Annotated in this window: 42 protein-coding genes, 3 pseudogenes and 1 riboswitch (2 of these 46 running past the window's edge); of the genes and pseudogenes, 33 read left to right on the forward strand and 12 right to left on the reverse strand. The window is 40.5% G+C overall.

Annotated features, from left to right (window positions below):
* Both HDC33_RS05690 and HDC33_RS05695 read right to left on the reverse strand, forming a co-directional pair.
* Positions 1 to 548, reverse strand: the 5' portion of a protein-coding gene (locus HDC33_RS05690; protein ID WP_179391525.1) for a protein-L-isoaspartate(D-aspartate) O-methyltransferase. The gene continues 82 nt to the left of window position 1, outside the view; only the first 548 of its 630 coding nucleotides appear in the window; its start codon is at positions 546 to 548; its stop codon lies beyond the left edge, outside the window.
* Between the two features lie 100 nt (positions 549 to 648).
* Positions 649 to 828, reverse strand: a complete 180-nt coding sequence (locus HDC33_RS05695; RefSeq protein WP_179391526.1) for a hypothetical protein — start codon at positions 826 to 828, stop codon at positions 649 to 651.
* A 706-nt stretch (positions 829 to 1,534) separates the two neighbouring features.
* Here HDC33_RS05695 and HDC33_RS05700 point away from each other — a divergent pair.
* Complete coding sequence (locus tag HDC33_RS05700) at positions 1,535 to 4,141, forward strand: cation-translocating P-type ATPase (RefSeq protein WP_179391527.1); 2,607 nt, start codon at positions 1,535 to 1,537, stop codon at positions 4,139 to 4,141.
* A gap of 529 nt (positions 4,142 to 4,670) precedes the next feature.
* Here HDC33_RS05700 and HDC33_RS05705 read toward each other — a convergent pair.
* On the reverse strand, positions 4,671 to 5,240 hold the full coding sequence (locus HDC33_RS05705; protein WP_179391528.1) for a helix-turn-helix domain-containing protein: 570 nt from the start codon (positions 5,238 to 5,240) through the stop codon (positions 4,671 to 4,673).
* 389 nt (positions 5,241 to 5,629) lie between these two features.
* Here HDC33_RS05705 and HDC33_RS05710 point away from each other — a divergent pair, with 389 nt between their 5' ends.
* The 4 genes from HDC33_RS05710 (at position 5,630) to HDC33_RS05725 (ending at position 10,120) form a co-directional block, all read left to right on the forward strand.
* Positions 5,630 to 5,785 (forward strand): hypothetical protein, encoded by a 156-nt coding sequence (locus HDC33_RS05710; protein WP_179391529.1) that lies wholly within the window; start codon positions 5,630 to 5,632, stop codon positions 5,783 to 5,785.
* Between the two features lie 3 nt (positions 5,786 to 5,788).
* Entirely contained in the window at positions 5,789 to 7,390 is a 1,602-nt protein-coding gene (locus HDC33_RS05715; protein ID WP_179391530.1) for a sodium:solute symporter family protein, read from the forward strand.
* An 83-nt stretch (positions 7,391 to 7,473) separates the two neighbouring features.
* Positions 7,474 to 9,486: an oxidoreductase gene (locus tag HDC33_RS05720; RefSeq protein WP_179391531.1), complete on the forward strand. Its 2,013-nt coding sequence runs from the start codon at positions 7,474 to 7,476 to the stop codon at positions 9,484 to 9,486.
* A gap of 469 nt (positions 9,487 to 9,955) precedes the next feature.
* The gene (locus tag HDC33_RS05725) at positions 9,956 to 10,120 is read left to right on the forward strand and encodes a hypothetical protein (RefSeq protein WP_179391532.1); all 165 of its coding nucleotides are present in this window, start codon (positions 9,956 to 9,958) and stop codon (positions 10,118 to 10,120) included.
* 107 nt (positions 10,121 to 10,227) lie between these two features.
* On the opposite strand, the gene HDC33_RS05730 is transcribed toward HDC33_RS05725, so the two are convergent.
* Together HDC33_RS05730 and HDC33_RS05735 are read right to left on the reverse strand one after the other, a co-directional pair.
* Entirely contained in the window at positions 10,228 to 10,449 is a 222-nt protein-coding gene (locus HDC33_RS05730) for a hypothetical protein (protein WP_179391533.1), read from the reverse strand.
* A gap of 356 nt (positions 10,450 to 10,805) precedes the next feature.
* The gene (locus HDC33_RS05735; protein WP_179391534.1) at positions 10,806 to 12,014 is read right to left on the reverse strand and encodes a sugar diacid recognition domain-containing protein; all 1,209 of its coding nucleotides are present in this window, start codon (positions 12,012 to 12,014) and stop codon (positions 10,806 to 10,808) included.
* A 156-nt stretch (positions 12,015 to 12,170) separates the two neighbouring features.
* Between HDC33_RS05735 and HDC33_RS05740 the strand changes: the two genes are divergently transcribed.
* From HDC33_RS05740 to HDC33_RS05770, 7 genes are all read left to right on the forward strand, one after another.
* On the forward strand, positions 12,171 to 13,148 hold the full coding sequence (locus HDC33_RS05740) for an ornithine cyclodeaminase family protein (RefSeq protein WP_179391535.1): 978 nt from the start codon (positions 12,171 to 12,173) through the stop codon (positions 13,146 to 13,148).
* Positions 13,149 to 13,381: 233 nt separating this feature from the next.
* Complete coding sequence (locus HDC33_RS05745) at positions 13,382 to 14,545, forward strand: NAD(P)/FAD-dependent oxidoreductase (protein ID WP_179392642.1); 1,164 nt, start codon at positions 13,382 to 13,384, stop codon at positions 14,543 to 14,545.
* An 82-nt stretch (positions 14,546 to 14,627) separates the two neighbouring features.
* The gene (locus HDC33_RS05750; RefSeq protein WP_179391536.1) at positions 14,628 to 16,127 is read left to right on the forward strand and encodes a sodium/proline symporter; all 1,500 of its coding nucleotides are present in this window, start codon (positions 14,628 to 14,630) and stop codon (positions 16,125 to 16,127) included.
* A gap of 583 nt (positions 16,128 to 16,710) precedes the next feature.
* Positions 16,711 to 17,247: a TetR/AcrR family transcriptional regulator gene (locus HDC33_RS05755; protein ID WP_179391537.1), complete on the forward strand. Its 537-nt coding sequence runs from the start codon at positions 16,711 to 16,713 to the stop codon at positions 17,245 to 17,247.
* A 124-nt stretch (positions 17,248 to 17,371) separates the two neighbouring features.
* Positions 17,372 to 18,268, forward strand: coding sequence for a beta-keto acid cleavage family enzyme (locus HDC33_RS05760; protein WP_179391538.1), 897 nt, complete (start codon positions 17,372 to 17,374; stop codon positions 18,266 to 18,268).
* Positions 18,265 to 19,221: an L-carnitine dehydrogenase gene (locus HDC33_RS05765; protein ID WP_179391539.1), complete on the forward strand. Its 957-nt coding sequence runs from the start codon at positions 18,265 to 18,267 to the stop codon at positions 19,219 to 19,221. The genes HDC33_RS05760 and HDC33_RS05765 overlap by 4 nt, the downstream gene beginning before the upstream one ends.
* 23 nt (positions 19,222 to 19,244) lie before the next feature.
* Complete coding sequence (locus HDC33_RS05770; protein WP_179391540.1) at positions 19,245 to 19,715, forward strand: thioesterase family protein; 471 nt, start codon at positions 19,245 to 19,247, stop codon at positions 19,713 to 19,715.
* A gap of 227 nt (positions 19,716 to 19,942) precedes the next feature.
* Here the strand turns inward: HDC33_RS05770 and HDC33_RS05775 are convergent, their stop codons facing one another.
* Complete coding sequence (locus HDC33_RS05775; protein ID WP_179391541.1) at positions 19,943 to 20,314, reverse strand: VOC family protein; 372 nt, start codon at positions 20,312 to 20,314, stop codon at positions 19,943 to 19,945.
* 243 nt (positions 20,315 to 20,557) lie between these two features.
* On the opposite strand from HDC33_RS05775, the gene HDC33_RS05780 reads away from it, so the two are divergent.
* The 8 genes and pseudogenes from HDC33_RS05780 (at position 20,558) to HDC33_RS05810 (ending at position 31,125) form a co-directional block, all read left to right on the forward strand.
* On the forward strand, positions 20,558 to 21,340 hold the full coding sequence (locus HDC33_RS05780; RefSeq protein WP_179391542.1) for a SurA N-terminal domain-containing protein: 783 nt from the start codon (positions 20,558 to 20,560) through the stop codon (positions 21,338 to 21,340).
* A 164-nt stretch (positions 21,341 to 21,504) separates the two neighbouring features.
* The gene (locus HDC33_RS05785; protein ID WP_370457410.1) at positions 21,505 to 23,043 is read left to right on the forward strand and encodes a DEAD/DEAH box helicase; all 1,539 of its coding nucleotides are present in this window, start codon (positions 21,505 to 21,507) and stop codon (positions 23,041 to 23,043) included.
* Positions 23,044 to 23,173: 130 nt separating this feature from the next.
* A complete protein-coding gene (locus HDC33_RS05790) occupies positions 23,174 to 23,956 on the forward strand; it encodes a YqhG family protein (protein ID WP_179391544.1) in 783 nt (260 codons plus the stop codon).
* Between the two features lie 651 nt (positions 23,957 to 24,607).
* Positions 24,608 to 24,904, forward strand: a complete 297-nt coding sequence (locus HDC33_RS05795; protein WP_179391545.1) for an RNA polymerase alpha subunit C-terminal domain-containing protein — start codon at positions 24,608 to 24,610, stop codon at positions 24,902 to 24,904.
* 160 nt (positions 24,905 to 25,064) lie between these two features.
* Positions 25,065 to 26,453, forward strand: coding sequence for a plasmid pRiA4b ORF-3 family protein (locus tag HDC33_RS05800; protein ID WP_179391546.1), 1,389 nt, complete (start codon positions 25,065 to 25,067; stop codon positions 26,451 to 26,453).
* Positions 26,454 to 26,739: 286 nt separating this feature from the next.
* Positions 26,740 to 27,240, forward strand: a pseudogene (locus tag HDC33_RS05805) (O-methyltransferase).
* A gap of 137 nt (positions 27,241 to 27,377) precedes the next feature.
* Positions 27,378 to 27,724: pseudogene (locus tag HDC33_RS16380) on the forward strand (RNA polymerase alpha subunit C-terminal domain-containing protein).
* An 884-nt stretch (positions 27,725 to 28,608) separates the two neighbouring features.
* Entirely contained in the window at positions 28,609 to 31,125 is a 2,517-nt protein-coding gene (locus tag HDC33_RS05810) for a beta strand repeat-containing protein (protein ID WP_218843169.1), read from the forward strand.
* 1,482 nt (positions 31,126 to 32,607) lie between these two features.
* Here the strand turns inward: HDC33_RS05810 and HDC33_RS05815 are convergent.
* The 3 genes and pseudogenes from HDC33_RS05815 to HDC33_RS05825 form a co-directional block, all read right to left on the reverse strand.
* Positions 32,608 to 32,790 (reverse strand): glycosyltransferase, encoded by a 183-nt coding sequence (locus HDC33_RS05815; protein WP_179391547.1) that lies wholly within the window; start codon positions 32,788 to 32,790, stop codon positions 32,608 to 32,610.
* Between the two features lie 557 nt (positions 32,791 to 33,347).
* Positions 33,348 to 33,578 (reverse strand): annotated as a pseudogene (locus tag HDC33_RS16785) (M24 family metallopeptidase); the annotation flags it as partial.
* 240 nt (positions 33,579 to 33,818) lie between these two features.
* On the reverse strand, positions 33,819 to 34,049 hold the full coding sequence (locus HDC33_RS05825) for an aminopeptidase P family N-terminal domain-containing protein (RefSeq protein ID WP_179391548.1): 231 nt from the start codon (positions 34,047 to 34,049) through the stop codon (positions 33,819 to 33,821).
* 356 nt (positions 34,050 to 34,405) lie between these two features.
* Between HDC33_RS05825 and HDC33_RS05830 the strand changes: the two genes are divergently transcribed.
* The 5 genes from HDC33_RS05830 (at position 34,406) to HDC33_RS05850 (ending at position 40,809) form a co-directional block, all read left to right on the forward strand.
* The gene (locus tag HDC33_RS05830; RefSeq protein ID WP_179391549.1) at positions 34,406 to 35,872 is read left to right on the forward strand and encodes a protein adenylyltransferase SelO; all 1,467 of its coding nucleotides are present in this window, start codon (positions 34,406 to 34,408) and stop codon (positions 35,870 to 35,872) included.
* A 174-nt stretch (positions 35,873 to 36,046) separates the two neighbouring features.
* The gene (locus HDC33_RS05835; RefSeq protein ID WP_179391550.1) at positions 36,047 to 37,495 is read left to right on the forward strand and encodes a DEAD/DEAH box helicase; all 1,449 of its coding nucleotides are present in this window, start codon (positions 36,047 to 36,049) and stop codon (positions 37,493 to 37,495) included.
* A 188-nt stretch (positions 37,496 to 37,683) separates the two neighbouring features.
* Complete coding sequence (locus HDC33_RS05840; protein WP_179391551.1) at positions 37,684 to 38,118, forward strand: YugN family protein; 435 nt, start codon at positions 37,684 to 37,686, stop codon at positions 38,116 to 38,118.
* Between the two features lie 472 nt (positions 38,119 to 38,590).
* Entirely contained in the window at positions 38,591 to 39,013 is a 423-nt protein-coding gene (locus HDC33_RS05845) for a DUF1801 domain-containing protein (protein ID WP_179391552.1), read from the forward strand.
* Between the two features lie 239 nt (positions 39,014 to 39,252).
* A complete protein-coding gene (locus tag HDC33_RS05850; protein WP_179391553.1) occupies positions 39,253 to 40,809 on the forward strand; it encodes an ABC-F family ATP-binding cassette domain-containing protein in 1,557 nt (518 codons plus the stop codon).
* A gap of 88 nt (positions 40,810 to 40,897) precedes the next feature.
* Here HDC33_RS05850 and HDC33_RS05855 read toward each other — a convergent pair whose 3' ends face one another.
* Positions 40,898 to 41,548 (reverse strand): hypothetical protein, encoded by a 651-nt coding sequence (locus HDC33_RS05855; protein ID WP_179391554.1) that lies wholly within the window; start codon positions 41,546 to 41,548, stop codon positions 40,898 to 40,900.
* Positions 41,549 to 41,937: 389 nt separating this feature from the next.
* Positions 41,938 to 42,042, forward strand: a riboswitch (SAM riboswitch).
* Positions 42,043 to 42,112: 70 nt separating this feature from the next.
* Between HDC33_RS05855 and HDC33_RS05860 the strand changes: the two genes are divergently transcribed.
* From HDC33_RS05860 to HDC33_RS05895, 8 genes are all read left to right on the forward strand, one after another.
* A complete protein-coding gene (locus tag HDC33_RS05860) occupies positions 42,113 to 43,960 on the forward strand; it encodes a bifunctional homocysteine S-methyltransferase/methylenetetrahydrofolate reductase (RefSeq protein ID WP_179391555.1) in 1,848 nt (615 codons plus the stop codon).
* Positions 43,953 to 47,390: a methionine synthase gene (metH, locus tag HDC33_RS05865; RefSeq protein WP_179391556.1), complete on the forward strand. Its 3,438-nt coding sequence runs from the start codon at positions 43,953 to 43,955 to the stop codon at positions 47,388 to 47,390. Before HDC33_RS05860 ends, metH begins: the two co-directional genes overlap by 8 nt.
* Positions 47,391 to 47,839: 449 nt before the next feature.
* Positions 47,840 to 49,567, forward strand: a complete 1,728-nt coding sequence (locus HDC33_RS05870; RefSeq protein WP_370457452.1) for a sulfatase-like hydrolase/transferase — start codon at positions 47,840 to 47,842, stop codon at positions 49,565 to 49,567.
* Between the two features lie 455 nt (positions 49,568 to 50,022).
* Positions 50,023 to 51,630 (forward strand): spore germination protein, encoded by a 1,608-nt coding sequence (locus HDC33_RS05875; RefSeq protein WP_179391558.1) that lies wholly within the window; start codon positions 50,023 to 50,025, stop codon positions 51,628 to 51,630.
* 15 nt (positions 51,631 to 51,645) lie between these two features.
* Entirely contained in the window at positions 51,646 to 52,833 is a 1,188-nt protein-coding gene (locus HDC33_RS05880; RefSeq protein WP_179391559.1) for a Ger(x)C family spore germination protein, read from the forward strand.
* A gap of 6 nt (positions 52,834 to 52,839) precedes the next feature.
* The gene (locus HDC33_RS05885; protein ID WP_179391560.1) at positions 52,840 to 53,064 is read left to right on the forward strand and encodes a hypothetical protein; all 225 of its coding nucleotides are present in this window, start codon (positions 52,840 to 52,842) and stop codon (positions 53,062 to 53,064) included.
* Between the two features lie 35 nt (positions 53,065 to 53,099).
* Positions 53,100 to 54,218 carry a GerAB/ArcD/ProY family transporter gene (locus tag HDC33_RS05890; protein WP_179391561.1) on the forward strand — a complete coding sequence of 373 codons (1,119 nt, stop codon included), beginning with the start codon at positions 53,100 to 53,102 and terminating at the stop codon, positions 54,216 to 54,218.
* A gap of 314 nt (positions 54,219 to 54,532) precedes the next feature.
* Positions 54,533 to 55,885, forward strand: a complete 1,353-nt coding sequence (locus HDC33_RS05895) for an amino acid permease (protein WP_179391562.1) — start codon at positions 54,533 to 54,535, stop codon at positions 55,883 to 55,885.
* Here the strand turns inward: HDC33_RS05895 and HDC33_RS05900 are convergent.
* Positions 55,870 to 56,496, reverse strand: a complete 627-nt coding sequence (locus HDC33_RS05900) for a LysE family transporter (RefSeq protein WP_179391563.1) — start codon at positions 56,494 to 56,496, stop codon at positions 55,870 to 55,872. The genes HDC33_RS05895 and HDC33_RS05900 overlap by 16 nt on opposite strands.
* A 210-nt stretch (positions 56,497 to 56,706) precedes the next feature.
* A protein-coding gene (locus HDC33_RS05905; protein ID WP_179391564.1) for an MFS transporter crosses the window boundary here: on the reverse strand, positions 56,707 to 57,671 show its 3' portion. Its footprint extends 268 nt past the window's final position; only the last 965 of its 1,233 coding nucleotides appear in the window; the start codon falls outside the window, past its right edge; its stop codon occupies positions 56,707 to 56,709.

The raw sequence follows: 57,671 nt of genomic DNA on the forward strand, positions 1-57,671 counted from the left end.
AAGAGTAAAAGTTCCTGTAGGAAGGGTGTTCCAACGGGAATGATCATTTTTCCTTCGATAGCGAGTTGGTCCATGAGCTCGCGTGGCACCTGGGCAGCGGCGGCGGTCACCATAATTCGGTCATAGGGAGCGTGCTCTTCCCATCCATTGCTACCGTCATCCAGCTTGAAATGGATGTTGGTGAAACCAACTTTCTCCAATCTTTCTTTAGCTTGTTCATGCAAGGCGGAAATCCGTTCAATTGTATAAACTGTGTTCGAGAAGGCGGCGAGCAGGGCGGTCTGGTAGCCTGATCCCGTTCCGATTTCCAACACTTTTGAAGTAGGCTGCAAGTCGATGGACAATGTCATTTCGAGTACGAGAGAAGGCTGGGAAATCGTTTGTTCATGCCCGATCGGAATGGCCTCGTCTTTGTAGGCGAATTCCTTGAGTTCATCCATGAAAAAGCCACGGTCCAGTTTTTGGAAGTAGATGATGATGTCTTGGTTTTGATTGGCCATTGTCCATGCTCCTTCGTTTAATAGTAACGAACACTGCACATTAATCATTACCGATATCGAGAGTATGTAAACAACATTAAGCGAACGGTACCAGGCAAAGTAAGAGCCACACCATATTGATGTGGCCAACAACTTATTACTATTCTATTTAATCTTTTTGACTAGTACCATTTTGAGTACTTTCAGCAATTGGGGAAGTAGCTTTCTTAAACTCATTATTAATAGTAGGTGAAGAGGCTTTTACAGGATCTCCATAGGCTGTATAGGTAGATGGATCTTTCTTTTTCTTGCTAGCACTCGCATTCGTGTTCATGTTTTGATGAGTCATTTGTATAGAACCTCCAGTCTGATTTTCCAAAGATGACATGCAAATGGCTGTGAAAGCACCTGATCATCCCTTTACCTTTATCATCTCCAATAACGCGCATATTATGTATCTCAAATGTGATTTCTTAAATGCGGCTATACAATATTATCGGAACAATTAGAAAGTAAAGTTGTTATACGCATACGACTCAGAAAACTAGAAATTACCGCGGTTTAATTGTGCTGTATGTATTTCATTTTTTAGAAATCATTACATATTCTGTTTCTCTATAGTTTATTAAAACACGCATTAGGAATTGATTCACCGATAAAACAAACAATTTAATTTCTAAATCGATTATTATCATACAGGCATAGTACAAGGAATAATCTCGTGATAGTCAACGTATTATGGAGGTAGAGTAGATAGAAAACAAAATTGAAAAGCATATTATCGAGTGCGATTTTGGGGATAAATTCAAGTGAATTGATTTCTTGTATAAGAAAGGACAAGCCGACAGGGGGTCTACTCGTTGGTGAAACTAAATTTGCCTACTAGCTACTGGCACTTGGATGCACCGTTTATAAACTATCTTCCTTCCAGTCTTATTGTTAATACGAATTAATTTACTTGAGTTTTACGGGATTCTGTAGCAAGTATAACGTTTGCTGAGGGTTTCTTTCATTAGCATGATTGTCTACTAATTTCAAACTGGAAGGGGAATCGAATGACAGAATATCATCAACAATCATCAGTTGAAGTCATGGATATGTTGGATGTGACAAATCAAGGATTAAGTGATTATGACGTCCAAAAGAGACAAGAAGTATATGGGTATAATGAATTGATGGAAGGAAAAAAGACAAGTACATTTGCCGTTTTCTTTGGACAGTTTAAAGATTTATTAGTCATTATTTTAATGATTGCCGCTTTCATTTCATTTCTATTAGGTGAAGTGGAAAGTACGATTGTTATTATGATAGTCGTAATTTTAAACGCAGTCCTGGGCACTGTACAGCATGTGAAGGCAGAAGAGTCTTTGGATAATCTCAAGGCATTGACCTCTCCAGTTGCAAAAGTGATACGGGATAATCGGATAATAGAGATTTCTTCAGATGAAATAGTGGTTGGAGATCTTCTCTATTTGGAAGCCGGTGACTATATTAGTGCAGATGGCAGATTAATAGAAAGCCATAATCTGCATATAAATGAAAGTTCACTGACAGGTGAATCATTGGCTGTAGCGAAAAGTACCGCGCCCATCAAAGAAGATCGTGTAACCATTGCTGATAAAAAAAATATGGTTTTCACTGGGAGCTTTGTCACCAATGGACGCGGTACTGTAATTGTTACAGCGATTGGAATGGAAACGGAAATCGGGAAAATCGCGAATTTACTGGATACTGCGAAAGAGAAGAAAACACCTCTTCAAGTGAGTCTTGATCATTTTGGGGAAAAATTAGCATTAGGGATTACGATGATTTGTTTAGCCATTTTCACTATTGATCTTTTTAGAGGCCGCGAGTTAGTAGATTCGTTTATGTTTGCTGTTTCGCTTGCAGTTGCAGCAATTCCGGAAGCACTAAGTTCGATTATTACCATAGTGCTGGCTTTTGGGACACAAAAAATGGCCAAGGAAAATGCCATTATACGTAAGCTCTATGCTGTCGAAAGTCTGGGAAGTGTATCTGTTATTTGTTCAGATAAGACGGGAACATTAACAGAGAATAAAATGAGTGTACAACAAGTATATGTTGATCAAAAAGTCATTCCGCATGATCAACTACATACAGAAAATCCAATCGAGAAAAGTTTTATCTTAAAGGCGCTATTATGTAATGACGCCGTGGAAAGAGATCATAAAGAAATCGGTGACCCTACTGAAATTGCACTCGTGAAATTAGGGAAGCAGTACAATTTTGACGAATTAATCGTAAGAGATCACTTTCCAAGAGTGGCGGAGATACCTTTTGACTCAAATAGAAAGCTAATGAGTACAGTGAATCAAATCCACCACCAAACTATCATGATTACAAAGGGAGCATTAGATGTTCTTCTATATAAGATTGTAAAAATCGATACTTCTGAAGGTATCCTTGATATTACGGAAGCTCATCGTAAAAAAATTGAAGAAGTGAATCGTGATTTTTCTAAAAATGGATTAAGAGTACTCGCAATTGCTTACAAAGAGATAAGGAGAAATCAACCAATCGCTGCAGAAGATGAAAGAGATTTAATCTTTGTCGGATTAATGGCGATGATGGATCCTCCGAGAAAAGAGACAAAAGCAGCGGTTGAAAGCTGTATACAAGCTGGTATTAAACCGGTGATGATTACAGGTGACCATAAAATAACAGCAACTGCTATTGCCAAGCAAATTGGTATTTTAAAAGATCCATCAGAAGCAATCGAAGGATATGAAATTGAAGGATTAACTGATCGACAACTACAAGAAAAGGTGAAAGATGTCTCTGTCTATGCCCGCGTAACACCAGAGCATAAAATTCGTATCGTTAAAGCTTGGCAGGAAAAAGGAAATGTCGTAGCGATGACCGGAGATGGAGTCAATGATGGCCCCGCCTTAAAACAAGCCGATATCGGTGTGGCAATGGGGATAACCGGTACCGAGGTAGCGAAAGATGCATCCTCTATGATCTTAACGGATGATAATTTTTCAACGATTGTCAAAGCTATTTCAAATGGAAGAAGCCTCTATACGAACATCAAAAACGCCATTCTATTCTTATTATCAGGGAATGCAGGTGCTATTTTCGTTGTTTTATATGCAACAGTATTAGGTTTACCGGTTCCCTTTGCACCCGTGCATCTATTATTTATTAACTTACTTACCGATAGTTTGCCGGCAATTGCAATAGGTTTAGAGCCGCATAATAAAAATACAATGAAGGACAAGCCGAGAGATATTCATACGCCATTATTAAATAAAGCATTTACGACTCAAGTGGTGTTAGAAGGTTTACTAATTGCTATCTCTACAATCATTGCTTTTCGAATGGGATTGTCAACGGGTGATACGCTGACAGCAAGCACAATGGCGTTTGCAACATTATGTTTGTCGAGATTAGTGCATGGCTTCAACTCCAGATCTAAAGAATCAATCTTCACAATTGGTGTATTTTCGAATAAATATACCTGGCTAGCATTTACAATAGGTGTTTTAAGTTTACATTCAGTTTTATTTATTCCATCGCTTACGGGTATGTTTGAAGTCGCAACATTAAGTGGAGTACAATTAGGCTACATTTATATCTTGTCCTTTATGCCGTTTTTAGTTAATCAGTGGTATAAATTTTTGTTCGTGAGAAGAAAATAAACCATCTCAAAGTTCTTTAAGACATTGGGAAATTGGAGATGTCATAAACGGATATAATTCTCGAATTAAATTAAAAAAGCTGAAGGTCAATTTATGTTGATTTTCAGCTTCTTTTTTATAAGTGAGTCAATTTCATATTAGAAGGTTTTGTATTAAAATCCGAACAAGATTGATTTACACTACAGGCGAACGCTTTCTGCGGGCACGGCTTCAATCTCCTCGTCAATGCGTTCCTTCGGGGCTTTCAGCCAAGGAAGAGTGAACTTTCTCTTCCTATTTTTGCCTGCTGTTCCCGCTGGAGTCGCCGCCTTCGGTTACAATCAACGGACCTCATCCAAACAAACGAATAATCGATTACAAAAAACATTAATGTTCGTGCTTACAACTAAAATAAGCAATTATGAAATAGACTCAAGTATGTAGTAATTGATACAAGATTTTTGTGTTAGAAATAATCGTGTATCTTTCTGGAAATAATAGTAAAAAGGATCCGGAGTGTGAATGATTAATTAGAAATGGTGAGTTTCTGCTAATAGTTTGGATGTGTAATTATCCAGATAACCTCTAGGGTGTCTTCGCCTGCATTTTTCCAGGCGTGTGGTGATTGACTACAAAAATTAATTGTATCTCCAGCATTGAGAACGTATTTAGATTCATCAACGGATATTTCCATTTGACCTTTAAGAACTATAATACATTCCTTTTCGCTGTCATGAGAATAATATTCGCCACTTTCTCCTCCCTGTTTAATCTCTGTATAAAAAACTTCTAAATTACCTTTCCTTTCGCTTAACAAATAATCAATTGTTTTTTCATCAGGATAATTTATTGTTCGTCGATTGTCCTTTCGAGTAATTGATATTGAGGGGGCTTTATGATCTTCCTCTTCAATATTATAAAAAAGCGAAGAGATTTTTATATCCAACTCGTTTGCTATTTTTTGAATCGAGGAAATTGACCCTTTTGTGAGACCGCGTTCCAGTTGGCTTATAAAGCTAGAAGTAAATCCAGTTTTCTTAGAAATATAGTTTATGGTAATGCCTTTCGCTTGTCGTATAGACCGAATCTGTTCCCCTATTGAAATATTTATCTCATCCATTTTTCATTATTCCCCCTTGTTTAAATTTTCAGTCTAGAATATAATTAACCCACACTTAATTAAGTGTGGGTTAATTATATATGGTTGAGTAAGAGTATACCAAACTATCGGTTTTTTAAAAGGGTGTATTCGTTTACAAGACAACTAAATAGTGGAGGAGTGATAGGAGAATTATTATTTACTCGAATATAGCAATTGTTGGTTTTTATTCATATGTTTTTTCGGAAAAGACGCGCCATGCGAGAAATCAATTTAACGACAGTTATGTGGAAACTAAGAAAGTATAAATTACCGACATGGGAAATAAATACTCGAGTTTGCTTTAAAGTCAGCATTATAAAATGCATATCTTTAATGATTAAATAATCAATTTTAAAAGGAGGATTTATATGGGGGAATTTATTTTTAGTTTTTCTTATGGTGGCGCTTTAATAGTAATGGGGTTTGTTACACGTTTTTTTATAAAAAGAATGGATGCAGAACGTAAGGGTGTTGAAAGTGTTGAAATGACTGTCAGCAATGAGAACTTAACAAAGGTGGTGTAAGTAATGGTTTTCATTATAGGAATTATCGCGTCTTTCATTATTTACGTATTAATTGGTGTGGTCCTGTCTAAAAGTGTAAAAACCTCAGAAGATTTTTACGTTTCGGGAAGAAGTGGGACAACCCTTATGATTACCGGTACGCTGGTCGCTTCTTTTTTAAGCACTGTTTCCTTTATGGGGGAAGTAGGGTTCTCGTATGAAGGTTACGCTATTCCGTTACTTATTCTAGTTATTTTTAATGCAAGCGGTTATGTTTTCGGCGTATTTTTATTTGGTCGCTATCTGCGAAGAAGTAAATCATTAACTGTTCCAGAGTATTTCGGTAACCGCTTTCAATCCAAAAAAGTAAGAATGGTTGCCGCAATTACGACAGTCCTTGGGATTGCTGCTTACTTGGTTGCTGTAACCCAAGGAGCCTCACTTCTACTTTCCGAAATTTTTAAGATTCCGTATGCGATGGCACTCATTGTTATGTGGGTTGTTTATGCCTCGTTTACCATTCTTTCAGGTGCAAAAGGGGTAATGGTAAATGACACAATTATGTTCTTCATTTTCTCAATTGCTACTTATGTTTCATTCCCGTTTATTTTGAAATCTACGGGTGGGTTTCCAAATGCAATTATTAACGCAGCAAACAATATTGAAAAACCGGATATGTTCAGCTGGCACGGGATAACTGGTCCTAACGCATATATGGGAACTCCGACGGAAACAATAGTTTGGGCTATTATATTAGGATTAGTTTGGGGTTCTGTAGTTGCAATAAGCCCTTGGCAAAGCAGCCGTTATTTAATGGCGAAAAATGAGCACGTAGCTATTCGATCTGGTGTATGGGCAATGATTTCAATTTTTACGATTTATTTATTCTTGCACATTAGTATTACGACTATTAATAACGTTAAAACTGATATTGTACCAACGGAAAAAGTCTTTATATGGGCTGCGATGAATTTAGTTCCCACATGGCTTGGTGTTATTATCGTCAGTGGTATTATGGCGGCGGCGTTATCTTCTTGCGCAACATTTTTACAATTGATCGGGAACAGTGTTGCTAGAGATATTATGGAACAATCGCGGAGTAAGAACTATACAGATAAAGGTTTATTGAAAGTTAGCAGGATTTCCATGATTGCGATCAGCCTCGTCATTCTATTAATTGGTTTGTGGCAACCGCCGTCCGTCATGTGGATAGGTTATTTCGCAGCAACATTATTCGCTGCCTCATGGGGGCCTGTTGCATTCTCGAGTGTATTTTCAAAAACAGTAACAAAAGAAGGGGCATTTTGGAGTATCGTAGTAGGTTTCTTTGGAGTTATCTTTGGAGAAGTATTAAAACTCAGTATTACTTTGCCTGTCTATTTACACCCAGTTATTATCGGAGTAATTCTAAGTAGTATCGCTTTAGTAATTGGCTCTCGATTCGGGGTAATCACTGATGAAGAACGGGCTTATCAGGCAATGTTACTTCAACATCCAATTGAAGAAAATGAAGAAAAAGAAATGTCAATTACACGTAGGTATCCAGGATATTTAATGATCAGTGGTGGACTTGTTATCGCTATTACATTCATGTTTTACTACTGGCCGCTTTTACAAAGCAGGTAAACCACAAGTTAGCTGCCAGTTAATCTATGTAAGAAAAATATGCATTGACTCAAACTACTGATAGATTTAGGAGTGTTGATTTTATGACCCAACTTAAAAATTTATTTACAAAAGTGATGATTGGGAATACAGAGCTTAAAAACCGAATCTTAAGTACAGCACATCAAACAAATCATGTCACTGATGGTATCCCTACTAAAGATATGATTGCTTACCATGAGGCCCGTGCTAAAGGCGGAATCGGATTAATCGTTCTTGAAGCGGCGGCAGTCCATCCTTCGGGAATGCTGACGACGAATACTGTTGCTGGATTTGATCGGAGAATTGTCGAAGCTTACTCGAAACTATCTGAAACAATGCATCAATATGGAACGAAAGTTTTTTCGCAGTTATTCCATGGTGGAAGAGAAGTCGTATCAAGCGATTACCGCAACGCGGCATTGGCGCCGTCTTCTGTCCCGAGCCTGCGTTTTAGTACAATGCCAAGACCGATGAGTTTGGAAGAAATAGAAGAAGTAATTGAAGGTTTTGCCGTTTCAGCGAAGTTGGCAAAAGAGGGAGGTCTTGATGGAGTAGAAATTTGTTGTTCACATGGATATCTTCCATCACAATTTTGGGCAAGCCATACGAATCTGAGAACAGATGAGTACGGTGGTTCTTTTGAAAATCGAATGCGTTTTATCGTTGAAGTAATTGAACGTGTATGGAATGCGGTAGGCGATGATTTTACGGTAGGTATTCGAATGAGCGCAGATGAAATGACAATGGACGGAACGACGATGAAAGATGCTGTACAAATCGTGGAATACCTTGCAGATAAATCGCGTCTCGACTTTGTTAATGTTACTGCTGGAGATTCAAGTACGTATGCAGGCTCAACTCATATCGTACCACCTTCGCCAATGAAACATGCGTACCTTTCTGCACATGGCTTCAAAATTCGGATGGCCGGGGCTATTCCAGTGTTTGTAGGTTCAAGAATTGTCGATCCCGTGGAAGCGGAACAAATCATTGCTACTGGAAAAGCTGACATGGTCGGTATGACACGGGCGACAATTGTTGATCCTGATATGCCGAATAAAGCGCTAAAAGGCGAATTTCATTTAATTGATGCCTGTATCGGATGCTTGCAAGCGTGCATCGGGCATTACCATAAAGGCTTGCCGATAAGTTGTATACAAAACCCGCAGGCAGGAAAAGAAGCCCAGATTTTGCCTCTTTTACAAAAGAAAAACGATAAAAAGTCCGTCCTAGTAATTGGAGCAGGTCCAGGCGGCATGGAAGCTGCTGTAGCAGCTGATACTCAAGGGTATGATGTAACGCTTATCGATCAAAGCGATAGGATTGGAGGCTTACTTCAAACGATGCGCAAAGCTCCTATGCGTCACGAAATGGCTGAATCAATGCTAGATAACTATTCGAAGCAATTAGCCGTTAGCAATGTAAATGTTAAACTAGGTCAGAAAGTAACAAGAGAAGAAGTAATTGCATTAGCCCCTGACGCTATTATTTGTGCTGTAGGTTCAAGGTCATATATTCCGCAAGTTGAGGGAATAAATGACCCACGTGTCATAATGGTTGATAAAATTTTCAATAAAACAGATATCATGGCAGGTCAAAATGCTATCGTATTTGACTTTGGCGGCGACTGGCCAGGAATTGAAGCAGCTATTCACTTAGCCGAAAAGGGCTGTAAAGTAACACTCGTTACAACAAGGCTTCACGTAGGAGAAGAAATTCATCAATATCTTCGCAATGAATATATGAAGAAGCTTTATCAACTAAATATTACGATGAAGGCCCATCATGATTTTGGTGGTATTATAAATGGTAATGTCGTTGTCAGAAATTTATTTACACATAAAAGAGAAGAAATGGAGAATCATAAGATTATAGTATTATCGGTAGGCCGTGTTCCCAACACTGAATTGTACGAGGAGATAAAAAATCTTGCACCAACTGTCAGCCAAATTGGAGATTGCCTTGCTCCGCGAACAATTGAAGAAGCGACATTAGAAGGACTCCTTGCGGCAGTAAATATAGAAGATAATAGTAGCCGATATAGTGACTCCAGTTCAGATTACGTACAGGTGTAAGTAGTCTAGGTGTTTGGGCAAGAAGCTATTTACAAAGTAATTTTCAATTGCATAGAGAAAAGTCGTATGTCAGTATCTGAAGCGCTAATGCTTATGTTCACATTTGAAGCATTAATTTAAAGGAAGGCAGTCTAAGAGCGCGACGTCCTGTCGCAACGACTGCATGACCCGCATCCTACGGGCCTCAATACTGTTGTTCCACAATAAAAATAATCCATCCTTGAGTGGGAGCTCATAATGGATGGACTATATTATCACTAGAGCTGACCCCCCTTGTAGGGAACCTGCTATTACAGACCGCCTAATGTTATCCGCACTAGGAGGTCCTTTTTAGTTTATTCTGCTTTACTAAATGAATTCCTGTTATCTGCATTATATTGCAAATTCTTATTCAATACAATCGCATCATAATCCATATTTCCCGGGGAATGCGGATTCGCTTAAGTAGACGATGAAAGAGAATGATGGCATGAGCCCGAACAAGACGCTTGAAGAAAGAAAAAACGTGATGGTTTATTCCGACATCAAACAGAAGGTGGAGGACTTAGAGACGGCGGTCGTCCTTATTGTCCGCTTTCATGATACGGTATTCATATATATTAATTTCCTACCATCTCTCCATTCCACTTTCTAGGTACCTATGCACGAAACTATACAGATAATGAACTAACAATTGCATAAATAAAAACAAAAAGCTAACGATAGTGTTTTATTGTTCGCTCCCCGGTATTATGGTATTTATCATTTTTTCCTTTTTTTCAAATCGATTGTAGCCATTTTGCTTTTATCCACTATTTTTTCAAACTCGACAAAAACGAAATATCTGTTTTCCCCCATCTCCTGAACAGTGATCACTATTCCGTTGCGTCCTTTAATTCTCACATTCTCATTGACGGAAGGAATGATTCTTGACGCCTTGTTTAGTACATAGGTGTTGCCTTCGTAAAAATGAATGGAATACATATACTTATCCCCTTTTATTCGTATTTTGAACGTCGAATCCATTCATTTTATGGTTTTGGCGGGGATTTAGAACTTTCAGTACTTAATTTTAGGTACCTGTGCGCGGCACTATTCAGTAAATACAACTCAATTCCATAATAGTATAAAGTAAACCAATAGCTATACGATTTATCTTGACTTTTTGTAAAATCACTTAAATGTTTGAATTGATTGTCTTTGTGTCTCGCACAGGTACCTCTTTTTATTTATACGCTGGTACCTATTACTGATACTATTTAATATGATTGTAACGATGACTGTCACCAAAATAAAACCATTCTTGCATGTACTCATTAAGTAAATGCAAGAATGGTTATTTAGGTTAACTTTTTATTATGTTCATGCTGTTTTAAAGCTAAATATAGAAGCGTGCATTGTTTAAACGAATGGAGATCAATCGTTAATAATTGCTGAAGTTGTTGAATTCGATAGATAAGCGTGTTGCGGTGAAGGTAAAGCTTTCTTGCGGCTTGGCTCATGTTTAGTTGTTCCTCGCAATAGACTAGAAAACTTTCGATGAGTGCAGCCCCATTCGCATGGTTGCTTAACTTTTCAATGTACTTATCAAGTGTTTGTCTGGATGGTAGTTTCATTTCCTCTACTAAAGCCAGTGATAGTAGATTCCAGTCAGAAATGGAGACGATTGATTGTTGAAAGTTATTTCGTTTAGCAATAGCCATAGCTTTTCTCGATTGTTCATAGGAATGTAAGATTCCCTCGATTGTTGAGAAACATTCGCCGTAGGACAACATGAATTTGCTGTCCATATCTCTGTTTTGTAAAAATACCTGCAAAGAATCGGATACATAATCCAGTTTCTTTTCTATTGCACTTGTGTCTTCTGCGTTAAGATGTTTTACGACAAGCCATTGACCGGCTTTTAACGGAATAACGAGATCTTGCTCATTATCAACAAACAGTTTCGTCAAGTATAAAAAAAGATCTTGTTCCGTTTGGTTGAATAGTTGTACCTCTTTTATAGAAGGGAGTTGATCAACTGTGGAAGGGATATCCAATAAAATACATCGTCTTGATAAACCAAGTGAAAATCCATGTATTTCACAGTAGTTTTGAATCTTTCTTAAATCTTCACCTTCTTTATAACTAAGAAGACATTGAATGAAGTGCTGCATCGTTTCCATCTTAGAGACGATTGTTTTAGCACGAAAATTTTCCATTATTAGCATCTCAATATGGGATTGTACGAATGGTACGTAGCGTTCAACTGTTGCAGGGTCACCTATAAGGCCGAGTACGCCAATCGTTTGTTGTTGAAAACTTAATGGTGCGGCAATTCCCGGTAGGACGTTTACAAGGCCAGCAATTTGTTCTTTCGAAAAAAACATGATTTTACCTGATTTAGTTACTTCTGCAGTGACGATATGATGTGAGCCGAGTCGTTTGTTATCTGTACTGCCAATAATCATACCGGTATTATCTGTGATGCTAATCGGGATATCCAATAGTGATGAAAACTGTTCAACAACGGATTGTGCAAAGTGCCCAAGGACTTGCAAGTCATTCACCCCTTACTCCTGTTATGTTTTTATAGATGACTGTATTTTCTGAACTCATACTACTGATAATTATAACAGAATTTTGTGCATAACGGATATTTTCAATTAACTATTTGCCAGTATACTAGAAGTAAGAAGATTATAACTAACTGGGAGTTGAATCGTATGTTGGTTTTGAGTGCTAAAGATCAAATGGATATGGTGGATATGAATGAAATTTTACAATGTGTCGAGGTTTCTTTGAAAGCGTTTTCATCATCAAAGACGGATACGCCAATCCGAACGATTCTACCATTTGGCAATGGAAGTTCCGGGGTAGTGATGCCGTCGGTTGCGGAAGGTTTGGGTGCGATGGGACTAAAATATGTAACGGTCGTACCGACAAATAAAGACCGTGGGAAAAAGGCTATCCAAGGGGTTGTTTTGCTGTCGGATGTGACGACGGGAGAGCCGCTTGCATTACTGGAAGGATCTTATTTAACGCTTATTCGAACAGGGGCTTTGTCAGGTGTTGCGACAAAATATTTAGCTCGTCAAGACGCCAAAAATTTAGGGATTATCGGTACAGGAGAGCAGGCGGCGGGACTTTGTGAAGCGATTCTGGCGGTGAGGGATATCGATATGATCTATCTATGCAATCGGAGTGAGGAAAAGGCAAAAGAATTTGCGAAGTTTGTTGTGAAAAAGTTCCAAAAGAAAGTTATTATTTTACAGGATCCAAATGAACTTGTTCGGAATTCGGATATTGTTGTGACGGCAACTACGTCTATGTCACCGGTCTTTACAGATAATCTGCAGCCGGGAGTCCATGTGAATGCAGTTGGTTCTTTCCGCCCTACAATGCAGGAGTTGCCGACTTCGGCTATTTGCGATGCGGCCAAGGTAGTTGTTGAAGCAAAGGAAGCGGCGCTGGAAGAAGCGGGTGACTTACATATTCCAATCCAAGAAGGTGTGTTTTCAGCAAGTGAAATACACGGGGAACTTGGACGGATTGTAAGTGGAGAACTAGCAGGAAGAGAAGACGAGCAGGAAATAACAATATTTAAATCGGTCGGACTTGCCATCGTTGATATTGTCGTTGCAAAATATTTCTACGACAAAGCGTGCAAAAATAAAGTTGGAGTAGCTGTTGATTTAACTTAATTCAGCAGAAGTCCCCAACTTCCATAAGTGGCAGGATGAATCCTGGATATACATTCAATTCAGTGGGGGTTCAAACCCCGGCTGAATCAAGTTAAAGCCTCCGGCGGATGTCACAGATTTTGAAGGGAATAAAATTGAGCAAGCTCAATTCAAAATCTGGACGCAATCACGCCGAGGCGCGATTGATCATGAAATAGCTCGGACGGATTATTATTCTTTGGGGGGAGAAATGGATTATGAAAAAAGCGGATATCGTCATTGTTGGTGGGGGAGTAATGGGTTCAAGTACTGCTTATTCATTACGTAAGAATGGCTTTGAGGGGAGTATTGTCGTTGTTGAAAAAGATCCAACTTATGAATACTCATCGACAGCCCGAAGCGCGGGCGGTTTTCGGCAACTATATTCAACGTCTATTAATATTCAATTAAGTCGGTTCAGTTTGGAAGTCTATAAAAACTTTGCGGATGAGATGGCAGTTGACGGAGAAAAAGCTGAAATTGATTTCAAACAGCGAGGCTACTTGTTTTTAGCAACCGAGCGGATGTTACCCGCTTTTGCAAAACAACTTATGTTGCAAAATTCGCTTGGTGTACCTTCTGAAATACTTTCGACAAGTGATTTGTTGAACATTATTCCTGAATTGGAAACGAGTGACCTTGGAGGAGGATTATTCTGCAAAGAGGATGGTTACCTTGACCCGTACTCTGTCATGCAAGCTTATCGTAAAAATGCCCAGGGATTGGGGGTTGAGTATATTACCGCAGAGGTGTCTTCATTAACGACGGAAGGTGGGCGAATGACGGGTGTTCAATTAGTTGATGGGACGCGCTATTCTGCACCGATTGTTATTAACTGTGCAGGTGCATGGGGGGCCCAGTTAAGTGAAGCGGCGGGATTGCCACTACCGGTTGTGCCGCTGAAGCGTCAAATGTATGTCTTTGATTCTACAAAAAAACTAGAGAAAATGTTACCGCTTACAATTGATCCTACAGGGGTCTATTTCCGTCACGAGGGCGATAAGGTAGTAGCTGGATTTTCGGAAGATGTTAAACCGGGTATCGATTTTAATTGGAAGCGTTCCTCATTCGATCATTTGTGGCCAATCTTGGCACACCGCGTCCCCAATTTTGAAAGTCTTAAATTGGAATCGGGTTGGGCAGGAATGTATGACCACAATACAGCGGATCAAAATGCCATTATCGGCGAACATCCATCTATGAAAGGTTACTTTGTCGCACTTGGATTCAGCGGACATGGAATGCAACAAGCGCCTGGGGTGGGGCTTGGGTTAGCAGAATTAATCTGCAAAGGGAAATATGAAACATTGAATCTTACGCCACTTCGTGTTGAGCGTTTTGTAGAGAAGGATCTTGTTTTGGAAGATGCAATTGTATAACTTGATTCAAATCAAGCCTCTGGTGTAATTGATTGATCGAACGTATGAATTGTTCTAACGAAACCAAAGGGGGATGGGTTAATTGCATACGATTATTATGGTTGAATTCATATTATATCTCGTAATCATGCTTGTGGTTGGATATCTTGTAAGTCGGCGTTCGAAAAGTCATGCTGATTTTCTCTTGGGTGGTAAGCAATTGCCGGGTTGGGCGTTGGCATTTTCGGAGCGGGCCACTGGGGAGTCCGCTTGGCTACTGCTCGGCTACACTGGTTTTGTCTTCGCTACGGGGTTATCAGGAATTTGGGTAGCTTTCGGAATTGCTTCGGGTATTGTATTTGCTTGGCTATTCTTAGCGAAACGATTTATGAAGGAGGCCGAGAAAACGGGCGCGTTGACGTTACCTGGTTATTTGGCGTACCGTTTCGGGAAACACGGTAAAATCATTCTTTGGCTCTCTACTATTCTTATATTTAGCTTTATGATGTTTTATTTTGGCGCACAAATTGCCGGAGCCGGAAAAACCTTATTGGCCGTTTTTAATATCCCTACAAAGGTCGGGGCCGTTTTAAGTGTGATTGTCGTCATAATCCTTGCTTATGTCGGCGGTTTCGTAACAGTCGTTTGGACGGATATGATACAAGCCATCATGATGCTTGTAACGTTAGTCGTATTACCGATTGTTGCGCTCGTTAAAATTTCAGCAGCTGATTTGTCAATTAGTCAGGCTTTAGTAGCGGCTGGGCCCTCTATGGATTCATGGACTGGGGGAGCCATTGGTTTCTCAGTAGGACTATTGCTCTTTAATAACTTTGCTTGGTTTTTTGGTTTCCTTGGAGGCCAACCGCAATTGAGTGCTAGGTTTATGGCCCTTAGAAGTAAGAAAGAAGCAAATCAAGGGAGTTTTGTTGCGATTACTTGGACGATCTTGGCATATGGTGGTGCATTTATGATTGGAATCACGGCGCTCACATTGTACCAAGGTCAAGCATTCGGAGATGTCGAAATGGTTTTACCTTATATGATTCTTGACTTAATGCCTCCTTGGATTGCTGGTATTTTACTTGCTGGCATACTTGCCGCTATCATTTCTACCGCGGATTCACAGTTGCTTGTCATTACAAGTTCGGTTAGTGAAGATATCATCCGACATGCAATGAACATGAATCTATCTGAGAAGAAGCTGGTGGCCATTTCGAGACTTACGATTGTTGCGGCGGGAATTGTGGGTTTAGTCATCGCCTTGACCTCCAAGTCACTTGTATTTCTTGTGGTCAGTTGGGCGTGGGCTGGCGTGGGATGCACGTTATCACCCGCAGTTATCTTAACGTTCTTCTGGAAACGATACTCGGGTATTGGTGTCATCGCAACAATTATCTCAGGATTCGTTAGTACAGTTATCTGGATCTCAACGCCACTTGATGCGATTGCGACTTCACGTTTCACTACATTCTTTATCGCAGCCGCTTGTGGTATTGTTTTCAGCTTACTGTTCCCAGATAAAAAATATGAAGACTCAAAAGCGGGACAGGAGTCAACTATTTTAGAAACACGGGCATCATCCTCACTCGAAGTTAACTGATTATCCCTTTTAGCTGAGAAGTTGTGAAAGACACGAACTATATTGTTCGTCTTTGTGTCTGACACAGGTACCTCTTTAAAATTTGAAAACTAATTCTACGGTGACTTACATGCGAATGGGGCAGACGGGGGAGAGTTTTATACGAGAAGAAAAATGTTAACTGCTCGCTGGTCATAAGCCCACAAAAAAAGTACAGTGTTATGGTTACTATCAAATATTAAAACACCAAAGCCTCCCGACCCCTTTTTGGGACGGGAGGCTTTGGTGTATTTAGCTGATTACTTTTTTTATTCGGCTTCCTGGAGATAACTCACTTTGGCTACTCCTATTGAATAATTAATTTTATGTACCTATGCGAGGAACTATTCAGTAAATACAACTCAATTCTATAATAATATCAAGTAAATCATTGCTTGTGTGATTTTTCTTTATTTTTTGTATAATAACCTGAATGTGTGAATCGTTTCCTCTTTTGTCTGACACAGGTACCTCTTTTAATGTCGATACGAAGAACTATCGCTTGAAATGATCCGGCTGGATGGTACATTTAGATAAATACGATTATTTTTGAGGGAGATATTTTATGGACAGTAAAAATAGGAAATTCGATATACTTGACGCCGCATCTAGGATTGTAGCGGAGAAGGGGATTTTTTCGTTAACATTAGAAGCTGTAGCTAAGGAAGCAGGTATAAGTAAAGGCGGTCTGCTATATCATTATCAATCCAAAGAAGAATTAGTTGAGAAAATGGTGGAGCACCTAGCTGTAACTTATCAAAGTAAAATTGCTGCTAAAGCCGAAGCGGATTTTGAGGAAAAAGGGAAATGGTCACGTGCATACTTAGATGTAACGTTTAAACAACCGTATCGGAAAACGGATATGCACGCTGGTTTACTAGCTGCAAAGGCGATAAATCCACTCTTATTGAATCCGATCCATGAAGTGTATGCCGAGTGGCAACATGAAATTGAAAACGATGGTCTTGACCCAATCCAGGCAACCATTATTCGCCTAGCGACGGATGGTATTTGGTTAGCCGATCTATTCGGGATAAATCCGATCGATCAAGGTTCAAAAGATTTAATTTATGAAACATTACGAAGATGGACGAAAGAATAGTGAAGAAGTAGTAAAATTGTTTCATTATTCAATAAAGGTTGAAAGTGAATCTTGCCCCGTGTATAGTGTTAACTACAAACCGTCCAGACGGTACAGTAAAACAAAATGCATTGGGGGAGATAATATGAAGAACAAAGTTATGCTGACAGCAGCAGTTACAGGTGCGGGAGATACAACGGGAATAAATGAATATGTACCCGTAACACCGAAAGAAATCGCGGATTCTGCCATTGAATCGGCAAAAGCTGGAGCAACAGTCGCTCATATCCATGCTCGCGATCCGAAAACAGGTGGCATTAGTCACGATATTGAACATTACCGTGAAATTGTAGACCGTATCCGTGATTCGGAAACGGATGTCGTCATAAATATTACAGCGGGCGGCGGCGGTGACTTTATACCAAATTTGGATACACCGGCTGCCGGAGGTAATGGAACATTTATTCAAACGCCAACGGAACGTCATAATCCGGTTGGTACATTGCTCCCAGAAATGTGTACGCTTGATTGTGGGAGTGTCAACTTTGGGGATATGATTTATGTCAGTCCTACTGATTGGCTGAGAGAGCATGCAAAGCTCATTCAACAAAGTGGCGTAAAACCGGAGTTGGAATGCTTTGACACTGGACATCTTCGTTTTGCAAAACAGTTGATTGACGAAGGATTGATTGATGGAAACCCAATGTTCCAATTCTGTCTAGGTATTCCTTGGGGAGCTGAAGCAGACATTGAAACACTTCTGTATTTTAAAAATCGTTTGCCCGCTAATGCAAGTTGGTCGGCGTTTGGTATTGGTCGAATGCAATTGCCAATTGCAATGCAAACTGCGCTATTAGGTGGAAATATCCGTGTTGGTTTAGAAGACAATTTATATCTGACAAGAGGTGTACCTGCACGCAACGAACAGCTCGTTGATAAAGCAGTCGGGATGCTTCATAGCAACGGTATAGAAGTTATGACACCACAAGAAGCAAGGGATTATTACGGTCTGCTAAATACTCGAGCAGGGGCCACTTTATGAATGACATTAACAAACTAGCTGTTATCGGTACGGGTGTTATTGGCAATGGATGGATTGCGCGATTTCTGGCAAGGGGCTATTCAGTCGTTGCGTTTGACCCTGCGGAAGGAGCGGAGAAGCGGACAAGGATGGCAGTGGAGCGTGCATGGCCTGCTTTAAAGAAAATGGGACTTGCTCCAGGTGCATCAATTAATCGTATAGCATTTGTTACTTCAATAGAAGAAGCTGTAATGGATGCCGATTTAATTCAAGAGAATGTTCCTGAAAGGGAAGGGCTAAAAAAAGGTGTGTTGATGGGTATTGACCAGCACGCAAAACCTGATGCGATTATCGCGTCTAGTACGTCTGGGATCATGCCAAGCATTTTACAGGAGGGGTTGCGATATCCTGAGCGGATGATTGTCGCACATCCCTTCAATCCAGTTTATATTCTACCGCTTGTCGAACTAGTTGGTGGGAAAGCTACATCACCGGCCGTTATTGAAAGGGCAGAAGAATTTTACAAATCAGTCCGTATGAAACCGCTTATTATTAAAAAAGAAATAGAAGGTCATGTGGCGGACCGATTAATGGAAGCACTTTGGCGCGAGTCATTACATTTGGTAAATGACGGCATCGCAACGACGGAAGAAATTGATGCTGCGATTATTTATGGTGCTGGTCTTCGTTGGGCACAAATGGGACCGTTTTTAACATTTCATTTGGCAGGCGGCGAACAAGGAATGCGACACATGCTTGAACAGTTCGGCCCTGCGCTTAAGCTGCCATGGACGAAATTAGAAGCACCCGAATTGACAGATGAATTAAAAGAAAAAGTGATTGAAGGCTGTGAAACGCAAGCCGGTGATGACTCCGTAGCGGACTTAGAAGTGAAACGCAATGAATTCCTAGTGAAATTGCTCGATTTGGTGGGAGAATACTGGCCCGAAACAAGTAAGGAGAAAGTTCATTGAGAAAGAAGGAAGGAGGACTTCATATGGAGAGCACATCATTTTCCTATCAGAAAGTTGTAGCAGCGGACTGGGTAGACTATAACGGTCATATGAACGATGCAGCATATGCACTCGTTTTTAGCCTCGCCGTGGATGAGTTTATGAATCATATCGGATTGCACGAAGGCGCGCGTGAAATGTATGCATACACTATTTTCACATTAGAAACACATTTGTGCTATTTATTGGAAGCTAACGAAGGCGAGCAACTCCATCTAACCGTTCAGCTGTTAGATACCGACGACAAACGATTGCATGTGTTTTTCACAATGGAAAATAGCCGTGGTGATAAGGTTGCGACGAGTGAACAAATGTTAATGGGGATAGATACGGATTTAGGAAAAGCGGCACCATTCCCTACACCTGTCGCCGAAACAATTGCAAAAATAGCGCAGGAAGATAAACAGTTAGAATCTCCGAAACAAGTGGGGCGTACAATAGGCATTAGGCGATAAGGTAGTCGTGTGAGGTACCTGTGTGGGGAAATATACAGTTAACTCCAAGAGGTTATTCCATTTCTAGTTGACTGGTACACACACAAATACCCATCTCTACTTAAACAAGTATACCTTTTAAACAAAAACCATTATGGCTATCCACAATGGTTTTTGTTTTGCGGTATTGTATTCACTTTATCGTATAAAAAATGAAAATCCGGCACCTTACACTGATTATCTCTTCATTATACGTGTTGGTCTACAAGAATGGAATTCCCATCTGGATCTTCAATTGTAAAACTCGCAGGGCCTACGCTTGACTCATCTGCTTCAGTCAGTATTTCAATTCCTTTTGCTTTAAGATCTTTTTGAAGGTCCCGAATGTCTGTAAACGAATCGAGATTGTCGGCATTTTGATTCCAGCCTGGATTAAAGGTCAGAATATTCTTCTCGAACATTCCTTGGAATAGCCCAATTACGCAACTATCATTCTTCATAATTAGCCAATTTTGGGTAATATCCCCGCCAAAGACTTGAAATCCTAGGTTTTCGTAAAATGATTGTGATTTATGAATATCTTTTACACATAGACTTACTGAGAATGCACCTAGTTTCATATTTCCTCCTCTTACCTAGTTTTTCTGGATAATTAATAATTCGCACAAAATAAGTATAAATGATTACTTTGAAATAAACAACATTCACCATACGTAGTATTCCGCCAGGTAATTAAGTTACATCCAGGTGACAATTTCGTGTCATGGAGGGATATCGGTTTATCTTTCGACCACTATTCGTGTAAGATGCTATTTAAGCTTAAAGATTTAATAAGTGGCAGATTTGAAAGGAGTTTACACGATATGAATTTTAAAAAGATCCTACTTCCATTTATAGCAGGTGCACTAGCAGTTAGTTTAGCTGCCTGTAGTGAAGAAGATAAAGCAGCAAAAGACAAAACACCTCAAGAGGAAACAAAGCAGGAAGCATCAAAGCAAGAAGCACCTAAGGAAGAAAAAGAATCTGCAGAAGAGATGCAAGCTAAACTAGCTGAACAGCAAGTGGACAAAAACAAAGTAGTGGCTGTGGTAAATGATGAAGAACTTACAGGTGAGGACTATAACACTGCATTGACATCAATCCAAGGGCAAATGCAACAAATGGGACAAGACCCATCAAGCAAAGAAGCGGCTGAACAAGTAAAAACGCAAGTACTTGATACGCTTGTGAACCAGACATTGATACTTCAAAAAGCAAAAGAAGCGAAAATAAATGCATCTGAAACTGAAATTGACGAAGAGTATTCGTCATTTGAAAAGCAATTTGGCGGGGAAAAAGAAATGAAAAAAGCACTCAAAAGCCAAAGCATGGATGTAAAAACATTGAAAAATCAAATCGCTGAATCCATCATATTTGACAAGTACCTAGAAAAAGTCGCTCCAGCCGGAAAAGTATCAGATAAAGAAATTAAAGCATACTATGACAAAGCTGCAGCTACTTCAAAAGAAGCTGGGCAAGAGCTGCCACCGCTTGAAGAAGTTAGTCAGGAAATCGAAGGAATCATTAATCAAGAGCAACAGCAAAAACTGCTTGTTGCACATGTTGAAGAACTAAAAGCAGCTTCTAAAATTGAATTGAAATTGTAAAACAACTACATGTGAGACATGGAGTACTTAACCGTAACGGTTGAGTGTTCCATGTCTTTTTAATTTCTCCATTAAATGGTAGCACCCCTTTTACTTGCAATTCCTTTAACATAGGAACTTCATTTCTGGACAACCTACGTACAAAGAAAAAGTGGAATGAGGTGATGGACATGATTTTGGAAAGGTCGACTGCGTGGAAAGAAGGCTTTATCGAACGATTGGAGAACCGTGAAACCTGGGACAACTGGAAATTGTATAAAATGAGTTATGAGATTACGAAAACGAACTTGATAACAGATTTCCACGGCCTTCAATCCCCCAAATTTTTACCCAATTTTACGCCCCTTGCCCATCAATTGGAAGTGGCGGAAAGGGTCATTGAAAGGATGAATGGAAAAGCGATTCTTGCGGACGAAGTGGGGCTCGGTAAAACCATTGAAGCTGGTTTGATCCTGAAGGAATATTTAATAAGAGGTCTTGTAAAAAAAGCGCTAATTTTGGTTCCGGCTTCTCTGGTCAGTCAATGGATTGAAGAACTGAATCAAAAATTTCACATTCCGGCCGTTCAGTATAAAAAAAATTATGATTTGAACCATCTGACGATTGTCGTTATGAGTATGGATATGGCAAAAAGAAGCCCGCATAAAGAAAATATCTATGATCAAGACTTTGACTTAATCATCATTGATGAGGCGCACAAATTAAAGAACCATAAAACGAAAAACTATGAGTTCGCACAAAATTTAAAGAAAAAGTTTTGTTTGTTGCTAACTGCCACGCCGATTCAAAACGATGTATTTGAACTGTTTTACCTTATTTCTTTACTGAAACCAGGACACCTAGGTAATTACGAAACGTTTCAATCCTCGTTTGCCGCCAGCAAACACAATGTGGAAGGAGATGAATATTTAAAGGAATTGGTCAATCAAGTGATGGTGAGAAATAGAAGACAGGATACTGGAATTGAATGGACAAATCGTCGTGTTCAAATCATACCCCTCGATTTTACGAAAGAAGAAAAAGAGGTTTACGATTTAATTTCAGAACTTAAAAATGTTTCTCCTGTTTTTTCGGATGCATTTTCTATGCTTACTTTACAAAGGGAAATGTGCAGCAGTAAGGAAGCTACAGCCTTAACCTTAACTAAAATGCTTGAAAAATGCACTCTACCGGAAGACATCTCTTATTTGGAAAGCATCATTCAAAAAATAATGGCACTGGAAATTAATTCAAAAGCGGAAAAGGCTTATGAAATTATATCTCAGGCAAATGGTAAGGTCATACTCTTTACTGAATACCGCGGGAGTCAAACCTATTTGCAATGGTATTTACAATCAAAAGGGATCACAAGCGTCCTTTTTAACGGGCAATTCAGTAAAAGTAAACGAGAGTGGATGAAGCAGCTATTTAAAGAAAAAGCGCAGGTGCTCATTGCGACTGAATCTGGTAGTGAAGGGATAAATTTACAGTTTTGTCATCATGTCATTAATTATGATTTGCCTTGGAACCCGATGAAGTTGGAGCAACGAATTGGACGTGTCCACCGGTTAGGGCAGGAACATGACGTTCATATTTACAATTTAGCCATTCAGAATACAATCGAAGATCATATATTGGACTTGCTCTATGTTAAAATCGGTGTTTTTGAAAAAGTGGTGGGTGAGCTCGATGATATTTTATCCGCTTTCAAAAAGACCATTTGAGATGAAAGTATATAGGTGGAAATAAAAAAATCCATTGAATCCGCTTCGGCGCTCGGGGATGCCTTCGCTTAATTTATATAGATATTCATTTGTTCAACATATATAGCAAGGGTCACAAAGGAGGATTCACATGTACCCACAACAAATACACAGTTATTTACTACAATTTTTTAAAGAAAACAATTGCCAAATAGTAAGTGATAATGATCACTTCATCAACGTTCAATTGACGATTGAAATGGATAAGAAAATTATGAACCGTCCATTTTATTGGAAATACCTAGAGAGTACGAACGGAGTGCCGGATCCAGCACAACTCACTTTTATCACTGATAAAAATAAACTGGATGAAAATATTAAAGGGGAAGTTGTTCACATAGGTTCCCCCCGGCTCAGTCAATTGTTCCAAGTAACAAAAGAGCTGGGCTCATTTGTTCAGATGTATGAGAAGGTAAACGATGGACTTGAAACGAAAACCATATTAACACCATGGTTAGGCGTTAATTATAAAGTATCATATTACAGCGATCAAACGAAAGAAACACTATATTCCTTAGGCATTAACTTAATGACGGGGGAACTTAAAGAGGCGTTTCAGGAATCGTTATATGAAATGGATTTGGATGTGAATATGCCGGACAATACGTTTAACCTGCCGTATATTATAAAGCCCCTTCGTGCCCTGGAGAGGCTGGATGCGGTAATTGAAAATACTATCCAACAAGACGATCACACATGGGCTGAAGAAGCAAAAATGAGGTGGAAAAAGGATAGGGAAGTGTTGGAACATTTCTATGAAGGTGTAGAAGACAAACCAGATTGTTACGAGACAGAGAAAGAAGCAATGGAACAACAATACGAAGCGAGAATAAAAATTGAAATTATTAATGGTGGATTATTTTATTTGAAATGAGTTTGTAGTATAGGTGAGTCAATTTCATAATAGAGGATTTTGTACTAAAGTTCGAACAAAGTTAATTGTAACGAGAGGCGGACGCATTCTACCCTTCAGTCAAGTAATTTCTGAAAAATTGGTGGGGAAAATAAAGAATATCCCAAGGCAATTGCTTTTCGTTCAAGCGCTCGCTTTCTATACAAAATAATAATCGGTTACAAAAATTCATTACTGTTCGTGCTTTCAATTAAAATAAGCAATTATGAAATTGCCTCATGTATAAGAAATTGTCGTGTATTTCCCGTAGGAAAAGAGAGAAAGCCCAAATTAATAACACAACTTAACGACTGTGGCGCCCTTTGAAACGAACGATTACCATTTTTCATTAGAAACAGTGGGGACGAATGCTCCCCACTGTGTATCTAAAGAACCGGTAATCGATCATCCACAATTTGAATCGCTTCCAATTCCAACCGGGGATGGGCTGACGATTTTAAATGTAAAGAAATAAGGATGGAGTACCAGTTTTCATCGCATATATACTACCTGTTCGGTGTTGCATTTATTGATAGGTTTACTTGCAAGCAGAGGTATTGGTCATTTAGAATGTGGGGACACGTCTATACTAATAAGAGGAGCACGATCCGTAAAGAAAGGGGACATTTTACAATGACAACGTCAAAAGAAAGTTTACGGATATGTAGCAATGGGCACGAATACTACAAGAGTAGTGATTGTCCCAGCTGCCCGATATGCGAGCAAGAACGTAAGCCTACCAGTGGGTTTCTTTCAAAACTTTCGGCACCTGCCAGAAGAGCTTTGGAACATAATGGAATAACGACGGTGAAACAATTAGCAACGTTTAGCGAAAAAGAGATTTTACAATTTCATGGTATAGGTCCAGCTTCTCTCCCTATATTAAGAGCTTCTCTGGAAGATAGTGGATTATCATTTAAGATTAATTAGCTGTACTTGTACTAAAGGGAGACTGTAGCTCAATTAGGTCTTACTTGTAGTACGCTGCACAATGGAATCCTGAAGGTTTAAACGACTTTAACTATTTGATATATAGATAACCTTAACTTGAATAAGTAACGTACGATAAAAGAAAAGACGAAGGTGCCATATGAAAGCATATATCTTGAAATTATCCTTTGAGGACATTACGCCGCTTATTTGGCGGCGTGTTATTTTACCGGCGGGTGCGACTTTTAACCGTCTGCATGAAACGATTCAGAACGTAACAAACTTTCAAAGTGGTATAGCTCCGTATCATTCGTTCGGTGTGGAGATCGATGATTATTTTATTACAAATAACGAACCTATTTTAGATGAATACAAGGGAAAGAAGTATGCTGGCAGAAAAGTCAAGCAGCCAACGCGCATTAAAATCGATGCGTACCTTAAAAAACATGGTCAATTCATCTATAAATATGACTTTGGGGATGACTGGCGGATTCGGGTAGAGCTTGAAGACACCGTGGAAGATTATTATTTTGGGTATCCAACTTTGCTTGACGGAGAGGGGACGGCGCCGCCGGAAGATGTTGGTGGTCCGTCTGGATACGAAACGTTTAAAAGTATATATCATGATCCGACACATCCCGACTATATGTCCACACGTACATGGGCGCGGGAGCAGCATTATTTGTCACTGGACAAGGTTTGGGTGAATGATAGGTTGAAATTTGTAAAATACAAAAAGACGGAATGGCAATTCATCGATCATGATAATTATTATGTGCTATCAGATAAATACCGCGGAGAAGAATCTGTGGATATAGACAAATTGCCTAATACTGATCTGTTGATCCAATATGCGCAGGCATGTGCTAATTTGTATGGAATGATTACCTATTCAAAGTTTCTGGAGATTTACAACACCCAGAATGAGCCATCACTATCCAGAAGTGAACTGCGAGCATTTATGGCAGATTCTCATTTTTCCAAACTGCTGGAGAAAAAGAGTGTGCTTACCAATGGTCTAGGAATATTGCATGAAGAGGTTGAATATAGCAAGGATTTTTCCTCGTTTTTAAAAGAAGTATATGAAAAGCCATACTACGTACCGGAGAAAGAGGAGCTATTACGCTATGCGGATGATTTGTATTATGAAAAGACAAATTATCAAGAAAAGCTTGCAAACATGCTTGCGAAAGACTTTTTCGGCGGTAGTACACTCATGGTGAAGGATGAAATCGATGAATTGGTCGGTCAATTGCAAGAAGTGCATGTTGATTTGCAGGGAGTTGTGCGGGATTTTTTAGAACGTTTTAATTTTAAAGATATGAAGCAAGTGAATGAATATGTGCAGGCAGTTTCCGTGATTGCGAACTCCACTCGCATTTGGGAGAATAGAGGCCATACACCAGGCGAACTATTTGAAATGGAAAAACCCCATCTACATCCTTTATCGAGCGCACCATTTAGCGTAATCGATGGCGGCAAGACAGGTCGAAACGAGCCTTGCCCATGTGGAAGCGGCAAGAAATATAAAAAATGTTGTGGCAAATAAAATAGGATCAGATGCCCCATGACCCTCGTGAGAACTTTGATTGGAGGAATCAATTTGTATGATCCAACAATTTTTGAAAATCTAAAGATAGCATTTGAAAATCATGTATATGATTTAGATAATGTAAATCAACTCTAGTTCCAATCGATTCAACCCATTCTAGTCAGCGAATTAAAAGCGATGGATAGGGTCATTAGTGAATTTATTCAATTATTTGAAGTCGATGTAGATGAGATGGACAATCGCAAGCCGTGGGTAGATGCTAATGAGAGAGGGATTGAAGTGGATGAAAAAATTTAACGGCTATATCGATACAGTGTTTACGAAGCAAGATGCTCTGTTGGAGGAAGTGATTGCAACGATTGAAGAAAATGGCATGCCTGCTATCTCCTTCTTCTGGCAAGCTGCTCACGATGCTGATTGCCATATCAGGGGCTAAAAATCTTCTTGAAATCGGTGCGCTTGGAGGATACAGCGGAATTTGCCTTGCTAGAGGATTTGGGAGAAAAGGGAATTTGACGTCCCTTGAACTGGAGGAGAAATATGTAAAGTTAGCATCTAGCAATCAAATTACTTGGAATATTGTATTCGGCTTGGGGATTCGGGTGCTGTAATTGTGACGGATAACGTACTTGCTGGCGGTAGTGTAGTGGACAAGGGAGCTAAACCTAAACGCTATACAGAATTAATGAAGGCATTCAATGAAACGGTGGCCAATCATCCCCAATTGGAATCGTTTCTTATTCCAATCGGTGATGGGCTGACGATCTCAAAAATGAAGAAATAAGGATGGAATGCCAAGTGTTCGTCGAATGTTGAATAGCTTCGGAACCAGATACCTTGTATTAAAAAAATCAAACCGAAGTATTATATACTAATGGGGTAGCATGGATCGTAAGGAATGGGACAATATATAATGACAATCTGAGAAAAGTTTTGAAGATATGTAGCAACGGACACGACTATTATAAGAGCAGTGACTGTCCGGTCTGCCTGATATGCGAGCAGAACGTAATCTAGACAATGGATTTCTTTCGAAACTTTCGGCACTCGCAAGAAGAGCGTTAGAGCATCATGGCATCTCAATGTTACAACAACTTTCCACGTTTAGTGAAAAAGAAATTTTACAATTTCATGGCATTGGCCCAGCATCTCTACCGATACTTAGAGCTTCTTTGAAGGAAAGTGGATTGTTATTTACACAAGAAGAGGGTAGTTTTCATTTATTGAAGAGGAGAATCCAATTTGGGTGGAGCCATTTCAGTCATTAATATCCCTTTTTGAAGAGGCAATGGCGTATCCATTCTAAAACCTATTGTAGATGAAAAAAGAAGCCAGTGAAATGGCTTCTTTTCTTATGTGAAATAGAGTAGAACCAGAAATTAAAACAAATGCGAGCCGTTTAGATAGTGAAGTTGCTTCTTTCAATTAAATTTACCACCGCTAGAATATGAATTAATCAATTTTGAAGGGGAGAAGTTCGATGTTTTCCTAGGCTCAAATGAAAAAGAATTAGGGCAACCTGTGACAGTAACGATGGGTTTAATACGATTTTACTCTTATCGCCATAATCTTTGTAATCTAACAAATTGGCTAAAGAATATCCTTTATAGGTATACGGAGGAAACACAAAACGACAATGATCTTGAAATGATGTTTGATCATTGTATGAACCGGCGGGATAGCATTGACTCAACTGTTAGCATTGAGGGAAATGTATTTAAAAGTAAAATTAAATAGCTTTAGTGTTGGATGTTAGTCACTCAATCAATCGTGAAAGTTTGAGTGATTGGCACTTCATGATATTTAATAGAAAACACCGGCAATCCATCGACTAAACCTCGGCAGGCTTTCGGTGTTATTTTTTTGTGCGAATCAAGATATTTGATTCGTTTCTAACGCAACATTTCATTTCAGGTACTTGTTTTTAAATTGTTTGGCTACCCAGTTACAGAATAATTAACTCCTTTTGAGATTTTGTAATAATCTCGATTCCACTTTGTTCACAATACTATCATCTTCAATACGCACCCCACCAAGATTAGATACGTAGAATTGACTCAGTTAATTGAATTTTATGTAGAATATTAGTCAGACAACAGCCCGTCCATTCAACTATTACTTGAATAGGATAATACGGAAGGAGGTAAAAAAAGTGAATTATTATGATTACAACATTAATAAATGTAAGAGGTGTAATAAAAGAAATAACTGCTGTAACTGCATGTGTGGATGTACTGGAGCAACCGGAGTAACTGGAGCAACCGGAGTAACTGGAGCAACCGGAGTAACTGGAGCAACCGGAGTAACTGGAGCAACCGGAGTAACTGGATCAACCGGAGTAACCGGTGCAACCGGTGAAACTGGAGCACCTGGAGCAACTGGATCAACCGGTGCAACCGGAGTAACTGGATCAACCGGTGCAACTGGAGCAGCCGGAGCAACCGGTGAAGCTGGAGCAACCGGAGCAACCGGTGCAACAGGAGCAACTGGATCAACCGGTGCAACTGGAGCAGCCGGAGCAACTGGATCAACCGGAGCAACCGGTGCAACTGGAGCAGCCGGAGCAACCGGTGAAGCTGGAGCAACCGGTGCAACAGGCGAAACTGGATCAACCGGAGTAACCGGTGCAACCGGTGAAACTGGAGCACCTGGGGCAACTGGAGCAACTGGAGCAATCGGTGCAACAGGAGCAACTGGAGCAGCCGGAGCAACTGGTGCAACAGGCGATATCGGAGCAACCGGTGAAGCTGGAGCAACCGGTGCAACAGGAGCAGCCGGAGCAACCGGTGAAGCTGGAGCAACCGGAGCAACCGGTGCAACAGGAGCAACTGGATCAACCGGTGCAACTGGAGCAGCCGGAGCAACTGGATCAACCGGAGCAACCGGTGCAACAGGCGAAACTGGATCAACCGGAGTAACCGGTGCAACAGGTGAAACTGGAGCACCTGGGGCAACTGGAGCAATCGGTGCAACAGGAGCAACTGGATCAACCGGTGCAACCGGTGCAGCCGGAGCAACTGGATCAACCGGTGCAACTGGAGCAGCCGGAGCAACTGGTGCAACAGGCGATATCGGAGCAACCGGTGAAGCTGGAGCAACCGGTGCAACAGGAGCAGCCGGAGCAGCCGGAGCAACCGGAGCAACCGGTGCAACCGGTGCAACCGGCGAAACTGGATCAACCGGAGTAACCGGTGCAACTGGAGCAGCCGGAGCAACTGGATCAACCGGAGCAACCGGTGCAACTGGAGCAGCCGGAGCAACCGGTGAAGCTGGAGCAACCGGAGCAACCGGTGCAACAGGCGAAACTGGATCAACCGGAGTAACCGGTGCAACAGGTGAAACTGGAGCACCTGGGGCAACTGGAGCAATCGGTGCAACAGGAGCAACTGGATCAACCGGTGCAACCGGTGCAGCCGGAGCAACTGGATCAACCGGTGCAACTGGAGCAGCCGGAGCAACTGGTGCAACAGGCGATATCGGAGCAACCGGTGAAGCTGGAGCAACCGGAGCAACCGGTGCAACAGGAGCAACTGGATCAACCGGTGCAACTGGAGCAGCCGGAGCAACTGGTGCAACAGGAGCAACTGGATCAACCGGTGCAACTGGAGCAGCCGGAGCAACTGGTGCAACAGGCGATATCGGAGCAACCGGTGCAACAGGATCAACCGGTGCAACTGGAGCTACGGGAATAACTGGAGCAACCGGTGAAGCCGGAGCAACCGGAGCAACCGGTGAAACTGGAGCAATCGGAACAACTGGTGCAACAGGCGATATCGGAGCAACCGGTGAAGCTGGAGCAACCGGAGCAACCGGTGCAACAGGAGCAACTGGATCAACCGGTGCAACTGGAGCAGCCGGAGCAACTGGTGCAACAGGAGCAACAGGATCAACCGGTGCAACTGGAGCAGCCGGAGCAACTGGTGCAACAGGCGATATCGGAGCAACCGGTGCAACAGGATCAACCGGTGCAACAGGAGCTACGGGAATAACTGGATCAACCGGTGCAACTGGAGCTACGGGAATAACTGGAGCAATCGGAACAACCGGTGCAACTGGAGCAATCGGAACAACCGGTGCAACTGGATCAGCCGGAGCAACTGGTGCAACTGGTGCAACTGGTGCCACAGGTGCAACTGGATCAACCGGAACAACTGGGGCTACTGGTACAGCTGGAACGGGATCAGCAGTTGTCGAAACCCTAAAAATCGGTGACTTAAATATACAAATCCCCTATAACGTAAATGGAGGAAACAACCAAGCCGTTGGGGCTCTCGCTTTTTCAGGATCAACAGCAACAATCAATAGGCTTTCGACCTATGTTACACAAGTTGGATCGAGTGGCACCTTTCAAATGGGGGTATTAATACCGTTATCTTCAACGCAATCCCAAGTTATTGCTGTTACTACTGTAGCAACTTCATTGACTGCTGGCTTGTTTAGTTTGCCATTAACTACTCCCGTAGTACTATCAGGTAATCTTGTTTACCAATTTGCAGTATATAACCAGATTAACGGATCAAACTTAGGTGGTAGAAGTACGGGCGTATCCGGAATTGCACCTGCACCGATCAACTTTAGAGTTCAAAACCTATCTGGATTCACAGTTGGTCAGATTATCAACACGAGTGATGTAATACTAATTTCACCATGGATTGCAGGTTTATCTTAACATCTTAAATAAACCACAGAGCTTTCAGTGTGCTATAGACTTCGAAATTATACAAGAATTGTGAAGGTATTTGGAACAAGCATGTCACACTTAAACACAAACTAACACTAGAGTAAGTCAACCTTAGTAACTCGGTTGACTTACTCTCATTATTAATGTGCACCATGTTGAAGAATCTCTACTATATTTTATTTACACTATTCTATCCAACGTACATGATGTTGAGAAGGATAAAATCCAGCTTGAAATTAAGCCTTATCCTCTTAAATCCAATCTGGGTCTAATTGTTGAAAGCGATTGAATTTGTTTACGTGAACCTTTATTTTGCCTATCCATAATGTTTAAAACGCACATTAGAAAGTTTGTGTTTTAGTTTAAAACTATTGGTGGAGAATCGTCCTCAATGTTGAGGTGTTTCTATCTATTTATATTCAATGTCATTCCGATATCGAATAAAAAATGGACGAAAAACCATATAAGTTGACTATAATGGACCACAACCCAAAATTGAATAAACGAAAACAATTCACATTGAAGTCCTTACAAGCAAGTAAGTGTGAAATGTTTTTGTTAAGTCTATTTTCAAATATTTCTGCAGCATCTAAAATTGGTATCCATTTCGGATTCGTTTTCAGCGTCTCTGACAATTACTGAATTCGAAGTTCAATTTTATTGGAAAACTTCGATGCTTCGTTTCGAACGAGATGGACAGGGGCTTCACCTAGAAGCTCTATACAAAGTTCTAGGGTGTTGTCCGTACTTCCATCGTCGATGATAACCGCAAAATGGATATGCTTTCAAACCTGTTTAGTACCTGTCTTAAATAGCGGTCACTTTCGTTATTTACAATCATCGATAGTAGTTAACTTAGGTGGAGTTAAATCATCGTTTGAATCTATTCGAGTAGCCGCTTTTTTGATTAAAAGTTTCCAAAACCATTCATGGTCTATTGTACAATAAATATGATAAGCGGGAAAATGAGTATCTACATATACCAAAAATCGAAGTGTGTAATTCTTTATTTTACGTTAAATGGAAACGTAACCTGCAACAAATTTTGGGATGAGGCTGATCATATTGAAAAGATCGTAAATTGGACTCTAATTCTCTCTTACATTCTCCTAACTCAAAAAAAAAACCAGCTGCTATTCTACTACAAGCCGAAATATTATCTTCAATCCAACCTTTCTCAGTTAATAGAAACTTTTCATAATTAGCAAAGTGCTATTCATAAATAAGCAAATTCCGATTCGTATCATGACGTTCATTATTTGGGGGAACGGCAACTTCTCTATGGAAAATAGCCCCAGACAATTCTTGATATTCATGAACAACTCCAATTCATTGAAACTGATTTGTTCGATTCACTAAACGGTTCTGTTTAAGCCGTGTTACTACATTTCCATACTGATTGGTAGAAAGGTTATAGACCAAAGTCACTGAGTCTATTGATAAATCGAGATTCTCTTTTAATTTTTTAAATTATTCTTGATTATTCGGAGAAAATACATCGTCTGTACCCAACCATAAAATGAAATCTTTTGTTGCTTGTTGAAAAGCATAATTTCTTGCCATTTCAAAATTATAGACCCATTCAGAGTCATAAATACGGTTGGTGTACCTTTTTAGCACCTCTTTCGTTTGATTGGTTGAACCTGTATCCACGATAAATATCCTTGACAGATTCTAAAAAACAGGTAATCGTATCTACTTCATTTTTAACAATCATACAAAAGATAACTAAAACTATACTTTACCTCCTCATTGTCATTCTATTTGTATGTTTCAATTACTTGTCCTTTGATTAAATAATTATTTCTGTTCTATGAGAAATCCAATAAACCTATAAATGATAGGGAGTAATCATTTCTTCAGAAGGTACATGGTGCGTTTCATGCATTTTATTGATCGTAAGACTTACTCACTTCATTTCTTTTGTGAATGAATCGACTTTGTAGACATAATAATCGGCCCCTGATTTTCACCTGCCTAAAAAAAGATATTTCTATTGTGCAATTATCAGACTCATTTAAATTGTTGATTTTATATAATAAGATGGTAAGAATATTGGGGGATACAGAAGTTCATAACCACCATTTAGGATACGTCATCCAAGGACGAATGATTAAATAATTCTTATTTTTTTAATAATATCAATTCCGTCTTTTGTCAAGAAAATATCATCCTCGATACGCCCCCCCGCCAAGATCAGGTATGTAGATTCACGGCCCTACCGTTAACACAATTCCTTCTTCTAAGGGCTGTCCGCAAGTTGATTTCAGGAAAATAACTTCATGGATATACAGAATAATGCCATGTCCATAATAGTCGCCATACCGATTTTTACTTATCACATTATGGGTTAATAAATCCGCTTCTTTTCCGGTCATTCCCACCATTATGCCCGACAGCGCATTTTCATGGACACCATAAATGATGGCATAGATTTCCTTCGGCTTAGGATTCGGTTATCCGACTGCAATAGTTCACGTCATACAGGAGTAATAACCCCAATAATAAGCGCCAATTTCAAGCGTAATCATATCCTCTTTTTCCACTATTACTTTGGAAACAGGCACTCATTCTGCTCGTACCGATTTAAGCAGCTGGCAATAGTGAAACTAGGATTGATACAGCTGTTCACATCCAAGCTATTTGATCCTAAAACTTCCCGCAAGAGCAGAAGTTACCTCTTAAATGATTGATCGATCAAATACTTTAACTGTAAAATTCAAAACTTGCGCCTTCGCTTGACTGACATAACGGAAATCAACTAATAAAAACGCATCAGTCTTTGTCACGACCACAGTCCCCGCACTTTCAGTAAAATCCGTCAAGTATCTACGATTCATCGCATGCATAATGAGAATTCCTTCAATTCCTAATTCATCAAACGTTTCCCTAAATTTCATTAACTTCTCCATTATGAAAACTCCATCAAGTCGTTTTCAAACAGTTCGATACAAAAGTATTCCAACTATTAATATACATAAGGTTTGTTTAATTTAAGGTGTTTTTTCAGATGTACGTATTCAAGTTAATTTCAATAAATGTCCTATGTTATTTTAGAGAATAGAAGTTGAATAGTAGGGCACCAATCTTTATTTCGGTAGATATAGTGCAATTGCATAAAGTGGGTATCAATGTATGGAAAGGGTATAATAAATTAACAGAAGTAGACACTAAGAAAGAATGTCTTAAGGACAGGAATACCATGATTTGTGTTTAATGAAAAAGCGAAAATAAGGATACAAAAATACGAACAGAAAAAGGAGATACGATGACAAATCGAATAGAATCAGGATGGCACTTAGACAATAGTTATGCCCGTCTGCCGAAATCATTTTTTTCCAACCTCAAACCAAACCTTGTACAGTCACCGAAGTTGATCATTTTAAATGATTCGTTGGCAATATCCCTAGGGTTGAATGTCCAGGCGTTGCAAAGCGAAGAAGGCGTGGAGGTACTTGCTGGGAATCAAATTCCGGAAGGCGCTCTACCAATTGCTCAAGCTTATGCGGGTCATCAATTTGGGCATTTTGCGATGTTAGGAGATGGCCGGGCATTACTGTTTGGCGAACAGATCACTCCTTTAGGAGAACGGTTTGATATTCAACTCAAGGGTTCGGGACGTACGCCATATTCCCGCGGAGGCGATGGGCGAGCGGCACTTGGACCGATGCTACGCGAATATATTATCAGTGAAGCTATGCATGCGCTAGGTATTCCTACCACTCGAAGTCTGGCAGTGGTGACAACCGGTGAGTCCATATTCCGTGAGGTTGAACTTCCGGGTGCCATTATGACTCGTGTGGCTGCCAGTCACCTGCGCTTCGGTACCTTTCAATACGTTGCTAAATGGGGCACGGATGAGGAACTCCGAGTTTTAGCTGACTATGCACTGGAGCGCCATTTTCCAGATATTGAGGTTGATGAGGGTCGATATCTTTCGCTCCTTCGGGAAGTGATCAAGCGTCAGGCCGCCTTGATCGCCAAATGGCAACTGGTTGGCTTTATCCACGGTGTGATGAATACCGATAATATGACGATAAGTGGGGAGACCATCGATTATGGTCCTTGTGCCTTCATGGATACCTATGACCCGGCAACGGTCTTCAGTTCCATAGACATTCAAGGCCGTTATGCTTATGGCAATCAGCCGAATATTGCCGGATGGAATCTCGCGCGATTCGCTGAAACCTTAATACCGCTGTTGCATGAAGATTATGCGGAGGGTGCCAAACTGGCCCAGGATGCGATTACAGATTATCCTGAGCAGTATCACTCCAATTGGCTAGCGGGAATGAAAGCGAAATTGGGAATAGGTAACGACGAGGTAGAGGATGAATCCCTAATTGATGGACTTCTAACTATCATGGAAAAATATCATGCGGATTATACGAACACTTTCCGCGCATTGACGTTTGATAAATTGGAGGATATAGCCCTATTCGGGACTCCGGAATTCGCCCAGTGGCACGAACTGTGGAAAGCAAGACTAGGCAGGCAGCAGGAATCGAAGGTCAGCTCTCAACAATTGATGCGGGACAGCAATCCAGCGATAATCCCCCGGAACCATCGGGTAGAATCTGCACTAGAAGCCGCAGTAGAACAGGAAGACTACAATGTGATGGAGGAGCTTTTGGATGTTCTTTCAAATCCTTACGCTCACTCCGCTGAACAGAATGAATACTCCACTCCTCCGTCGAAAACAACAAGCTCTTATCAAACCTATTGTGGTACGTAATGGTTTGCTTTTGTAAGTGGGGGTAACGACTTATCACTGTTTACTATGTGTACATAATAATGCTACCCTTTACAAAAGGTAGCATTATTTTCATGTATGGATTTAGTAATGGTTGAGCTGCGTTTAATTGTACAGAAAAGGTAAGTTCAAATAATGAAAAACGAGGTTACTGACATGAACGAAAGAAGTTTTGAAGATTATCAATTAAGCGATGAAGTAAAGAGAGCTCTCGCTTTGTTGAAATATGAAACGCCCACAGAAGTCCAAAGCGAAGTCATACCACGAGCATTGAAAAATCAGGATCTTGTAGTGAAGTCTCAAACGGGCAGCGGCAAGACGGCATCCTTTGGTATCCCTCTTTGCGAAAGGATTGATCGCGAGGGTGAAAAACCACAAGCATTAATTCTTACACCCACCCGTGAGCTTGCCGTTCAAATTCGAGAAGATTTAACAACTATCGGGAGGTTTAAAAGAATTAAAGCAATAGCGGTTTACGGTAAAGAATCCTTTATAAAACAAGAAGAAGAGTTGGAACAAAAAACGCATCTAGTCGTTGGTACACCTGGGCGTGTGATGGACCATATTGAAAGGGAAACATTACGTGTAGATGAAATAAAATACCTTGTTATCGATGAAGCTGATGAAATGCTTACGATGGGTTTTGTCAATCAAGTAGAAGCTATCATAAAAAAACTACCTTCAAATAGAGTAACAATGGTATTTTCCGCTACATTGCCTAAAGGTGTTGAAAATCTTTGCGGTAACTATATGGAGAGCCCTCTAAGTATCCAAATTGCTTCCTCTAGTAGTACGACGAGTGCGATTGAACATAGCGTAATTGAAGTGAAAGAAGCAGGGAAAATGTCATTGCTAAAAAATATTACTGTTGTTGAAAATCCTGATAGCTGTATTATCTTTTGCAGAACTAAAAAACAAGTCGACACTGTGTTTGCAGAATTGGAAAAATCCAACTACTCCTGTGAAAAAATCCACGGTGGAATCGTACAAGAAGACCGATTTGCGGTTATAGACGGCTTCAAAATGGGGAATTTCAGTTATCTTGTGGCGACCGATGTGGCCGCCAGGGGAATCGATGTAGATAATATAACACTTGTGATCAACTACGATGTTCCGATGGAAAAGGAAAGCTATGTTCACCGAACTGGCAGAACTGGTCGCGCTGGTAATAAAGGAAAAGCGATTACGTTTGCAACTCCTAACGATAGCAAACTTCTTATAGCAATTGAAACATACATCGGCTTTGATATACCTGTAAGGGAAGCACCTACGCAGCAGAAAGTAGCTGTTGGGTTAAACGCTTTTGAAGAAAAAATCAATGGTCGTCGGAAAATGATAAACCCTAAAAATGTTCAAGCAGATAAAGGTTCCATGAAGCTACACTTCAGCGGCGGAAAAAAGAAGAAGCTCCGGGCTGTAGATTTTGTTGGAACAATTGCGAAGATTCCTGGAGTAACAGCGGATGATATTGGTATGATTACCATTGAGGATAATTTGACCTATGTTGATATTCTTAATGGCAAAGGTTCATTAGTCTGCCAAGCAATGAAAGAAACAACAATTAAGGGGAAGAAGCTTAAAGTTAGTAAGGCAAATAAAGTTTGAAGTGTCAATTTAGCTAGACGTTCGGTGGACGAAAATAATCGAGTACACGCCATAGTCGACGACGGTTTTGGATAGAGCGATAATTGTTAATACAAAGTATGTAAAAGGCTGTTTGTGATTATCAGTAGTATTATTCCTCCTTCAATTGTGAATGCTGTGTATGGAACACAGTTGAAGGAGTGATGGAAATGTTGAAATTACAAACAGAGCTTGATGGACAAAGGGCCTCTTTTGGTGTTGTAAGTGACTGTATCCGAGGGCTCGGCTATCATTTGGGCGGGAATTGGGACTATCATAAAGGATGTTTCGATCATATTTTATGCCGCGAAGGCGGTGAAACAATTTATATCCGAATCCCTTTTATCGTTACGGACGGAGAACTTGACCAATATGATGCTTCCATTGAATTTGGAACATCCTATGTGATCAAACATGTCGTACATGTCGGGTTGGATAGTGATGGAGATTCATTGCTGGATGCGACAGGATTTAGTCAATTCCAGGAACCGATTGATAAAGACGGGAAAATCATTGATAAAAACAGGTGGATTCATGCAGGTGAAAACGCTGTGCAAGAACTTATTGATTGTTTGTATGCTAATGAGCACCTAAAGTCCAGTTAACATTCTACTTTCATGAATGGGGGATTTTTTGATCCCGATATTCATTTCCTGTGCTGTTCTGCCTATTATGAGTACCGCTGCGATACTACAACATCGCAGCGGTCTTTTTTCTATATCCTATAGATACGTGTGCCTCTATCGTTTGTTGAATACTTTCCCGGCTTCGTTGGAGATTCCCTGAATATGGTTGGATACTCTGATGATTTCATTGGAGACTACTTGAGATCAATTTCAGGTACTTGAGCGCGACTCTATTCGGAAGATATACTATAATTATTTACTACTAGAGTTAATTTCATAATAGGTGAACAAGCATTGAATTTTGAACAAAGTTGATTTCTGCTCCAGGCGGACGCTATCCGCGGGCTTGGCTTCAGCCTCCTCTTCGCCTTCCGCTCCAATCAAAGTAACTAGAACTCTATATACACGAATAAGTTAACATAACTATTTCAATCCAAAAAGGGGAATCGTGATGAATGAACAAAAAACAAAAGAAACAAATGACAGTGTAATCGAATTTATAGAAAATGTAGAGAATTCTAAAAAACGTGCAGACGCATACTTGTTACTAACTCTTTTTAGTGAGGTAACAGGGTATGAGGCGAAAATGTGGGGACCAAGCATTATTGGATTTGGTTCATATCATTATGTCTATAAAACGGGACATGAAGGAGACGCACCATTAGTCGGTTTCTCACCGCGTAAGGCGAAAATAAGTCTCTACTTTGCGCCTGGTGACACGGAACGAGAGGCATTGCTGGCAAGATTCGGGAAGCATACAACGGGAAAGGCATGCGTGTATATTAATAAAGTAGATGATATTGATACGGACGTATTAAGAGAATTAATCGTCCAATCTGTTACGTTTTTACAAAATCAATATCCGCGAAGTTAAATTTTTAGTCTCTGAATGGAGAAACCTTCTGATAGTCTACTGCAATGAACGTCTGGTCTTTTAATGTATTTTTTTATATTAGTGAATTGTTGGTCTTTGTGTCCTACACAGATACACTTTAGTAATCGCTATCCTCATCAGAGAAATCCCTATATAATGAAGAAGATTCGGTAGTACTCAGTTAAAGACGGTGCCGGACAAGTAGAACCATTCTTAGTGAAGGAAAAGGTGTAAAATATATGAGTTTATTGACTGTAGCAAATTTAAGCCACGGATTCGGGGATCGTGCGATTTTCGAGGACGTCTCTTTCCGCTTATTGCAAGGGGAGCATATCGGGTTGATTGGTGCCAATGGTGAAGGGAAGTCCACATTCATGAACATCATCACTCGGCAGTTGGAGCCGGATGCAGGAACGGTTAGTTGGGCGAAGCGGGTGCGTGTCGGGTATTTGGACCAGCACGTTGCATTGAAACAAGGGATGAGCATCCGTGATGTGCTACGAACTGCCTTTCAATATCTTTACGATCAGGAGGCGGAAATGAACGCACTCTTTGCCAAGATGGGCGAGGTGGATGCGGATGAACTGGAAGCGCTTCTAGAAGAGACGGGTGAAATACAGGAAGAGCTGTCGCACAATGATTTTTACATAATCGATTCTAAAGTGGAAGAAGTGGCGAATGGACTCGGATTGGATGAATTCGGTCTGGATCGGGACGTTCATGATTTGAGTGGGGGGCAGCGGACAAAGGTTCTGCTCGGCAAGTTATTGCTGGAAAAACCGGATATCCTTCTACTCGATGAGCCTACGAACTATTTGGACGTCGAGCATATCGACTGGCTGCGCAATTATTTGCAGAACTATGCGAATGCATTCATTTTGATTTCACATGACCTTCCGTTTCTAAATAGTGTTATTCAACTGATCTACCATATGGAGAACCAACAGATCACTAGATATGCCGGGGATTATGATGAGTTTTTACGCGTGCATGAAATGAAGAAACAGCAGGTGGAAGCCGCCTTCAAGAAACAACAGAAGGAAATTGCTCACCTCAAGGACTTTGTGGCCCGTAATAAAGCGAATGCGGCGACAAGTAAAATGGCCATGTCCCGCCAGAAGAAATTGGACAAGATGGATGTCATTGAATTGGATGCGGAAAAGCCGAAGCCTCAATTCAGCTTCAAACTAGCGCGGACGCCCGGAAGATTTCTGTTCGAAACGAAGGAACTTGTGATCGGGTATGACGAACCGTTGTCGAAGGAGCTTAATCTAACGATGGAACGCGGTCAGAAGATTGCATTGTCGGGTGCGAATGGGATTGGGAAAACGACGCTATTGAAGAGCATTCTAGGGGAAATCCCTGCACTTTCAGGAATCGTTGAACGTGGTGAGCACTTGGAAATAGGGTATTTCGAACAGGAAGCAAAGGCGGAAAATAACAATACCTGCCTGGAAGAAGTATGGGAAACCTTCCCACACTTTACACAATATGAAGTACGTGCGGCGTTGGCTCGATGCGGATTGACGACAAAGCATATCGAGAGCAAGGTGAAGGTGTTAAGTGGCGGAGAACGGGCGAAAGTTCGACTTTGTAAATTAATCAATAGCGAGACGAATCTGCTTGTCCTCGACGAACCGACAAATCACCTTGATCGTGATGCGAAAGAGGAATTGAAACGCGCATTAAAGGAATACAAAGGAAGTGTCCTGCTCATCTCTCACGAACCTGATTTTTATGAAGGCATTGTGACAGACGTTTGGAACGGTGAGAATTGGACGACTAAAATGTTTTAACCACATATTTGCATGAAGGAAAGAGGAAGTGAGCCAAAAAAATGGTTCACTTCCTCTTGTATATATTAGTATCCCTACAATTTCACATTCATTTATCCACATCTTTACCCTTCTTCTTTAATTCTTTCTTCAGGTTCTGGATATCCTCTCTATTTTTCAGTTCCTTTTCCTCTACCACTTCGTCCAATTCCTTAATCAATTGCATATCCTCTTGGTATTGCTCTTCTACGTCACTTGTTGCCGGAATGAAAGGATCATTATTATAATCGGTTCGTTTACCGTAGCGCAACATTTCGTAAATAATCATCCCATTATTTGGCTTGCCGTTTATCGTTATCATTGGAACAGCGTCAAAAAGTACATAATAGAACGCGTAGAAGATAAATCGTTCCCAAAATGTTTTGTAATCCTGAAGCATCCCATTGGCTAGAAGAGCATTGATTGTAACAGCAAATGTTAAATTGGCGAGAATTGGTCCCAAATAAATACATATGTATGCAAAATTATTTTTTCGTTTCAACGAGTCATAGGAAAACCAACTGTACACATGATAATACTTTCGCACGTCGAAGATTCCGAATTTGAAAATACGGGGACCCGATCCAATGGTCAGCCTTGGGTTTTTAACACCGAAAATGCCACTGACAATAAAATAACCAGACTCCCTCAGAAATATGACAACAGGCAAGATGATAAATGCGGAAGTGATCAATGCCACTAAATCCCTGAGTCCAAACATGTATGTATCCTCCTCTGTGTAACAGGTCTCCATCCAATAAAATACCCAATGAAGGTGTAGTCGAACCCTTTAAGTTAAAAATCTGAATTCGTCAATGTTATTTGGTGAAACGTTCAGACGGAAACAGAATTGAATTAGGACGACAAATCGTCTGATTCAGAACGAAATGTCACCTTTTCATCTTAGCCAAAGCGTGTATTATGAGATATTCTTAATTTCAACTTCGTAAATTATATTTCATTCTAATTCTGACTCATCGATTCTTATTGCGTTTTGAATCGAAAAACTTATATAAAATAAAGAAAATTCACCTTTTTATGAAAGGTGGTCTTGACGAAAGCGGACTACCGCGTTAGGATATTCGTAGCGGATGAAAACTGAATAGTGAATTCTTATCGAGAGAAGTCGAGGGACTGGCCCTATGACGCTTCAGCAACCAGCCTTTTGGTCAGGTGCTAAATCCAGCAGGCGAGAGATGTCCTGAGAGATGAAGAGGAACGAATTACATATCGTTAAGTCTTCTATTCATGGAAGGCTTTTTTGTGATAAAGGGGGATGAATAATATGGGCTTATTAGAAGAATTGCAATCAAAGATTTTGATTGCGGATGGAGCTATGGGAACGCTGCTTTATTCCTATGGAATAGAGTACTGTAATGAAGAGCTGAATCTGCAGAGACCCGAAATTGTGGAGAAGATTCACTTGGACTATATTACGGCCGGGGCAGATATTATTCAGACGAATACATATGGAGCCAATACGTTTAAGCTGGAACGATACGGTTTGGAAAATCACGTAAAGGAAATCAATGAGGCGGCGATTCAAATTGCAAAACGAGCTGCTGCTCCAGGTGGTCAGTTTGTGCTAGGTACGATCGGCGGCATTCGCGGTATCCGTAAAAGTGATGCGACGATTGAAGAAATCATAAGAATGGTCGACCAGCAAGCCAATCATTTATTGACAGGAAATCCGGACGGGTTACTTCTGGAAACGTATTATGATTTTGAAGAATTATCTTCCACGGTTAGGCATTTACGCACATTGACGGATACACCGATCATCGCTCAAGTGTCGATGCATGACCCCGGCATTTTGCAAAATGGATTTGCACTTAACGATGCATTTCATCAGCTCGAAGAACTTGGTGCGGATATTGTTGGAGTCAATTGCCGCCTCGGGCCGTATCATACGATCCAAGCTTTTGAACAAGTGACGCTTCCTGAAAAAGCATTCCTTTCCGCTTTTCCAAACGCGAGTTTAATGGATGTTGAGGATGGACGGATTGTCTACGCATCGGAAGCTGATTATTTCGGAAGGGCTGCATTGCATCTACGGGAAGAAGGCGTGCGTTTAATCGGCGGATGCTGTGGAACGACGCCGAAGCATATTGAGGCTGCAAAAAAACACATCGGAAAACTTGCGCCGATCGCGAAAAAAACAGTGACGCCAAGAAAACCGATTGTTATACGAGAGGCGGAACCCTCAAAAACAAAACCGCTTCATGAAAAAGCGAAAACAGAACGGACAATTATCGTGGAGCTGGATACGCCTCGTCATTTGGATATTGATGGATTCCTGCAAGGGGCACAAGTGCTTCATGATGCAGGAATAGACTCTCTCACAATGGCGGATAATTCATTGGCATCCCCGCGAATCAGCAATTTGGCGATGGGATCCATGCTGAAACTGGAACATACTATTCAACCACTCGTTCATCTCACCTGTCGGGACCGTAATTTGATAGGGCTGCAATCGCACCTGATGGGATTGGATGCACTTGGGTTGCATGAAGTGTTGGCGATAACCGGTGATCCTACGAAAATAGGCGATTTCCCGGGAGCTACGAGTGTGTATGACGTATCCAGTATGGAATTGATTCAATTGATTAAACAGTTGAATGAAGGAATTTCGTTCTCAGGGAAACCCCTTCGGAAGAAGGCAAATTTCTCTGTAGCCGCTGCGTTTAATCCGAATGTCCGTGTACTGGAACGTGCAGTAAAACGGTTGGAGAAGAAGATTGAGGCAGGAGCGGACTATTTCATCTCGCAACCTGTGTTTACAAAGGAAAAAATTCAGGAGATTTACGAGGAGACAAAGCACTTATCAACTCCGATATTCATTGGTATTATGCCGCTGACCAGCATCAGAAGTTCGGAGTTTTTACACAACGAAGTGCCGGGTATTAAGCTTTCAGACGATGCGCTGGCTAGAATGCGCGCTTGCGGGGGCGACAAAGATCGTGCTACGGCGGAAGGTATTCAAATCGCGAAGGAACTCATTGATACAGCGGCTGAATTATTTAATGGAATATACATAATCACGCCTTTCCTTCGTTATGATTCGTCACTGGAATTAATCCAATACATTAAAGAAATAGATGCACAGAAAGTGAGAGATCACAGCTATGTCTAAACACCTTATTGAGGAAGAACTTCAAAAAAGGATATTAATTATTGACGGTGCAATGGGAACGATGATTCAAAACGCCGACCTTTCTGCAGATGATTTCGGCGGGGAAGAGTATGACGGGTGTAATGAATATTTAAATATCGTGAATCCAACGGTTATTGAAAATGTGCATCGTGCTTATTTGGAAGCGGGTGCCGATATCATTAGTACGAATACGTTCGGCGGAACGCCGGTTGTGTTGAATGATTATGATCTGGGTGACCAGGCGCATGAGATAAATTTTCGTGCAGCACAATTTGCGAAGAGGTGTGTCGATGAATTTTCCACTCCCGAATGGCCGCGTTTTGTAGCGGGGGCTATCGGACCGACGACGAAAACGTTATCTGTCACGGGCGGAATTACGTTTGATGAATTGAAGCATGACTTCTTTGTACAAGCGAAAGCATTGATAGAAGGCGGAAGTGACCTGATTTTACTCGAAACAAGCCAGGATATGCTGAATGTGAAGGCAGCTACGATCGGTATTAAACAAGCGTTTGCGGAAACAGGGATAGAACTTCCTATTATGATTTCCGGCACAATTGAACCGATGGGTACGACGTTGGCTGGTCAAAGCATTGATGCCTTCTATATATCCATTGAGCATATTGATCCGCTTTCCGTCGGCTTGAACTGTGCAACGGGACCTGAATTTATGAGAGATCATATCCGATCACTTTCAGAGATATCCGATGGTTACGTCAGTTGTTACCCGAACGCAGGATTGCCGGATGAAGAAGGGCATTATCATGAATCACCGGAATCACTTTCAAAAAAGCTGAAGGGCTTTGCGGAAAAAGGTTGGTTGAATTTGGTGGGCGGATGCTGTGGAACGACTCCTGCACATATTAAAGCGGTTAGGGAAGCTGTGGAAGGCATGGCTCCGCGTAAGCCTGCGGAAGCAGGTCGCGGTCATGCCGTGTCCGGAATTGAGCCGCTTCAATATGATGACTCGATGCGTCCTTTATTAATCGGTGAACGCACGAATGTAATTGGTTCGAGAAAGTTCAAGCGACTTATAATAGAAGGTAAATTTGAGGAAGCATCCGAAATCGCACGTGCTCAAGTAAAGGGAGGAGCGCACGTCATTGATATTTGTCTTGCGAATCCGGACCGTGATGAGTTGGTGGATATGTCACTCTTCATGAAGGAAGTCGTGAAAAAAGTGAAAGTGCCGATCGTGATTGACTCGACGGATGAAAATGTCATTGAAGAGGCGTTAAAGCATTCACAAGGTAAAACAATCATCAACTCCATCAACCTCGAAGACGGGGAAGAACGATTTGACGCGGTGATGCCGCTTGTGAAAAAGTATGGAGCGGCAGTAGTGGTAGGAACGATCGATGAAGTCGGAATGGGCGTCACACGTGAACGGAAGCTTGAAATCGCAGAACGTTCATACGATTTGCTTGTAAATAAATGGGGTCTTGCTCCGGAAGATATCATTTTCGATCCGCTTGTATTCCCGGTCGGAACAGGGGACCAACAATATATCGGTTCTGCTGTAGAAACGATTGAAGGGATTCGTTTAATAAAAGAGAAAATGCCGCGTAGTTTGACTACTTTAGGTGTTAGTAACGTGTCATTCGGGCTTCCACCGGTCGGACGTGAAGTATTGAATGCCGTTTATTTATACCATTGCACGCAGGCAGGACTTGACTATGCAATTGTCAATACTGAGAAACTGGAGCGGTTTGCGTCAATTCCTGAACAGGAAATTGCAATGGCGAACGAGCTTTTATTCACAACAACGGATCAAACGCTTGCCGATTTCACAGATTTTTATCGTGGTAAGAAAAAAGAGAAGACAGAAGATGATATTCCAAAAACAGTTCCTGAACGTCTTGCTTATTACATTATCGAAGGAACAAAAGAAGGGCTAATCCCCGACTTGGAAGCAGCGCTTCAGATGTATGATACGCCGCTTGACGTCATTAACGGGCCGCTGATGGAAGGGATGGCCGAGGTAGGCCGTCTGTTCAACGAGAATAAGCTCATTGTTGCTGAAGTACTTCAAAGTGCAGGTGTTATGAAAGCATCTGTCGGTTTTTTGGAAGATTTCATGGAGAAAAAGGAAGACGATACCGGTAAAGGGAAAATCGTACTGGCAACTGTAAAAGGCGATGTTCATGATATCGGGAAAAACTTGGTCGAAATCATTTTAAGTAACAATGGATACAAAGTAATTGATGTCGGCATTAAAGTGACACCTGCTACGCTGATTGAAGTCATTCGCAAAGAAAAGCCGGATATGATAGGTTTGTCTGGTTTACTTGTTAAATCCGCACATCAAATGGTTATTACAGCGCAAGATTTCAAAGAAGCAGGTATTGATACTCCTATTCTTGTAGGCGGGGCGGCACTGTCTCGTCGTTTCACAGAAACGAAGATTTCCGCCGAATACGACGGCCCCGTGCTATATGCAAAAGATGCGATGCAGGGACTTGATCTTGCAAACCGTTTGCAGGATAAGGAAGATAAAGAGGTATTAATGGGTGAACTTGTTATCCAGCAAGAGAAACGAAGGGTGGCGGAGGCTGCTCGTGAGTCGAAACAAGCAGTTGCGGTTTTGGAGAAGCCGGTGAAGACTGTCCGGGAAGATGTGCAAGTTTACAAACCGAAAGATCTCCGTCGTCATGTAATGAAGGAGTATTCTGTCGCCCATCTTCATCCTTATGTAAATATGCGAACTTTGATTGGCCATCACTTAGGTCTAAGAGGATATAGTGATAAGCTATTGGAAAGGGGAGATGAACGCGCGACTGGGCTCCATGATCTCGTAACGGAATTCTTACGTTCAGATTTACTAAAACCGCGCGGGATGTATCAGTTTTTCCCTGCACAATCGGATGGCGATGATGTCATTATATATGATCCGGCAGATGCAAAAACAGAAATTGAACGTTTTACATTCCCGCGCCAATCGGTAGAACCTTTCCTATGCCTCGCCGATTACTTGAAATCGGTCGAAAGCGGGGAAATGGATTATGTTGCGTTCATGCAAGTAACAGCGGGTCACGGCGTGCGAGCCGAAGCGAACAAACTAAAAGAACAAGGGAAGTTTTTAGAGAGCCACGCATTCCAGGCCACCGCTCTTGAACTTGCGGAAGGTTTTGCGGAGCGAATTCACGAGGAAATCCGAGATCAATGGGGCTTCCCGGACCCGACAGACTTTACGATGCGTGATGCTTTCGCCGCCAAATATCAGGGACAGCGATTCTCCTTCGGCTATCCAGCTTGCCCAAATCTGGAAGACCAAGCCAAGCTCTTTAAGTTGCTAAGACCTGAGGATATCGGCGTCCAGTTAACAGAAGAGTTCATGATGGAGCCGGAAGCATCGGTTTCTGCAATGGTATTTGCCCATCCGGATGCAAGATATTTTGTTGTGAATTAATTAATGAAAAATACACTGCTGGCAGACATCCAATAGGTGTCCGATGAAATAGCCCATCTTTATAGAAAGGACTAAGAATCCCCTTAAATAGACGCTTCGGCGCTTTGTGGATGCCTCCCGCGATAAGCCGGGCGAAAAACCGCTGCCAGTCTTATCGCTGCGGCGACCACGTGAAAGCCGTTTGCGCTGGTTTATCCAATGTATATTGGGACTACCTAATTCATTGACGCAGAGTATACAGATAACAAGTGAGCCTTACCTCGTTAATACTGAGGAAAGGCTCGCTTTTTTGTTTTATAATGTGTGCGCTTATTCAATGCGACTATGTCCTGCATATTATAGAAAGGTATACAATCTTAAATAGGGTGGTAATCAAATTGAGTTCATGTACTAAAAGTGAAAGTTTCGATCATCATAAACGGAAGAAACGGCCTAATATACTGTTCATAATGGTTGATCAGGAACGGTTTCCGACGGTCTATGAAACAAAGGAATTACTGGAATGGCAAAAAAACAATTTAGTTGCACATGAATTATTACGGAAAAATGGCATGGAATTTCTAAATCATTATGCGGGCAGTACTGCTTGTTCACCAAGTAGAACGACATTATATACAGGGCAATATCCTTCGCTTCACGGAGTCACGCAAACCCCGGGGGCTGCCAAGGGTTCATTCGATCCGGATTTATTTTGGCTTGATCCAAATACTGTGCCGACGATTGGGAATTATTTTCGGTCGGCGGGCTATGATACTTTCTGGAAAGGGAAGTGGCACGCATCAGATGAGGATTTATTAATTCCCGGAACAAAAAATGCATACCCGAGTTATAATCCTACTACTGGTGTTCCTGATCATGCGAAAGAAAAGCTATATGAAAAAGCGGACAGACTCAACTCTTTCGGGTTTTCCGATTGGATTGGACCAGAACCCCACGGAGCAGATCCACGCAATTCCGGCTCTTCCGCCAGAATCGGCACAAGTGGCCGGGACGAAGTGTACGCTACAGAAACGGTCGAGCTTATTAAAGCACTTGATGCAAATGCAAATTGTTGCAAGGACGATACCCCTTGGTTTATTATGTGTTCTTTTATCAATCCTCATGATATTGCATTGTATGGTATCTACTCCGCGATTTTCCCCAAATTCAATTTTGAAGTCGATCCGACACTACCCTATATTTTACGGGCTCCGACAGTAGGGGAGTCGCTTCTGACGAAACCCGCCGTACAAGGAAGCTACCGTGATATGTATCCTGAAATATTACAACCAATCATTAATAATAATTTTTATCGCAAGCTGTATTACAGCCTTATGAAAAAAGCTGATATAGAAATGCTGAAGGTGTTAAAGACCCTACAACAATCCAGTTTCTATGAGAATACGATTGTTGTATTCACCGCCGATCATGGAGAACAGCTGGGAGCGCATGGTGGTCTTTATCAAAAGTGGTATACGATGTATGAAGAATCTATTCATGTACCATTGATCATTCATAATCCCCTTTTATTCCCGAGCTATACATGTACTGATATGTTAACGAGTCATGTCGACATCCTTCCGACACTATTAGGCCTCACAAGTATCAATGAGCAGAAAATCCAACAAAAGCTCTCAAAAGACCACAATGAAGTACATCCGCTAGTCGGCAGGAATTTGAAACCGTTGTTATACGGACATGATCATCATTTCAGGTCAAATGAACCGCTCTATTTCATGACTGATGACGATATATCGAAAGGGATGCATCAAACGAATCCGATAACAGGTAAACCGTATGCACCTGTCGTTCAACCTAGCCATATTGAAGCGGTCATTACAACACTTGATACTGGACAAAAAAATGAAAAAGAGATTTGGAAATTTGCCCGTTATTTTGATAACCCTCAGTTTTGGAGTGATCCGGGAATTAGCGATACCGTCATGACCGAACAGGACGGATGTTGCGTGACGACGATAAAAACTGAACCGGTTCCTGAACAATTCGAACTTTACAATTTAACAAGGGACCCTTTGGAAGAAGTAAACTTAGCAGACCCTACATGTGCAACTGAAGAATCATACATCATCCAATGGCAATTGGAAAAAATTCTTGTGGATCAATGTAAACTTAAGCGATTGGAACCGACAAGTGGCGACGTTCCCGGTATGCCGTCTTGCGATTGTGATGGGCATTAAATAACTGTGTGCTCATCCACTTTCATTCCCATGCGCTTCTTGTTTCAAAACTATTTTTTATTTGCCATGGACCCCTTTAATAGAAAGCGATAAGAGAAAATTGGTAGTTTTATAATACGGAATTACTGGAAAACATACAGTGAAATAAATAGAATGTGCTCTCTAGTCTTTTTTATATGTTTATCCCGATTAGTAAATAAGGTACCTAATCTAGGAACCATCATGAATGTTAAAGCTTTCATGATCGGTTACTGTATAGGTACTTTTAACTGTGCCTTCTAATTGTTAGCTAAGGCATACTTTAAACGTATGAAAGAGAGAGGAGTAGCCCATGCTTACTTCTATAAAGAGGGGAATTTTCTGGAGAGAAATGTAACTACTATTTTTTGGATTTCTTTTATCCAATAAAGAAAACGAAAGCTAATGCTTGAAATAGTGAAAAAGGGAGAGAAAGTATGCGATTTTTTAAAAGGAAAAATACAAAGAAATCAATTTCTGCCATCCCCTCACAGTATCAAGCGGTGGATCCAATTCAAAAAGATGCCTTAAAAACTAGCCTTCAGGAAAATATACAAACTATAAAATATACCCTAGGGGCAAGCACGGATATTGTCTTTCGAGAAATTCGAATTGGAAAAGAAGGAAGCATTAATGCAGGCATAATATACACGGATGGATTAACTGATACAACATCGTTGCAAGAATTCATTTTAGAAACACTTATGCTAGATATTAAAGAGGTTGAGTTACAGAAAAAGATAACGACTGGGGAAAATCTTATCAGCCTATTAAAAGATCTTGCCTTGAAGGTAGGAGAAATTAAAGAGGTAACAACCCTTGAATTACTCTATAACGGTCTATTATCTGGGGATACGGTCCTACTAATCGATGGATATGCACAAGGGTTACTCATCTCCAATAAGCAATGGGTTGAGCGTGGGGTAACAGAACCAGTGGCTCAGACGGTAGTGAGAGGACCCCGTGAAGGATTCTCCGAAAATTTACGCGTAAACACGGCCTTAATTCGTCGGAAAATTAAAGATCCGAATCTTTGGATGGAATCAAAAATTATTGGAACACGTACGAAAACTAATATTGAAATAATGTATATCAATGGCGTTGCAAATGACAAAATTGTGAAAGAACTCCATTTACGTTTGGATCGAATAGAAATCGACGGAATTCTTGAAAGTGGTAATATCGAAGAATTGATTGAGGATGATGCATATTCACCTTTTCCTACCATTTTTAATACGGAACGTCCGGATGTTGTAGCCGCAGCATTATTGGAAGGACGTATAGCCATTTTGGTGGATGGAACGCCATTTGTGCTAATCGTTCCCGCATTGTTCGTTCAATTTTTTCAAGCCTCTGAAGACTACTATCAACGTGCGGATATTTCGAGTTTTATTCGACTCCTTCGTTTTGGTTCTTTTGGTATTTCTTTGCTAGCACCGGCATTGTTTATTGCAATCACAACTTTTCATCAGACAATGCTACCACCTGCACTGCTTATTAGTCTGACAGCCCAACGGGAAGGTGTTCCCTTTCCTGCATTTTTTGAAGCTTTGCTAATGGAATTGACCTTTGAAATCTTACGCGAGGCAGGCGTAAGGATGCCACGATCTATTGGATCTGCCATGTCTATTGTAGGGGCATTTGTCATAGGAACTGCAGCGGTTGAAGCAGGCGTGATCTCCGCTGCAATGGTAATAATCGTTTCAATAACTGCGATTGCGAGCTTTGTTTCGCCCACATATGACATAGCGATTGCTGTTAGGTTACTGCGCTTCGGATTTATGGGGTTAGCTGCCACGTTCGGTTTATTTGGAATTACTGTAGGTTTAATTGCTCTTATACTTCATTTATGCAGTATACGTTCTTTTGGCATACCCTATATGTCACCATTGGCTCCATTTAATATTTCCGATCAAAAAGATACATTTATCCGATTGCCTAAATGGAAAATGTTTACTCGACCTCGCCTTATTAATCAACAAAATATAGTTAGACAACAAGATTCAACCTCCGCAAAACCACAACCGCCAAAAAATGAGGAGTAAGAAGGGGTTTAAACAATGAAAAGACATATGATCGTTCTCCTGATTCTCAGTCTGTTCCTTACAGGGTGTTGGGACAAAAGGGAATTAAATGAGCTTGCCATTACAGTAGCAATGGGAATCGACAAAGTGGAAGATGAATTCCAGTTAACTGCTCAAGTAGTTGTACCGTCGGAAGTATCCATGAAACAAAGTTCTGGTCGTTCACCGGTAACGCTGTTTCAGGCTAAGGGTGAAACAGTGTATGAAGCCCTTCGAAAAATGACAATAAGCTCGCCCAGAAAAATATATCCAGGACATCTCCGTATGCTTGTAATTGGTGAGGAATTAGCTCAAGAAGGTATAGGTGAATCCTTGGAGTTACTATCAAGAGACTGGGAATTAAGATCGGATTTCTATGTTGTTGTTGCTAAGGATAAGACTGCGGCAGAAATACTGAATGTCTCAACACCTATTGAAAGCATACCGGCCAATAAAATGTTTAACACGCTTAAAACGTCTGAAAATAGCTGGTCCGCAACAAAAGGTATCACATTAGATGATTTGATAAGTGATCTTATAAGTGATGGACAGAATCCTGTGTTATCGGGGATTTATATAACTGGGAACGAGGAATCAGGTTCAAGCAAACAAAACGTGGAATCGATTACGCCTTCTGCTCAAATTCTATATGATTATTTAGCTGTGTTTAATAAAGATAAACTAGTGGGATGGTTAACCGAACGTGAAAGTATAGGGTATAACTACATTACCAACTCTATAAAGACAACAGTAACATCTGTATCTTGCCCCGAGAAAGGGAAAGCTTCAATTGAGGTGATTCAGTTCAAATCGGATATGAAAGGTAAAATAAACAAAGGAGAGCCGGAAGTGGATGTCAATATACAGGTAGAGGGGAATGTGGGTTCAGTGGAATGTCATATCAACCTGAAAGAACCAGTAACAATAGAGGAGCTAGAGAAAATTTATGAAAAAGAAGTGAAAGAAAGTATTGATCAAACCATTGAAACGGCACAAAAACAATATAAAACAGATATTTTTGGATTTGGACAAGCCATTCATCGATCAAATCCGAAAACCTGGAAAAAAATTAAAGAACAGTGGGATGAAAAGTTCACGGACATGGTAGTGAACGTCGAAGTCGATCTGAAATTACGCCGTACGGGTACAGTTAATAAATCATTCTTAAAAAGTTTACAGGAATAAATAAGCATGCTAAAAGTTATTGGAATCCTGTTGGTTGCAGCTGTTATCTGGCGAGTTGAAGTTCCATCTCTTTTACAAAAGAACTATAAAAAAGAATTAGTTGTCTTTTTACTCTTTCTTTCTATTGGCGTAGGTTTAGGGATTGTCCAAGCGTTAGGAAAACCAATTCCAAATCCGATGGACTTTTTAACTTTCATTTTTAATCCACTAAATGATACATTCTTTCGTTAGGTGAATTAGAGAGATAAGTGAGGTGGAGATATGACATGATGCGAAATATTAAAATAAACTCAAATCAGTTTCTAGTGCTAGTCATCTTTTTTACGATTGGTACAAGCATCCTAGAAGTTCCATCAGCTTTAGCAGACAAAACGAACCAAGATGCTTGGATAACGGCTATAATTGGTACGGGCATCGGGTTATTGGTTATATGGTTTTTCACCTGGATAGCACTTTGGTTTCCTACTCTCACTTATATTCAAATCACTGAAAAGATATTTGGAAAATGGATAGGTAGAGTTGCTTCTCTTATATTTATATCTTTGCCACTTCTTTATACTTCAAGTCTTTTATTTCAATCAGGCAATTTCTTAAATACCCATATGATGCCATATACTCCGATGGTAGCCCTTAATATTCTTATGGTTGGGATTTTGGTGATGGGAGTCTATCTTGGATTGGAAACCATCGCCCGATCTGCAGAAATCTTATTTGCCTTTTTCTTTTTAGCTTTTTTTGTATTTGTACTATTAATTGCACCAGAAATCCGAATTGAAAACGTACAACCTGTTTTTGAGGTAAATCTAAAAAATATGCTTCAATCCTCCTTGTTTTTAGTTATTACGTCTTCTGTAAATGCAATTGTTATATTAATGATTTTCCCTGCATTTCTTAACAAAGTAAAACAAGCAAGAAGATCTTTTCTAATTGGAAATTTAATTGGCGGAATCGTCATCATTATCATTACATTTTTGAGTGTTTCGGTATTAGGAGCTGATAAAACGGCAAATGAAATATTTCCGAGCTTTGAATTGGCTAAAAGGATTAGTACGGGGGATTTCATAGAGCGAATTGAAGTATTAATGGCCTCACTATGGATTATCTCTCTCTATTTTAAGATGATCCTTTATTTTTATGCTACCGTTTTTGGAATCGCACAAGTTTTGAATTTGAAAGATTATCGCCCCTTAACGATGCCGTTAGGGCTGATTGTCATGGTCCTGTCTCTCGTAATTTATCCTAATGTCGTCTATAAACAAGATATGAACATAACAACGGAATATTCATTTTCATTGATAGTCGGAATTTTTATACCCCTTTTATTGGCTCTCATTTATGGAATACGAAAGAAGTCTTTGAAGAAAGAACTTAATAGTTCTAAGTAAGAGAGCATTAAACAAATTGCTTCAGTATTCAATAAGTGTTCAGGCAAATACCTGTGTCAAACCCGACTTCACTAATCTGATTCTTCATAACTAGAAATAACCAGCACAGTCATCCCCAAGCGTAGAAGTGTGTATGTTGAGCAATCCTTATTCGTTTTATTATGGTGGACCTTTCAATGGTCACATGTTGAATCAGTATGTAGCTAATAACTTAATAAGCTGAATTTATTGCCTGATATACGGTTTTTTCATCAGTTTATAAGCACATAAATCCACTTTCTTGTGGAAAGCTATCTTTATGTGGAGGTATGAAAATGGGTAAAAAAACGTCGGGTGACAAGGATGAAGTAGCAAACCTTGCTTGGTGGCAATTATCTCTTATTGGAGTAGGGTGTATAATTGGTACAGGGTTTTTCCTGGCATCGAGTTTTGCGATTAAAATGACGGGACCTTCTGTCATCTTGGCCTTTATCATGGCTGCAAGTGCAACGTATATCGTGTTTGAAGCACTGGCGAAAATGTCTGCTAAGGATCCCCAGAAAGGATCTTTTCGTACCTATGCCAAAAAAGCATATGGACGTTGGGCCGGTTTTTCCAGTGGTTGGGTATACTGGTGTTCGGAAATACTAATCATCGGCAGTCAACTTACCGCAATTTCAATTTTATCCAGGTTTTGGTTCCCCAACGTTAAATTGTGGATATTCGCATCAATCTATGCCGTTTGTGGTCTCATTGTACTTTTTATTGGAGCAAAAGCGTTTGGAAAATTGGAGAGCGTATATGCTGTAATGAAAATTGCCGCTATTTTTATGTTTATTGTGATTGCCATTTTAGCACTGACTGGAACAATTGAGGGCGACCAAAAGGCAGGAATTCCACAAACAGTAAATGAGTTCTTTCCAAACGGATTAACCGGGTTTTGGAGCGCTCTGTTATTTGCCTTTTACGCTCACGGTGGAATTGAAGTAATGGGCGTCATGGCTATCCATCTTAAAAACAAGGAAGACGCCCCCAAATCAGGGAAAGTCATGTTAGGGTTGCTTGGAGTAATTTATGTTACCGCTCTTTCTCTAGCGTTATTACTGTTGCCATATGATAAGTTCAGGGAGAATAAAAGCCCGTTTGTTGAAGCTTTATCAGGTGTTAGCAATATCGAATTTTTCCCGCATGTGTTTACTGCCGCAATTATTATTGCCGGGTTTTCGACGATGTCTGCATCCCTTTTTTCGGTGACGACGATACTTCTAACAATATCGGAAGACGGGGACGCCCCTAAAATATTCAGTAAACAAACGAAAAAGAAGTTCAAAATGCCGTTACCTGCAATTGCCTTAACTTCAACGGGTCTTGTTCTTTCCATAGTCACCTCTTTATTATTGCCTGAAAAAGTATACCAATATATAACCACTGCGGCAGCATTGATGCTCCTTTATAATTGGTTTTTCATTTTAACGATGTATCACAGATTAATCGAGCCGACTACCGCAGATAAAGTAAAAAGAGTGATTGGAATGATTCTCGTAATTGGGGCTGTCAGCGGAACACTCTTTCATCAAACAAGTCGGCCCGGTTTTTTTATCAGCTTAGTGTTTCTCGCGGTAATAGGAATAGTTGTCTTATTTTTGCGGAAAAGATGGAAGAGAGAAGAGGCTCAAAATAGCGCATGATAAGCTTGAATGCCAAAGTAAACTCCGAATCCAATCATGGCTAGGGACGAAAAAATGGAAATGCTCTTCAGAAGCTTGATGGATAAAAATCTGCGGGCGCCACTAGATATAGTAGCCATTATAGTATCCCATAAAATGATACCGACTATGATAGCCATGCTATTGATAAGGATTTGATTTCCGGAAAAAGTTTTCGCCGTTTCCGCAAGAACTGAACCGTAAATCCCCAGCCAAAAAAGAATCGTAAGAGGATTTAAAAGTGACATGAAAAAGCCTGAAAATAAGGAACGTCTAAGAGGCGTTTGTTTACCGAATCTAAAAGCCAACTCAATTTTATGTAGCGAAAGTAAACTTTCAATACCTGTATATGTAAGGACAAAACAACCAAACGACCAAAGGATGATTTGTACAAGAGGGAACTCAATAATTTGACCAACCCCGAAATAAACCATGATCATATACAAGACATCGGCGGTTAATGCCCCAATACCAAAAATCCAGGCATGAAAAAAACCGTTCTTAATCCCCGTATCTAGCTGCGCAGCGTTAACAGGTCCCACAGGCGCAGCTAAAGATACGCCCAAAAAGATATAGGCAGCTATCGAATTCATGAAAAATCCTCCCTTAAAATAGCGTCTATGCATCTTATTCAAACGGAGTGTCTGGTACAACTATTTGTAGAAGAAATTATAGTGAAGTATAAATAACTTATTCCGATAATTTTCTTATCGGTTTAAATCCAGGCGCAAATCAGAATGAAATATTTGTTCATACCCATAAAAAAGGACCATTGCAGCCGCAAACCTGCAAGGTCCTAATTTTTATGCTGTTTTATTTGTTTTTTCAATTTCATCGACTTTGATGAACTTAAAGACAATGAACAACAGGATGAATCCCAGTACGCCAGCCGTAATATAGCTGACATTGAGGAAGTTTTTCATAGCGAGTGACATAATAGGCGGGCCTGCTGCAACACCGATAAACCTTGCCGAGCTATAAAAAGAGGAAACTGTGCCTCGCAACTCTTTTTTGATATTTTCTGTAATGATGGCATCGAGTGCAGGTAATAAAGCACCAATCGCAATTCCGACTATACTCGTGACGACTAACAGAAGGAACAGTTTTTTGCTTGTAAACCCTACGAAAACGACGCTGGCGGACATTGCGATCAAGCAAATAATCATTACTTTTTTTATCGTTTTTAGATCCCCTTTAATTTTTCGACCGGATATAAATGAAGCAATACAAAGTAACAGAAGCGGAATGGCCAAAACAAACCCTTTTTTAATACCTTTTATATCATGAACTTTTTCAAGGTTTTCCGATAAGAAAAATAACATACTGAATAATATTAGCATTACCAGGACCCCATTAAGGAATACAGTATACAACCATTTACCTTCCACTTTGAATACTTTTTTTGTGTTACTTAAAAATTGCTTGAACTTTACCGGTTCATCTTTTTCTTTAGGCACTTTCACAAAGAAAAAGATAAGTACGATAGAAATTAAACTAAGCGCTGATATGGAGAAGAACGGCAGGAACCATAAAATAGCAGCAAATACTGAACCTAAGATAGGACTTAACACTTTTCCAAATGTGTTCGATGTTTCAATAACACCTAAACAGGAACTGGTTTTTTCATCATCATCTTGGTAAAGGTCACCTACGAGCGGCAAAACGATCGGCATGGCCCCAGCAGCTCCAACACCTTGCAGAATCCTACCAACAATAATCATTGTGTATGGGTCTTCCATTTTCCAAGAAGCGAACCCGGCAATCAGCC

This window comes from Sporosarcina sp. JAI121 (assembly GCF_013408665.1).
Lineage (GTDB): Bacteria > Bacillota > Bacilli > Bacillales_A > Planococcaceae > Sporosarcina.

Excerpts from the sequence above, each read along its gene's own strand:
- HDC33_RS05695 (WP_179391526.1), bottom strand. The coding sequence starts at position 828 with ATGACTCATCAAAACATGAACACGAATGCGAGTGCTAGCAAGAAAAAG.
- HDC33_RS05700 (WP_179391527.1), top strand. The coding sequence starts at position 1,535 with ATGACAGAATATCATCAACAATCATCAGTTGAAGTCATGGATATGTTG.
- HDC33_RS05705 (WP_179391528.1), bottom strand. The coding sequence starts at position 5,240 with ATGGATGAGATAAATATTTCAATAGGGGAACAGATTCGGTCTATACGA.
- HDC33_RS05710 (WP_179391529.1), top strand. The coding sequence starts at position 5,630 with ATGGGGGAATTTATTTTTAGTTTTTCTTATGGTGGCGCTTTAATAGTA.
- HDC33_RS05715 (WP_179391530.1), top strand. The coding sequence starts at position 5,789 with ATGGTTTTCATTATAGGAATTATCGCGTCTTTCATTATTTACGTATTA.
- HDC33_RS05720 (WP_179391531.1), top strand. The coding sequence starts at position 7,474 with ATGACCCAACTTAAAAATTTATTTACAAAAGTGATGATTGGGAATACA.
- HDC33_RS05725 (WP_179391532.1), top strand. The coding sequence starts at position 9,956 with ATGAGCCCGAACAAGACGCTTGAAGAAAGAAAAAACGTGATGGTTTAT.
- HDC33_RS05730 (WP_179391533.1), bottom strand. The coding sequence starts at position 10,449 with ATGTATTCCATTCATTTTTACGAAGGCAACACCTATGTACTAAACAAG.
- HDC33_RS05740 (WP_179391535.1), top strand. The coding sequence starts at position 12,171 with ATGTTGGTTTTGAGTGCTAAAGATCAAATGGATATGGTGGATATGAAT.
- HDC33_RS05755 (WP_179391537.1), top strand. The coding sequence starts at position 16,711 with ATGGACAGTAAAAATAGGAAATTCGATATACTTGACGCCGCATCTAGG.
- HDC33_RS05760 (WP_179391538.1), top strand. The coding sequence starts at position 17,372 with ATGAAGAACAAAGTTATGCTGACAGCAGCAGTTACAGGTGCGGGAGAT.
- HDC33_RS05765 (WP_179391539.1), top strand. The coding sequence starts at position 18,265 with ATGAATGACATTAACAAACTAGCTGTTATCGGTACGGGTGTTATTGGC.
- HDC33_RS05770 (WP_179391540.1), top strand. The coding sequence starts at position 19,245 with ATGGAGAGCACATCATTTTCCTATCAGAAAGTTGTAGCAGCGGACTGG.
- HDC33_RS05775 (WP_179391541.1), bottom strand. The coding sequence starts at position 20,314 with ATGAAACTAGGTGCATTCTCAGTAAGTCTATGTGTAAAAGATATTCAT.
- HDC33_RS05780 (WP_179391542.1), top strand. The coding sequence starts at position 20,558 with ATGAATTTTAAAAAGATCCTACTTCCATTTATAGCAGGTGCACTAGCA.
- HDC33_RS05785 (WP_370457410.1), top strand. The coding sequence starts at position 21,505 with ATGGACATGATTTTGGAAAGGTCGACTGCGTGGAAAGAAGGCTTTATC.
- HDC33_RS05790 (WP_179391544.1), top strand. The coding sequence starts at position 23,174 with ATGTACCCACAACAAATACACAGTTATTTACTACAATTTTTTAAAGAA.
- HDC33_RS05795 (WP_179391545.1), top strand. The coding sequence starts at position 24,608 with ATGACAACGTCAAAAGAAAGTTTACGGATATGTAGCAATGGGCACGAA.
- HDC33_RS05800 (WP_179391546.1), top strand. The coding sequence starts at position 25,065 with ATGAAAGCATATATCTTGAAATTATCCTTTGAGGACATTACGCCGCTT.
- HDC33_RS05825 (WP_179391548.1), bottom strand. The coding sequence starts at position 34,049 with ATGGAGAAGTTAATGAAATTTAGGGAAACGTTTGATGAATTAGGAATT.
- HDC33_RS05830 (WP_179391549.1), top strand. The coding sequence starts at position 34,406 with ATGACAAATCGAATAGAATCAGGATGGCACTTAGACAATAGTTATGCC.
- HDC33_RS05835 (WP_179391550.1), top strand. The coding sequence starts at position 36,047 with ATGAACGAAAGAAGTTTTGAAGATTATCAATTAAGCGATGAAGTAAAG.
- HDC33_RS05840 (WP_179391551.1), top strand. The coding sequence starts at position 37,684 with ATGTTGAAATTACAAACAGAGCTTGATGGACAAAGGGCCTCTTTTGGT.
- HDC33_RS05845 (WP_179391552.1), top strand. The coding sequence starts at position 38,591 with ATGAATGAACAAAAAACAAAAGAAACAAATGACAGTGTAATCGAATTT.
- HDC33_RS05850 (WP_179391553.1), top strand. The coding sequence starts at position 39,253 with ATGAGTTTATTGACTGTAGCAAATTTAAGCCACGGATTCGGGGATCGT.
- HDC33_RS05855 (WP_179391554.1), bottom strand. The coding sequence starts at position 41,548 with ATGTTTGGACTCAGGGATTTAGTGGCATTGATCACTTCCGCATTTATC.
- HDC33_RS05860 (WP_179391555.1), top strand. The coding sequence starts at position 42,113 with ATGGGCTTATTAGAAGAATTGCAATCAAAGATTTTGATTGCGGATGGA.
- metH (WP_179391556.1), top strand. The coding sequence starts at position 43,953 with ATGTCTAAACACCTTATTGAGGAAGAACTTCAAAAAAGGATATTAATT.
- HDC33_RS05870 (WP_370457452.1), top strand. The coding sequence starts at position 47,840 with ATGGTTGATCAGGAACGGTTTCCGACGGTCTATGAAACAAAGGAATTA.
- HDC33_RS05875 (WP_179391558.1), top strand. The coding sequence starts at position 50,023 with ATGCGATTTTTTAAAAGGAAAAATACAAAGAAATCAATTTCTGCCATC.
- HDC33_RS05880 (WP_179391559.1), top strand. The coding sequence starts at position 51,646 with ATGAAAAGACATATGATCGTTCTCCTGATTCTCAGTCTGTTCCTTACA.
- HDC33_RS05885 (WP_179391560.1), top strand. The coding sequence starts at position 52,840 with ATGCTAAAAGTTATTGGAATCCTGTTGGTTGCAGCTGTTATCTGGCGA.
- HDC33_RS05890 (WP_179391561.1), top strand. The coding sequence starts at position 53,100 with ATGATGCGAAATATTAAAATAAACTCAAATCAGTTTCTAGTGCTAGTC.
- HDC33_RS05895 (WP_179391562.1), top strand. The coding sequence starts at position 54,533 with ATGGGTAAAAAAACGTCGGGTGACAAGGATGAAGTAGCAAACCTTGCT.
- HDC33_RS05900 (WP_179391563.1), bottom strand. The coding sequence starts at position 56,496 with ATGAATTCGATAGCTGCCTATATCTTTTTGGGCGTATCTTTAGCTGCG.